This window comes from Streptomyces speibonae, assembly GCF_984686075.1.
Window position 1 is genome coordinate 6,808,925 of the sequence record NZ_OZ480260.1, and the last position, 57,671, is coordinate 6,866,595.

At 72.0% G+C, this 57,671-nt stretch carries 53 protein-coding genes and 1 pseudogene (2 of these 54 running past the window's edge); 40 read left to right on the plus strand and 14 right to left on the minus strand.

What is annotated here, in order from left to right; all coding sequences use genetic code 11:
• On the plus strand, positions 1-781 hold the final stretch of the coding sequence (locus tag AC5L3C_RS30655; RefSeq protein WP_493652240.1) for an ABC transporter substrate-binding protein. It extends 800 nt beyond the left edge of the window; 781 of the gene's 1,581 nt are visible here — the last part of the coding sequence; the start codon falls outside the window, past its left edge; its stop codon occupies positions 779-781.
• 72 nt (positions 782-853) lie between these two features.
• On the opposite strand, the gene AC5L3C_RS30660 is transcribed toward AC5L3C_RS30655, so the two are convergent.
• The gene (locus AC5L3C_RS30660) at positions 854-1,525 is read right to left on the minus strand and encodes a response regulator (protein WP_493652241.1); all 672 of its coding nucleotides are present in this window, start codon (positions 1,523-1,525) and stop codon (positions 854-856) included.
• 14 nt (positions 1,526-1,539) lie between these two features.
• Complete coding sequence (locus tag AC5L3C_RS30665; RefSeq protein WP_493652243.1) at positions 1,540-2,484, minus strand: RecB family exonuclease; 945 nt, start codon at positions 2,482-2,484, stop codon at positions 1,540-1,542.
• A 774-nt stretch (positions 2,485-3,258) separates the two neighbouring features.
• On the opposite strand from AC5L3C_RS30665, the gene AC5L3C_RS30670 reads away from it, so the two are divergent.
• The 3 genes from AC5L3C_RS30670 to AC5L3C_RS30680 all read left to right on the plus strand — a co-directional run bounded on the left by AC5L3C_RS30670 (position 3,259) and on the right by AC5L3C_RS30680 (position 6,601).
• Positions 3,259-4,845, plus strand: coding sequence for a site-2 protease family protein (locus AC5L3C_RS30670; RefSeq protein ID WP_493652244.1), 1,587 nt, complete (start codon positions 3,259-3,261; stop codon positions 4,843-4,845).
• Positions 4,846-4,922: 77 nt separating this feature from the next.
• The gene (locus tag AC5L3C_RS30675) at positions 4,923-5,825 is read left to right on the plus strand and encodes a tRNA (adenine-N1)-methyltransferase (protein ID WP_366750754.1); all 903 of its coding nucleotides are present in this window, start codon (positions 4,923-4,925) and stop codon (positions 5,823-5,825) included.
• Positions 5,826-6,022: 197 nt separating this feature from the next.
• The gene (locus tag AC5L3C_RS30680; RefSeq protein WP_493652246.1) at positions 6,023-6,601 is read left to right on the plus strand and encodes a hypothetical protein; all 579 of its coding nucleotides are present in this window, start codon (positions 6,023-6,025) and stop codon (positions 6,599-6,601) included.
• Between the two features lie 80 nt (positions 6,602-6,681).
• Here the strand turns inward: AC5L3C_RS30680 and AC5L3C_RS30685 are convergent, their stop codons facing one another.
• Entirely contained in the window at positions 6,682-6,981 is a 300-nt protein-coding gene (locus tag AC5L3C_RS30685; protein ID WP_493652248.1) for a ferredoxin, read from the minus strand.
• A 251-nt stretch (positions 6,982-7,232) separates the two neighbouring features.
• Between AC5L3C_RS30685 and arc the strand changes: the two genes are divergently transcribed.
• The 6 genes and pseudogenes from arc to prcA all read left to right on the plus strand — a co-directional run bounded on the left by arc (position 7,233) and on the right by prcA (position 13,188).
• Positions 7,233-8,999, plus strand: a complete 1,767-nt coding sequence (arc, locus tag AC5L3C_RS30690) for a proteasome ATPase (protein WP_493652250.1) — start codon at positions 7,233-7,235, stop codon at positions 8,997-8,999.
• Positions 9,000-9,231: 232 nt separating this feature from the next.
• Positions 9,232-10,743: a depupylase/deamidase Dop gene (gene dop / locus AC5L3C_RS30695; RefSeq protein ID WP_493652251.1), complete on the plus strand. Its 1,512-nt coding sequence runs from the start codon at positions 9,232-9,234 to the stop codon at positions 10,741-10,743.
• Positions 10,744-10,921: 178 nt separating this feature from the next.
• Positions 10,922-11,140 (plus strand): ubiquitin-like protein Pup, encoded by a 219-nt coding sequence (locus AC5L3C_RS30700; protein WP_493652253.1) that lies wholly within the window; start codon positions 10,922-10,924, stop codon positions 11,138-11,140.
• A 224-nt stretch (positions 11,141-11,364) separates the two neighbouring features.
• Positions 11,365-11,544: pseudogene (locus tag AC5L3C_RS30705) on the plus strand (endonuclease domain-containing protein); the annotation flags it as partial.
• On the plus strand, positions 11,496-12,341 hold the full coding sequence (prcB, locus tag AC5L3C_RS30710) for a proteasome subunit beta (RefSeq protein ID WP_493652255.1): 846 nt from the start codon (positions 11,496-11,498) through the stop codon (positions 12,339-12,341). The pseudogene AC5L3C_RS30705 and the gene prcB, both read left to right, overlap by 49 nt.
• Before the next feature lie 70 nt (positions 12,342-12,411).
• The gene (gene prcA, locus AC5L3C_RS30715) at positions 12,412-13,188 is read left to right on the plus strand and encodes a proteasome subunit alpha (RefSeq protein ID WP_493652257.1); all 777 of its coding nucleotides are present in this window, start codon (positions 12,412-12,414) and stop codon (positions 13,186-13,188) included.
• Between the two features lie 753 nt (positions 13,189-13,941).
• Here prcA and AC5L3C_RS30720 read toward each other — a convergent pair.
• Positions 13,942-14,949 (minus strand): LacI family DNA-binding transcriptional regulator, encoded by a 1,008-nt coding sequence (locus AC5L3C_RS30720; RefSeq protein ID WP_493652259.1) that lies wholly within the window; start codon positions 14,947-14,949, stop codon positions 13,942-13,944.
• Positions 14,950-15,043: 94 nt separating this feature from the next.
• Here AC5L3C_RS30720 and AC5L3C_RS30725 point away from each other — a divergent pair, with 94 nt between their 5' ends.
• The 17 genes from AC5L3C_RS30725 (at position 15,044) to AC5L3C_RS30805 (ending at position 32,472) form a co-directional block, all read left to right on the plus strand.
• Positions 15,044-16,303, plus strand: a complete 1,260-nt coding sequence (locus AC5L3C_RS30725; protein WP_493652261.1) for an MFS transporter — start codon at positions 15,044-15,046, stop codon at positions 16,301-16,303.
• A 9-nt stretch (positions 16,304-16,312) separates the two neighbouring features.
• Positions 16,313-17,674, plus strand: a complete 1,362-nt coding sequence (pafA, locus tag AC5L3C_RS30730) for a Pup--protein ligase (protein WP_125507939.1) — start codon at positions 16,313-16,315, stop codon at positions 17,672-17,674.
• A gap of 139 nt (positions 17,675-17,813) precedes the next feature.
• Positions 17,814-18,815: an FKBP-type peptidyl-prolyl cis-trans isomerase gene (locus AC5L3C_RS30735; protein WP_493652263.1), complete on the plus strand. Its 1,002-nt coding sequence runs from the start codon at positions 17,814-17,816 to the stop codon at positions 18,813-18,815.
• 61 nt (positions 18,816-18,876) lie between these two features.
• The gene (locus AC5L3C_RS30740) at positions 18,877-19,248 is read left to right on the plus strand and encodes an FKBP-type peptidyl-prolyl cis-trans isomerase (protein WP_125507943.1); all 372 of its coding nucleotides are present in this window, start codon (positions 18,877-18,879) and stop codon (positions 19,246-19,248) included.
• Between the two features lie 123 nt (positions 19,249-19,371).
• Positions 19,372-20,325: a helix-turn-helix transcriptional regulator gene (locus tag AC5L3C_RS30745; RefSeq protein WP_493652265.1), complete on the plus strand. Its 954-nt coding sequence runs from the start codon at positions 19,372-19,374 to the stop codon at positions 20,323-20,325.
• Between the two features lie 17 nt (positions 20,326-20,342).
• On the plus strand, positions 20,343-21,338 hold the full coding sequence (locus AC5L3C_RS30750) for a helix-turn-helix transcriptional regulator (RefSeq protein ID WP_125507947.1): 996 nt from the start codon (positions 20,343-20,345) through the stop codon (positions 21,336-21,338).
• 136 nt (positions 21,339-21,474) lie between these two features.
• A complete protein-coding gene (locus AC5L3C_RS30755) occupies positions 21,475-21,768 on the plus strand; it encodes a hypothetical protein (protein ID WP_125507949.1) in 294 nt (97 codons plus the stop codon).
• A 9-nt stretch (positions 21,769-21,777) separates the two neighbouring features.
• A complete protein-coding gene (locus AC5L3C_RS30760; protein ID WP_493652266.1) occupies positions 21,778-21,972 on the plus strand; it encodes a hypothetical protein in 195 nt (64 codons plus the stop codon).
• Between the two features lie 465 nt (positions 21,973-22,437).
• A complete protein-coding gene (gene tatA, locus AC5L3C_RS30765; protein WP_073933654.1) occupies positions 22,438-22,719 on the plus strand; it encodes a Sec-independent protein translocase subunit TatA in 282 nt (93 codons plus the stop codon).
• Positions 22,720-22,811: 92 nt separating this feature from the next.
• On the plus strand, positions 22,812-23,681 hold the full coding sequence (tatC, locus tag AC5L3C_RS30770; protein ID WP_493652268.1) for a twin-arginine translocase subunit TatC: 870 nt from the start codon (positions 22,812-22,814) through the stop codon (positions 23,679-23,681).
• 30 nt (positions 23,682-23,711) lie between these two features.
• On the plus strand, positions 23,712-24,602 hold the full coding sequence (locus tag AC5L3C_RS30775; protein ID WP_493652270.1) for a diacylglycerol kinase: 891 nt from the start codon (positions 23,712-23,714) through the stop codon (positions 24,600-24,602).
• 40 nt (positions 24,603-24,642) lie between these two features.
• On the plus strand, positions 24,643-27,501 hold the full coding sequence (locus tag AC5L3C_RS30780; RefSeq protein WP_493652272.1) for a DEAD/DEAH box helicase: 2,859 nt from the start codon (positions 24,643-24,645) through the stop codon (positions 27,499-27,501).
• A gap of 415 nt (positions 27,502-27,916) precedes the next feature.
• Positions 27,917-29,494 (plus strand): ATP-binding protein, encoded by a 1,578-nt coding sequence (locus AC5L3C_RS30785; RefSeq protein WP_493652274.1) that lies wholly within the window; start codon positions 27,917-27,919, stop codon positions 29,492-29,494.
• On the plus strand, positions 29,491-29,898 hold the full coding sequence (locus AC5L3C_RS30790) for a roadblock/LC7 domain-containing protein (RefSeq protein ID WP_125507959.1): 408 nt from the start codon (positions 29,491-29,493) through the stop codon (positions 29,896-29,898). The genes AC5L3C_RS30785 and AC5L3C_RS30790 overlap by 4 nt, the downstream gene beginning before the upstream one ends.
• Positions 29,895-30,305 (plus strand): DUF742 domain-containing protein, encoded by a 411-nt coding sequence (locus AC5L3C_RS30795; RefSeq protein WP_125507961.1) that lies wholly within the window; start codon positions 29,895-29,897, stop codon positions 30,303-30,305. Before AC5L3C_RS30790 ends, AC5L3C_RS30795 begins: the two co-directional genes overlap by 4 nt.
• Positions 30,286-30,906: a GTP-binding protein gene (locus tag AC5L3C_RS30800; RefSeq protein ID WP_493652276.1), complete on the plus strand. Its 621-nt coding sequence runs from the start codon at positions 30,286-30,288 to the stop codon at positions 30,904-30,906. Before AC5L3C_RS30795 ends, AC5L3C_RS30800 begins: the two co-directional genes overlap by 20 nt.
• Before the next feature lie 54 nt (positions 30,907-30,960).
• On the plus strand, positions 30,961-32,472 hold the full coding sequence (locus tag AC5L3C_RS30805) for a cytochrome P450 (protein ID WP_493652278.1): 1,512 nt from the start codon (positions 30,961-30,963) through the stop codon (positions 32,470-32,472).
• Here AC5L3C_RS30805 and AC5L3C_RS30810 read toward each other — a convergent pair.
• The 4 genes from AC5L3C_RS30810 to AC5L3C_RS30825 form a co-directional block, all read right to left on the minus strand.
• Positions 32,466-33,416, minus strand: coding sequence for an RluA family pseudouridine synthase (locus AC5L3C_RS30810; protein ID WP_493652280.1), 951 nt, complete (start codon positions 33,414-33,416; stop codon positions 32,466-32,468). The two genes, AC5L3C_RS30805 and AC5L3C_RS30810, sit on opposite strands and share 7 nt — an antisense overlap.
• A gap of 23 nt (positions 33,417-33,439) precedes the next feature.
• Positions 33,440-33,706, minus strand: coding sequence for a hypothetical protein (locus AC5L3C_RS30815; RefSeq protein ID WP_125510462.1), 267 nt, complete (start codon positions 33,704-33,706; stop codon positions 33,440-33,442).
• Positions 33,707-34,564: 858 nt separating this feature from the next.
• Positions 34,565-35,410, minus strand: a complete 846-nt coding sequence (locus AC5L3C_RS30820; RefSeq protein ID WP_493652282.1) for a siderophore-interacting protein — start codon at positions 35,408-35,410, stop codon at positions 34,565-34,567.
• A gap of 59 nt (positions 35,411-35,469) precedes the next feature.
• A complete protein-coding gene (locus AC5L3C_RS30825; RefSeq protein ID WP_493654094.1) occupies positions 35,470-36,399 on the minus strand; it encodes a 5'-3' exonuclease in 930 nt (309 codons plus the stop codon).
• Positions 36,400-36,554: 155 nt separating this feature from the next.
• Between AC5L3C_RS30825 and AC5L3C_RS30830 the strand changes: the two genes are divergently transcribed.
• The 5 genes from AC5L3C_RS30830 to AC5L3C_RS30850 all read left to right on the plus strand — a co-directional run bounded on the left by AC5L3C_RS30830 (position 36,555) and on the right by AC5L3C_RS30850 (position 42,915).
• Positions 36,555-37,643 (plus strand): quaternary amine ABC transporter ATP-binding protein, encoded by a 1,089-nt coding sequence (locus tag AC5L3C_RS30830; RefSeq protein ID WP_493652284.1) that lies wholly within the window; start codon positions 36,555-36,557, stop codon positions 37,641-37,643.
• Positions 37,636-40,257, plus strand: coding sequence for an ABC transporter permease/substrate binding protein (locus tag AC5L3C_RS30835; RefSeq protein WP_493652286.1), 2,622 nt, complete (start codon positions 37,636-37,638; stop codon positions 40,255-40,257). Before AC5L3C_RS30830 ends, AC5L3C_RS30835 begins: the two co-directional genes overlap by 8 nt.
• Before the next feature lie 394 nt (positions 40,258-40,651).
• On the plus strand, positions 40,652-41,221 hold the full coding sequence (locus tag AC5L3C_RS30840; RefSeq protein ID WP_125507976.1) for a helix-turn-helix domain-containing protein: 570 nt from the start codon (positions 40,652-40,654) through the stop codon (positions 41,219-41,221).
• Positions 41,218-41,952 carry a helical backbone metal receptor gene (locus AC5L3C_RS30845; RefSeq protein ID WP_493652288.1) on the plus strand — a complete coding sequence of 245 codons (735 nt, stop codon included), beginning with the start codon at positions 41,218-41,220 and terminating at the stop codon, positions 41,950-41,952. Before AC5L3C_RS30840 ends, AC5L3C_RS30845 begins: the two co-directional genes overlap by 4 nt.
• A 9-nt stretch (positions 41,953-41,961) precedes the next feature.
• Positions 41,962-42,915: a LysR family transcriptional regulator gene (locus tag AC5L3C_RS30850; protein ID WP_125507980.1), complete on the plus strand. Its 954-nt coding sequence runs from the start codon at positions 41,962-41,964 to the stop codon at positions 42,913-42,915.
• A gap of 248 nt (positions 42,916-43,163) precedes the next feature.
• Here the strand turns inward: AC5L3C_RS30850 and AC5L3C_RS30855 are convergent, their stop codons facing one another.
• The 3 genes from AC5L3C_RS30855 to AC5L3C_RS30865 all read right to left on the minus strand — a co-directional run bounded on the left by AC5L3C_RS30855 (position 43,164) and on the right by AC5L3C_RS30865 (position 46,244).
• Positions 43,164-43,862 (minus strand): gamma-glutamyl-gamma-aminobutyrate hydrolase family protein, encoded by a 699-nt coding sequence (locus tag AC5L3C_RS30855; RefSeq protein ID WP_125507982.1) that lies wholly within the window; start codon positions 43,860-43,862, stop codon positions 43,164-43,166.
• Positions 43,863-43,883: 21 nt separating this feature from the next.
• Positions 43,884-45,329 carry an ethanolamine permease gene (gene eat, locus AC5L3C_RS30860; RefSeq protein ID WP_493652290.1) on the minus strand — a complete coding sequence of 482 codons (1,446 nt, stop codon included), beginning with the start codon at positions 45,327-45,329 and terminating at the stop codon, positions 43,884-43,886.
• Between the two features lie 180 nt (positions 45,330-45,509).
• Positions 45,510-46,244 carry a FadR/GntR family transcriptional regulator gene (locus tag AC5L3C_RS30865; RefSeq protein WP_493652292.1) on the minus strand — a complete coding sequence of 245 codons (735 nt, stop codon included), beginning with the start codon at positions 46,242-46,244 and terminating at the stop codon, positions 45,510-45,512.
• 85 nt (positions 46,245-46,329) lie between these two features.
• Here AC5L3C_RS30865 and AC5L3C_RS30870 point away from each other — a divergent pair, with 85 nt between their 5' ends.
• From AC5L3C_RS30870 to AC5L3C_RS30885, 4 genes are read left to right on the plus strand one after another with little or no spacing between them, the layout of a single operon-like run.
• Positions 46,330-47,700 carry a glutamine synthetase family protein gene (locus tag AC5L3C_RS30870; RefSeq protein ID WP_493652293.1) on the plus strand — a complete coding sequence of 457 codons (1,371 nt, stop codon included), beginning with the start codon at positions 46,330-46,332 and terminating at the stop codon, positions 47,698-47,700.
• Positions 47,701-47,708: 8 nt separating this feature from the next.
• A complete protein-coding gene (locus AC5L3C_RS30875; RefSeq protein WP_493652295.1) occupies positions 47,709-49,082 on the plus strand; it encodes an aldehyde dehydrogenase family protein in 1,374 nt (457 codons plus the stop codon).
• Between the two features lie 6 nt (positions 49,083-49,088).
• Entirely contained in the window at positions 49,089-49,871 is a 783-nt protein-coding gene (locus tag AC5L3C_RS30880; protein WP_125507992.1) for a 3-oxoacyl-ACP reductase, read from the plus strand.
• A gap of 28 nt (positions 49,872-49,899) precedes the next feature.
• Positions 49,900-50,829 carry a DUF2510 domain-containing protein gene (locus AC5L3C_RS30885; RefSeq protein WP_493654096.1) on the plus strand — a complete coding sequence of 310 codons (930 nt, stop codon included), beginning with the start codon at positions 49,900-49,902 and terminating at the stop codon, positions 50,827-50,829.
• Between the two features lie 13 nt (positions 50,830-50,842).
• Here the strand turns inward: AC5L3C_RS30885 and AC5L3C_RS30890 are convergent, their stop codons facing one another.
• Complete coding sequence (locus tag AC5L3C_RS30890; RefSeq protein ID WP_493652297.1) at positions 50,843-52,045, minus strand: amino acid deaminase/aldolase; 1,203 nt, start codon at positions 52,043-52,045, stop codon at positions 50,843-50,845.
• An 899-nt stretch (positions 52,046-52,944) separates the two neighbouring features.
• Here AC5L3C_RS30890 and AC5L3C_RS30895 point away from each other — a divergent pair.
• On the plus strand, positions 52,945-54,096 hold the full coding sequence (locus AC5L3C_RS30895; RefSeq protein ID WP_493652298.1) for a hypothetical protein: 1,152 nt from the start codon (positions 52,945-52,947) through the stop codon (positions 54,094-54,096).
• Complete coding sequence (mycP, locus tag AC5L3C_RS30900) at positions 54,093-55,274, plus strand: type VII secretion-associated serine protease mycosin (protein WP_493652300.1); 1,182 nt, start codon at positions 54,093-54,095, stop codon at positions 55,272-55,274. The genes AC5L3C_RS30895 and mycP overlap by 4 nt, the downstream gene beginning before the upstream one ends.
• A gap of 121 nt (positions 55,275-55,395) precedes the next feature.
• On the opposite strand, the gene AC5L3C_RS30905 is transcribed toward mycP, so the two are convergent.
• A complete protein-coding gene (locus tag AC5L3C_RS30905; protein WP_493652302.1) occupies positions 55,396-56,040 on the minus strand; it encodes a serine hydrolase in 645 nt (214 codons plus the stop codon).
• Positions 56,041-56,098: 58 nt separating this feature from the next.
• Here AC5L3C_RS30905 and AC5L3C_RS30910 point away from each other — a divergent pair, with 58 nt between their 5' ends.
• Positions 56,099-56,830 (plus strand): SseB family protein, encoded by a 732-nt coding sequence (locus AC5L3C_RS30910; RefSeq protein ID WP_493652303.1) that lies wholly within the window; start codon positions 56,099-56,101, stop codon positions 56,828-56,830.
• A gap of 21 nt (positions 56,831-56,851) precedes the next feature.
• Here AC5L3C_RS30910 and AC5L3C_RS30915 read toward each other — a convergent pair whose 3' ends face one another.
• Positions 56,852-57,229 (minus strand): DUF1844 domain-containing protein, encoded by a 378-nt coding sequence (locus AC5L3C_RS30915; protein ID WP_493652304.1) that lies wholly within the window; start codon positions 57,227-57,229, stop codon positions 56,852-56,854.
• A gap of 394 nt (positions 57,230-57,623) precedes the next feature.
• On the opposite strand from AC5L3C_RS30915, the gene infC reads away from it, so the two are divergent.
• Positions 57,624-57,671, plus strand: partial view of a translation initiation factor IF-3 gene (infC, locus tag AC5L3C_RS30920; protein ID WP_125510465.1) — the beginning only. Its footprint extends 591 nt past the window's final position; the window shows 48 of its 639 coding nt (coding positions 1-48); its start codon is at positions 57,624-57,626; the stop codon falls past the right edge of the window.

A 57,671-nucleotide genomic window follows, 5' to 3' on the forward strand; every position in this document is an offset into this window, starting at 1 on the left:
CGGCACCGGCGGCATCGAGGTCGTCGAGGGCAGCAGCGCCGAGGTCCAGCACCTCGTCTTCAACATGGACCACCCGGTCGCCGCAAAGCCCGGCGTGCGCAAGGCCATGGCCCATCTCCTCGACCGTGACGCCCTGATCCAGGACGTCTACGAGGGCACGGCCACCCCGCTGTACTCGATCGTCCCGGCCGGCGTCGCGGGCCACAACACCGCCTTCTTCGACACCTACGGCGCCCGCCCCTCCAAGGCGAAGGCCGCCGCGGCGCTGGCGGAGGAGGGCATCAGCGGCAAGGTGAAGCTGACCCTGTGGTCCACCCCGACCCGCTACGGCCCGGCCACCGACCAGGAACTGAAGGCGATCGCGGGGCAGCTCAACGCGAGCGGACTCTTCGACGCCGACGTGAAGTCCGTCCCCTTCGCCCAGTACGAGAAGGACATCACCGCCGGCAAGTACGGCGTCTACGTCAAGGGATGGGTCCCGGACTACCCGGACGCCGACAACTTCACCGGGCCCTTCTTCGGCGAGGGCAACGTGCTGGACAACCACTACGACAACCACACGATCACCGGGACGCTGCTCCCGCGCACCGCCGCCCAGCGGGACCGCGCCGCCACCGACAGGGAGTTCGGCCGGATCCAGGACATCGTCGCCGAGGACATCCCCGTCCTCCCGGTCTGGCAGGCCAAGCAGTACGCGGTCGTCCAGGACGGTGTGTACGGCGTGGAGTACTGCCTCGACGCCTCGACCGTGTTCCGGTTCTGGGAGCTCAGCAAGAGCTGACGCCCGACGCGCACGACGAGGGCGCCCTCCCGGCCGGGAGGGCGCCCTCGTTCTGTCCCTTGCGCCGCCGCGCTACTGCGTGCCGGGGCGCACCAGCCCGCTCTCGTAGGCGTACACCGCGGCCTGCACCCGGTCGCGCAGGCCCAGCTTGGTCAGCACATGACCGACGTGCGTCTTCACGGTGGTCTCGCTGACGAACAGGTCGGCGGCGATCTCCGCGTTGGACAGCCCGCGCGCCACCAGCTTCAGCACCTCCACCTCACGCTCGGTCAGCGTGTGCAGCGTGTCCGGCACCGGTTCGTCACCGGAGGGCAGATGCGTGGCGTACTTGTCCAGCAGCCGGCGCGTGATGCTCGGCGCGAGCATCGCCTCACCGGCGGCCACCACGCGGATCGCCTGCACCAGCTCGTTGGCCGGGGCGTCCTTCAGCAGGAAGCCGCTGGCCCCCGCCTTCAGCGCCTCCACCACGTACTCGTCGAGGTCGAACGTCGTCAGCACCAGCACCTTCGCCGGCCCGTTGCGTTCGGGCCCGGTGATCTGCCGGGTCGCCTCCACCCCGTCCATCCGCGGCATGCGGATGTCCATCAGCACGACATCGGGCTGGAGCGCCCGCACCTGGTCCAGGGCCTGGAGGCCGTCTCCGGCCTCGCCGACGACCGCGATGTCCTGCTCGGCCTCCAGAATCATCCGGAACCCGGTGCGCAGCAGCGGCTGGTCGTCGACCAGTAGGACGCGGATGGCCACGTAAGTCTCCTTCGCTAGTCCGGCCCCATTCTGCCCTGATGGCCGCCGCCGGACTCAGCCGCCCTCACCGGGAGCGGGTACGGCGGGGGAGTACCGCCGAACTCGGGACAGTGGGCCTGGTGATCGCACCAGCCGCACAGCTTCGTCGGGCGCGGACGCCAGTCACCCGTCTCCGTCGCCCGCCGGATCGCGTCCCACAGCGCGAGCAGCTTGCGCTCGACCCGCTCCAGGTCGGCGCGCACCGGGTCGTAGGTCAGCACGTCACCGCTGCCCAGGTACACCAGCTGGAGCCGGCGCGGGATCACCTGCTTCAGGCGCCAGACGACCAGCGCGTAGAACTTCATCTGGAACAGCGCACCCTCGGCGTACTCGGGGCGGGGCGCCTTGCCCGTCTTGTAGTCGACGATCCGGACCTCGCCGGTGGGGGCCACGTCGACCCGGTCGATGATGCCGCGCAGCCGCAGCCCCGACTCCAGCTCCGCCTCGACGAACAGCTCCCGCTCGGCGGGCTCGAGTCGGGTCGGATCCTCCAGCCCGAACCAGCGCTCGACCAGGGCCTCCGCCTCCGCCAGCCAGCGGGCGAGCCGCTCGCCGCCGGGGTCGTCGGCGAACAGCTCCACGACCTCCGGGCGCGTCTCCCGCAGCCGGTCCCACTGGCCCGGCACCAGCGCCTTCGCCCGCGGCGCGGTGCGCTCGGCCGCGGGGGCGTCGAAGAGCCGCTCCAGCACCGCGTGCACCAGCGTGCCCCGGGTCGCCGCCTCGCTCGGCTTCTCCGGCAGCCGGTCGATCACCCGGAACCGGTACAGCAGCGGGCACTGCATGAAGTCACTCGCACGCGAAGGGGACAGCGACGCCGGCGGTATGACGGGGGCCCCGGTCACCACGACCGCGTCCACCGCGGTCCCGGCCGGGACCGCGCTGCTGTCGGGGGGCGCCGCGCCCTCGGTGCTCGTCTCCATGAACACAGACCTTACGGCCCGCCACTGACACTGTGATGTGCAGGCAGGGACGGATGGGGAATGAGGGGTGGAGACAGGGGTGCCGGGGCGGAAGGGGCGGCGATCGCCGCATACCATCGACATGAGACCTCCCGTCCGGCAGGCGCGGGAACCGCAGCGAACGAGGGGACACCGGTGGACGTAAGCGGCGGGCGCGGGCAGCCGCGGCCCGGCAACGACGAGTCGGCCCACCACACGGGGCGCCGACCCCAGGCCCCCGTCAACCCCACACCCCCACCCACCGAGCCCGACCCCACCGACACCCACCCCGCCCCTGCCACGCCGCCCGGCCCGCCCGCGGCCGCGGACGGCACCCCCGAACCCGCCGCGTCACGGGAACCCGCGTCGCCCGGCCCGGAAGGCCCCGGCGCACCGACCGCGGGCGCCACGGATCACGCGTCCGTGCCGTCGCGGGAGGGTTCGTCGCCCGGGTCGGAAGGCCCCGGTACCACGGCCCGTCCGGGCCCCGGTGCACCGCCTGCGGGCGCCACGGATCACGCGTCCGTGGCGTCGCGGGAGGGTTCGTCGCCCGGGTCGGACGGGCGCGGTGCCTCCACCGACCGTCCGGGCGCTGACGCGCCGACGGGTCCCCACGCGGGCACCGTCGACCATGCGGCCCCGGCGCCCGCGCCGCATCGCGGCTCGTCACCGGGAGAGGACCGCCCCGGTGCTTCCGCGGATCGTCCGGGTGAGCCGGCCGGTCGCCCTGGGGGTGCCACGGATCATGCGGGCACCGTGCCGCAAGCCGGCGAGTCGTCCGGGGCGGACGCCCGTCCGGGCACCACGGACCCTGCCACCACGGTGCTTGCCGCGCCGCAGGGGAGTTCATCCCCGGGACCGCTTGGTCCCGGTGCTTCCGCGGATCGTCCGGGTGAGCCGGCCGGTCATCCCGCGGGCGCGACGGATCACGCGGCCGACGCGTCGCGAGACGGGGCGGCCGATGCCGCTGCCCGTCCTGGGCCGGGGGCCGGTGACTCCGGCGCCTCGGACCGTGGCGGCGCGTCTGCTGCGTCGCAGGGGGGCGCGGCATCGGGACCGGAGCGGCCGGGCGGCCGCAACGGCGCCGCAGGCAACGGGGCCGCGCCGGGGGGCTCCGGGGCTCCCGGCGGGCCGCAGCGCGCCGGTCGTGGGCCGGCCCACTCCGAGGGCGGGCCGCACCGGCCGGAGGAGCGGCAGCGGGGCGGGCTGCTGATGGGGCGGCCGTTCGGTGTGCCCGTGTACGTGGCGCCCAGCTGGTTCCTCGTCGCCATCCTCATCACCTGGGTCTTCGGCGGTCAGATCGACCGGGTGCTGCCCGAGCTCGGCGCCGCCAGCTATCTGGTCTCCCTGTTCTTCGCCGTCGCCTTCTACGGCTCCGTACTCGTCCACGAGCTCGCCCACACCCTCGCCGCCCTCCGCTTCAAACTGCCGGTGCGCCGCATCCAGCTGCAGTTCTTCGGCGGCGTCTCCGAGATCGAGAAGGAGGCCGAGACACCCGGCCGGGAGTTCGTGCTGGCCTTCGTCGGACCGCTGCTCTCCCTGGTCCTGTCCGGCCTGTTCTACCTCGCCCTGCTCGCGGTCGACCCCAGCAGCGTCCCCGGGGTGCTGCTGGCCGGCCTGATGATCTCCAACCTCATCGTCGCCGTCTTCAACCTCCTGCCCGGCCTCCCCCTCGACGGCGGCCGCATGCTCCGCGCCGTCGTCTGGGCGATCAGCGGCAAGCCGATGACCGGCACCATCGCCGCCGCCTGGGTGGGCCGCGCCCTCGCCGTCGCCGTCCTGATCGGCCTCCCGCTGCTCACCCAGTCCGGGGCCCTCGGCTCCGACGCCGTCGACAACGTCGGCATGGACACCGTCCTGGACGCCCTGCTCGCCGCCATCCTCGCCGCGATCATCTGGACCGGCGCCGGCAACAGCCTGCGCATGGCCCGGCTCCGGGAGCACCTGCCCGAGCTGCGCGCCCGCACGCTCACCCGCCGCGCGGTGCCCGTCGAGAGCGACACCCCCCTCTCCGAGGCACTGCGCCGCGCCAACGCCGCCGGGGCCCGCGCCCTGGTCGTCATCGACTCCGAGGGCGTACCCGTCTCCCTGGTCCGCGAGGCGGCCATCGTCGGCGTACCCGAACACCGCCGCCCGTGGGTCCCGGTCGGCGGTCTCGCCCAGGACATCACCGACGGCATGCGCGTCTCCGCCGAGCTCGCCGGAGAGGACCTGCTGGAGGCCCTGCGCGCGGCGCCGGCCACCGAGTACCTCGTCGTCGAGGAAACCGGGGAGATCTACGGCGTCCTGTCCGCGGCGGACGTGGAGCGCGCCTTCGTCAAGGCCATGGCACGGCCCAGCTGAACCGCGCCCCGGCCACGACGGACCCGGCCCGGGCGCCCACGGTCAGGAGGGGGCCCGGGGAACGGTAGGCTGGTCACATGTCCGAACCGACCGGTGCCGCCCGCAGGCGCGGGCCCTTCAAGGTCGGGGACCAGGTTCAGCTGACCGACCCCAAGGGCCGCCACTACACGTTCACGCTCGAGGCCGGGAAGAATTTCCACACCCACAAGGGTTCCTTCCCCCACGACGAACTGATCGGTGCTCCCGAAGGCAGCGTCGTCCGCACCACCGGCAACGTCGCCTACCTCGCGCTGCGCCCCCTGCTCCCCGACTACGTCCTGTCCATGCCCCGCGGGGCAGCCGTCGTCTACCCGAAGGACGCGGGGCAGATCCTCGCCTTCGCCGACATCTTCCCCGGCGCGCGCGTCGTGGAGGCCGGCGTGGGCTCCGGCTCGCTCAGCAGCTTCCTGCTGCGCGCCATCGGCGACCAGGGCATGCTGCACTCCTACGAGCGCCGCGAGGACTTCGCCGACATCGCCCGGCAGAACGTCGAGCGCTACTTCGGCGGACCGCACCCCGCCTGGCAGCTCACCGTCGGCGACCTCCAGGACAACCTGTCCGACACGGACGTCGACCGCGTCATCCTCGACATGCTCGCCCCCTGGGAGTGCCTGGAGGCCGTCTCCAAGGCGCTCGTCCCCGGCGGCATCCTCTGCTGCTACGTCGCCACCACCACCCAGCTCGCCCGGACCGTCGAGTCCATCCGCGAGATCGGCTGCTTCAACGAGCCGACCGCCTGGGAGACGATGATCCGCAACTGGCACATCGAGGGCCTGGCCGTCCGCCCGGACCACCGGATGATCGGCCACACCGGCTTCCTGCTCACCGCCCGCCGGCTCGCCGACGGCGTCGAGCCGCCCATGCGCCGCCGCCGCCCCGCCAAGGGCGCCTACGGCGAGGACTACGCCGGCCCCAACGCCGACGGAGGCACCGCCCGCTGACGAGGCCCGCCACTCCCGCAACGTACGGGCGCCGTGGCGCAGTTCCCGACCGGGTTCCGGAACTGCGCCACGGCGCTTTCGCGTTGGTCCCGGCCGTGGGGACCGAAACCGCACACCCCGGCGTTCCCTCCGTACTGTGACGTGTGGCACGATGCTGGCCACCCCCACCGGCACAGCCCTCACAGGAGACACTCCTCGTGCAGCCTTCCGCCGTCCCGGAGCTCGCTCACACGCACGCCCGCCCGATCCACTGGGTCGCCACCGCCACGGCCCTCGCCGGTGTCGTGGCCCTCTCCTCCGTCCTGGGTCCCGACGCCGCGACCGCGGCCCCGACCCCGGGACCGCAGACGAAGAGCGCCCCCGCGGACGTCGCCCCGCCCGACCCCGCGGCCGTCGAGTTCCCCCTCGACTGCGGCCCGGTGAAGGCGGTGGTGGAGAAGAAGGCGTCCGGCGACCTCGACGGCGACGGCCGGCCGGAAACGGTCGCGGTCGTGCACTGCGACGCCGCCATGGGCACCCCGCCCGACGGCGTGTACGTCGTGACCCGGGCCGCCGGCGCCGGCGCACCGCGCGTGGTGGCCACCCTCGTCGACCCACAGGACCGCATCAGCGTCGACGACTTCGCCGTACGCGACGGAGAGGCCGTCGCCACCCTCCTCGGCTACTCCTCCGAGAACGTGCCCAATTGCTGCCCCGACACGCGTGAGAGCGTGAAGTGGCGGTGGGAGAACGGCGCGTTCGTGCGGTCCGCGCCGTCCGGAGCGAAGAGCGTGTGACCCGCGCGCGGGCGTGTGCCGGGGCGCGCGCTCCCGCAGTGTGAGAAGTCAGACAGTGGTGACGCGCCGTGCCGTACCCGTCACGCGGCGTCCGGCCCGTAGACCTCGGCCCGGTCCGCGACCCGGCGGACGTGGATGCACTCGCCCGGGCACTCCTTCGCGGAGTCGATCACATCCGTGAGAAGCGGCAGCGGCACGGGCGTTGTCGCCCCCTTGTCCTGCAGCAGCTCGTCCTGCGGGCTCTTCACGTACGCCAGCCCGTCGATGTCCAGCTCGAACACCTCCGGCGCGTACTGGGCGCAGATGCCGTCGCCGGTGCACAGGTCCTGGTCGATCCAGACCTCCAAGGCCTCGCCGCCTGCTCCGGCCTCCTGCTGCACGCTCGTCTCCCCTGCCGTTTCCTGAGTCGGGCCGGACGGGAATCCGGCCAGCTCCGACGGGTGTTGAACACGTCGACCCTACCTTCGCCTGGGTTCCAATCATCATCGGTGGGTATTCCCCTGGCGTGAGGGAGAGCGCAAGGGTGAAGATCGGACACACCCCGACCGTCTTTGTGATCTAGGGGTTTCAATCGACACCCGCCCAGGTAGGGTCTGGAAGCGTCCAGCTCCCCTTGGAGGAGGTGAGGACCGTGGCAGCCCACGACGACGACATGAACCGCGGCATCCGCCCGGGACGCGGGTCCGACGACCCGGCCGGGCAGATCGCCTACCTTGAGCAGGAGATCGCCGTCCTGCGACGCAAGCTCGCCGACTCTCCGCGACACACGAGGATTCTCGAAGAGCGGATCGTCGAGCTGCAGACCAACCTGGCCGGCGTGTCCGCCCAGAACGAACGACTCGCGGGCACGCTCCGTGAGGCCCGTGACCAGATCGTGGCCCTCAAGGAAGAGGTCGACCGGCTCGCACAGCCGCCGGCCGGCTTCGGTGTCTTCCTCACGGCGAACGAGGACGGCACGGCCGACATCTTCACCGGCGGCAGAAAGCTGCGGGTGAACGTCAGCCCCAGCGTCGAGCTGGACGAGCTCCGGCGCGGCCAGGAAGTGATGCTCAACGAAGCGCTCAACGTGGTCGAGGCCATGGAGTTCGAGCGTGTCGGCGACATCGTCACCCTCAAGGAGATCCTCGAGGACGGCGAGCGGGCCCTGGTGCTCGGGCACACCGACGAGGAGCGGGTGGTGCGGCTCGCCGAGCCGCTGCTGGACGTCACCATCCGCCCCGGCGACGCCCTGCTCATGGAGCCCCGCTCGGGATACGTCTACGAGGTGGTGCCGAAGAGCGAGGTCGAGGAGCTCGTCCTCGAGGAAGTCCCCGACATCGGTTACGACCAGATCGGCGGTCTCGGCGGCCAGATCGAGGCCATCCGCGACGCGGTCGAGCTGCCCTACCTCTACCCGGACCTGTTCAAGGAGCACGAACTGCGGCCGCCCAAGGGTGTGCTGCTGTACGGGCCGCCCGGATGCGGCAAGACGCTCATCGCCAAGGCCGTCGCCAACTCGCTGGCCAAGAAGGTCGCCGAGGTCACCGGCCAGGCCGCCGGCAAGAGCTTCTTCCTCAACATCAAGGGCCCCGAGCTGCTGAACAAGTACGTCGGCGAGACCGAGCGGCAGATCCGCCTGGTCTTCCAGCGGGCCCGGGAGAAGGCCAGCGAGGGCACCCCCGTCATCGTCTTCTTCGACGAGATGGAGTCGCTCTTCCGCACCCGTGGCTCCGGCGTCAGCTCGGACGTGGAGAACACCATCGTCCCCCAGCTGCTCGCCGAGATCGACGGCGTGGAGGGCCTGCAGAACGTGGTGGTGATCGGTGCCTCCAACCGTGAGGACATGATCGACCCCGCCATCCTGCGTCCCGGCCGGCTGGATGTGAAGATCAAGATCGAGCGTCCGGACGCCGAGGCGGCCAAGGACATCTTCGGCAAGTACCTCACCGAGCGCCTCCCGCTGCACGGCGACGACCTCGCCGAGCACGGCGGCGACAAGTCCATGACGGTCCAGAGCATGATCCAGACCGCGGTGGAACAGATGTACGCCGAATCGGAGGAGAACCGCTTCCTGGAAGTCACCTACGCCAACGGCGACAAGGAAGTCCTCTACTTCAAGGACTTCAATTCCGGCGCCATGATCGAGAACATCGTGGGCCGCGCCAAGAAGATGGCGATCAAGGACTTCCTGGAGAAGAGCCATAAGGGTCTGCGCGTCTCCCACCTGCTCCAGGCCTGCGTGGACGAGTTCAAGGAGAACGAGGACCTGCCCAACACCACCAACCCGGACGACTGGGCCCGCATCTCCGGAAAGAAGGGCGAGCGGATTGTTTACATCCGTACGCTCATCACCGGAAAGCAGGGCGCGGACACCGGACGCTCCATCGACACGGTGGCGAATACCGGTCAGTACCTGTAAAAGCCAGGGCGGCTGCGGGTGCCCTCAGCGGGGTACCCGCAGCCGACTGTTTTTCGGGGCCACGGCTGGAGCACCCAATGACGCAAATGATCTCCCCACCAGGGCGAAGGCGTTCTAGGCTCGTCCGTACCGCCGAGTCGCGCAGTGCGGGGACGGGCACCGCACACGCACCGGAGCGCCAGCGGTACAGCAGCGCCCCCGACCGGGGACGCCGCCGGGCAAGGAGGGCCGCATGACCGTACGGCGAGTAATGGGCATCGAGACGGAGTACGGGATCTCCGTCCCCGGCCACCCCAACGCCAATGCCATGCTCACCTCGTCCCAGATCGTGAACGCCTACGCGGCGGCGATGCACCGGGCCCGCCGGGCCCGCTGGGACTTCGAGGAGGAGAACCCGCTGCGGGACGCGCGAGGCTTCGACCTCGCCCGTGAGGCCGCCGACGCCAGCCAGCTCACCGACGAGGACATCGGCCTGGCCAACGTCATCCTGACCAACGGCGCGCGGCTCTACGTGGACCACGCCCATCCGGAGTACAGCGCGCCCGAGGTCACCAACCCGCGCGACGCCGTCCTCTGGGACAAGGCCGGGGAGCGGATCATGGCCGAGGCGGCGGAGCGCGCGGCCCAGCTTCCCGGCGCCCAGCCGATCCACCTCTACAAGAACAACACCGACAACAAGGGCGCCTCCTACGGGACGCACGAGAACTACCTGATGAAGCGGGAGACCCCCTTCTCGGACATCGTGCGCCACCTGACGCCGTTCTTCGTCTCCCGCCAGGTCTTCACCGGCGCCGGCCGCGTCGGAATCGGCCAGGACGGCCACGAGCACGGCTTCCAGATCAGTCAGCGCGCGGACTACTTCGAGGTCGAGGTGGGTCTGGAGACGACGCTGAAGCGGCCCATCATCAACACGCGCGACGAGCCGCACGCCGACGCCGAGAAGTACCGCCGGCTGCATGTGATCATCGGCGACGCGAACCTGTCCGAGATCTCGACGTATCTGAAGCTGGGCACCACGGCTCTGGTGCTGTCCATGATCGAGGACGGGTTCATCGCCGTGGACCTGGCCGTCGACCAGCCCGTACGGACCCTGCACCAGGTCTCGCACGATCCCTCGCTGAAGCGGCTCGTCACGCTGCGCAGCGGGCGGACGCTGACCGCGGTGCAGCTCCAGATGGAGTACTTCGAGCTGGCCCGCAAGTACGTCGAGGAGCGGTTCGGGGCGGACGCCGACGAGCAGACCAAGGACGTGCTGGGCCGCTGGGAGGACACGCTGACCCGGCTGGAGAACGACCCGATGAGCCTGGCCGGAGAGCTGGACTGGGTGGCCAAGCGGGAGCTCATGGAGGGCTACCGGCGCAGGGACGGCCTGGACTGGGACGCGGCCCGGCTGCACCTGGTGGACCTGCAGTACGCCGACGTACGGCCCGACAAGGGCCTGTACAACCGTCTGGTGGCCCGCGGGCGCATGAAGCGGCTGCTGGACGAGGCCGAGGTCGAGCGGGCCCGTACGGCGCCTCCTGAGGACACCAGGGCCTACTTCCGCGGCCGGTGCCTGGAGCAGTACGCGGACGACGTCGCGGCGGCCTCCTGGGACTCGGTGATCTTCGATCTGCCGGGCCGGGACTCGCTCCAGCGGGTCCCAACCCTGGAACCGCTTCGCGGAACGCGTAATCACGTCAAGGAGCTCCTGGACCGCTGCCGCACGGCAGAAGACCTGGTCAGGGTGTTGTCGGGAAACTGAGCGGGTACCGGGGTACCCCGGGAAGGGCCGGCCGGACAGGGTGGAAACCGCCGGGTCCGGGAATCATCGAGGTGGTCCCCGTACGTTGGAGCAACTGCGGGGGCATTGTCGGACCCGGCTTGTAGGGTCTGATCTTGACCGAGCAAGTGTGTCGGGCGAACCGAGCGGGGTGAGGGTGATGGCGACCAAGGACACCGGCGGCGGACAGCAGAAGGCCACCCGGTCCAGCGAGGAGGTCGAGGAGCAGGCGGCGGACACGCAGGCTGCCGAGGACCTCAAGGAGCGTCAGGAAAAGCTGAGCGAGGACGTCGACGATGTCCTGGACGAGATCGACGATGTCCTGGAGGCCAACGCCGAGGACTTCGTGAGGTCATTTGTTCAAAAGGGTGGACAGTAGCCTTCGACAGCCTTCGGAACGAAGGGTGTGGTGGCTGTTCGAGCGGGATTACCGGGCGGGAGCTCCGGCTGAGGCCGGGCTGAGGACGCAGGGTGGCGCGGGGCGCTGTCCGTGGGCCGGGTGAGCCGGTCACGGGCGGCGTCCGCGCTGCCGGGGGAGGGCCGGCGCTGCCGGGAGAGGGCCGCTGAGGCGCCTGTCGGGCTTCGTCATATCCGTGGATCATTTATGTGGATCATTGCCGTGGGACGGGTAGGGTCCGTGGCGTAATGTGCTTCAACTGCAATTCGGCCATCGGCAAGTTGGGAGACGATCCCGACGCTGTTCGTCGGGCTGCCGCCTACTTGGAGGGAACTTCGTGGAAGCCAACACTCGTAGTACCGGGCGTCTGCCGGCTGCCTTCCTGACGCCCGGGTCTTCCTCGTTCATGGACTTCCTCTCCGAGCACCAGCCGGAACTGCTGCCGGGCAAGAGGACGTTGCCGCCCGTGCAGGGAGTGATCGAGGCGCCGCACGGGACGACCATCGTCGCCACGACCTTTCCGGGCGGTGTCGTGCTCGCCGGTGACCGGCGGGCCACGATGGGGAACGTCATCGCCCAGCGGGACATCGAGAAGGTGTTCCCCGCCGACGAGTACTCCGCGGTGGGTATCGCCGGTACGGCGGGGCTGGCCGTGGAGATGGTGAAGCTGTTCCAGCTGGAGCTCGAGCACTTCGAGAAGGTCGAGGGCGCGCAGCTGTCGCTGGAGGGCAAGGCGAACCGGCTTTCGACGATGATCCGCTCGAATCTCGGCATGGCCATGCAGGGGCTCGCCGTGGTGCCGCTGTTCGCGGGGTACGACGTGGACCGGGACAAGGGGCGGATCTTCTCCTACGACGTCACGGGCGGGCGTTCCGAGGAGCTGGGGTTCGCCGCCACCGGTTCCGGGTCGGTCTTCGCGCGCGGTGCGATGAAGAAGCTGTTCCGGGACGACCTGAGTGAGGCCGAGGCCACCACACTGGTGGTACAGGCGCTGTACGACGCGGCAGATGACGACTCGGCGACCGGTGGTCCCGATGTCGCCCGCCGGATCTATCCGATCGTCACCGTGATCACCGAGGACGGCTTCCGCCGGCTCACCGAGGAGGAGGCGTCCGACATCGCCCGGTCGGTGCTGGAGCGGCGGCTGGAGCAGCCGGACGGTCCGCGGGCCTCGCTGCTGTAGGGCGGCGGCGCGGTCGGTCTTGATTGTTCAGGGTGGTCCAGTGACTTCGACAGAAAGGGACGGATAACCGGTGTCGACGCCGTTCTATGTCTCACCCCAGCAGGCGATGGCGGACCGGGCGGAGTACGCCCGGAAAGGCATCGCCCGTGGTCGCAGCCTTGTGGTGCTGCAGTATGCCGACGGGATCGTCTTCGTCGGTGAGAACCCGTCCCGTGCGCTGCACAAGTTCAGCGAGATCTACGACCGGATCGGGTTCGCCGCGGCCGGTAAGTACAACGAGTACGAGAACCTGCGGATCGGCGGCGTGCGCTACGCCGACCTGCGGGGTTACACCTACGACCGGGACGATGTGACGGCCCGGGGCCTGGCGAACGTGTACGCGCAGACACTGGGGACGATCTTCTCGAGCGTGGGGGAGAAGCCCTACGAGGTGGAGCTGGTCGTCGCCGAGGTCGGGGAGACCCCGGAGCAGGACCAGATCTACCGGCTGCCGCACGACGGGTCCATCGTGGACGAGCACGGCTCGGTGGCGGTGGGCGGCAACGCGGAGCAGATCAGCGGGTACCTCGATCAGCGGCACCGGGACGGGATGACGCTGGCGGAGGCGCTGAAGCTGGCGGTGCAGTCGCTGTCGCGGGACACCAACGGCGGTGAGCGGGAGATTCCCGCGGAGCGGCTGGAGGTGGCGGTGCTGGACCGGACGCGGCCGCAGAAGCGCAAGTTCCGGCGGATCGGCGGGCGGCAGCTGGCGCGGCTGCTGGAGTCGGGCGGAGCGGAGACGGCCTCCGAGGCGGAGACGGAACCGGATGCGTCGGGTGGCGCGGATTCCGGCGGAGACGTCGAGTAGCGCGTATGCCTGCGGCGCCGCTGTCCCTCCGGTGGGGGTGCGCGTAGCGCCTACGGGGGGGTGGGTGGTGCGGGGCCGGGCCGGGGGTGTACGTCCTCGGACTGGCGCGATTGGGCTTGCTGGTGGGGGTGGGCGGTGCGGACGCGCCAGCCACTGCGGGCGCACACCCCCGTCCCGTCCCCTCCCCGCCGTCGGCGAGTGCCGCACTCCGCGAGCTCCGCCCGCCCGGTCCGCCCGGTGAGCCCGGTCTGCGTGATCCGCCGGTCCCCGCGATCCGCGGCCTGCTGCTATTGCCCGCGCTGCGGTGGGGCGTCCTGCCTGCCGCCATCGCTCGCGCTGCCTCGCGCGATTCGCGCCCTGCTGTCGGCATGCGCGCGATCCGCGTCCTGCCGTCGGCCATCCCTGCGATCCGCGGCCTGCTGCTATTGCCCGCGCTGCGGTGGGGCGTCCTGCCTGCCGCCATCGCTCGCGCTGCCTCGCGCGATTCGCGCCCTGCTGTCGGCATGCGCGCGATCCGCGTCCTGCCGTCGGCCATCCCTGCGATCCGCGCCTCAGGCGGGCGGCCTGCCTGCCGCCGACTGCGGCCTGCCGCCGCTCCCGCGGGCAGTCGTGCCGCAGGGGCGATGGGGGAGGGTGGGCGCGACGGCACGCCGCCGGCGTCGGGCTGTGCGGACACCCCCGGCTCGCACCGGCACAGGGCACCGCTGAAGCGCCGCCTGTGCGACACGGGCCACTCTGCCGGTGCCGGAGGCTTCAGGCGCGGCCCGTGGAGCCGCGGACGATCAGTTCGACCGGGATGTCGTCCGCCGAAGGGTCCCGCCCCTCCAGCACCGCCAGCAACGCCCCCATCCCCCGCTCCCCGAACAGCTCCGCGTCCAGCCGCACAGTCGTCAGCTCCGGATCGATCGCCGTCGCCAGCGCCAGATCGTCGATCCCGGTGACGGACAGTTCGTCCGGCACCCGCAGCCCCAGCCGCCGCGCCGCCTTGTACACCCCCGCCGCGAGCTGGTCGTCGTCGCAGACCACCGCCGTCGCCCGGTCCGGTGAAACCGAGAGCGCCGCCTGAGCGGCGGCTTCCGCGCCCCGGATGGAGATCGGCGCCCGCGCCGTGCGCAAGGACGTGCCCGGCACCGCCCGCAACCGCTCCTCCAGCTCCCGCGCGCGCACCTCGAAGGTCCAGGACGCCACGTCCGCCGCCAGGCGCAGGAAGCGGCGGTGGCCCAGACCGAGCAGATGGTCCGTGACCTGCCGGACCCCGTCGGCGATGTCGAGGTTGACCGTCGCCGCCCCCACGCTGGCCCCCGGGTCGCTGTCCAGCATCACCAGCGGCAGCTGGTCGCCGCGGATCGCGGTGAGGGCCTCCGCCGCCATGGAGGAGGCGATCACACCGTCCAGGGCCGCCTCGGCGGACGCGAAGGGGTCGCGGGCGGGGCCGATGCCCTCGGGGGAGGGGTAGAGGACCACCCCGAAACCGTGCTGGGAGGCCACCCGCGCGGCCCCGGTGTAGACGCCCGCGAAGAACTCCGTGGTGAGGGCGGGGACGACCAGGAGGACCGTACGGGTGCGGCCCAGGCGCAGGTTGCGGGCGACCAGGTTGGGGCGGTAGCCCAGGGTGCGCGCGGCGTCGCGGACGCGCTCCGCCGTGGCCTCCGAGACCCGGCCGCGCCACTTGTCGCCCATGACCAGGGAGACCGCCGCCTGGGAGACGCCGGCGGCCCGGGCGACGTCCCGGCTCGTGGGGCGGGTGCCGGCTCGGGGCATCGTCGGGCCGCTCCTTCGTCTGGACTGGTGAACAGCGGCCATGGTACGTATGAACACGGTCGTTATACGTAAAACTTGCAGCGGAGGAGCCGGCATGGCCACGGGATACCTGGAGATTCTCCGGGCACGGCACGCCGCCCGGCTGCTCGTGGGCACGCTCGTCGGGCGGCTGCCCAACGCGACCGCCGCCATCGCGATCGTGCTGTTCGTGCGCGCGGAGGGCGGCACGTACAGCCTCGCCGGCGCCCTGGCGGCGGTGTACGGGGTCGCCAACGCCGTCGGGCAGCCCGTACTGGGACGGCTGGTGGACCTGCGTGGGCAGCCGCGGGTGCAGCTGCCCGCCGCCGTGCTCTCCGCGCTGGCCATGGCCCTGTTCGCCGCCGTGGGAACCGAGCCGCGCGCGGTGGCCTACGCCGCCGTCGCCGCGGCCGGCCTGTTCACCCCGCCCCTGGAGGGCGGGCTGCGGGCGCTGTGGTCCTCCGTGCTGCCCAAGGAGAATCAGGTGCACCGGGCGTACGCCATGGACGCCGTGGCCCAGGAGGTGATGTTCACCGTCGGGCCGCTGCTGGTGACGCTGTGCGCCTCGCTGTGGTCCGCCCGGGCCGCGCTGCTGGTGCTGAACGTCATCGGGGTGCTCGGCGCCCTCTCCGTCGTCCTCTCGCCCCCTTCGCGCGCCTGGCGGTCGGCGCCGCGCGAGGCCCACTGGCTGGGCGCCCTGCGCTCGCCCGGGCTGCTCGCGCTGCTGGGCGCCTTCCTGACGGTGGGCATGGCGCTCGGCTCCATCACCGTCGCCGCCATGACGTACGCCGACGAGCACGGCGGCGACCAGGTGTACGGCTGGCTGATGGCGGGCATCGGCCTGGGCGCCCTGATCGGCGGTATGGCCTACGGGGCGCGGCAGTGGGCCGGCGAGCCCTCGCGGCGGCTGACGGGCATCGTGGCGCTCCTGGCGGTGTGCTACCTGCCGCTGATGCTGCGGCCCGGCCCGGTGGCCATGACGCTGCTCACCGTCGTCGCCGGGCTCTTCCTCGCCCCGGCGATCGCGTGCGCCTTCGTGCTCGTCGACCGGCACGCGCCGCGCGGGACCGTCACGGAGGCCTTCTCCTGGCTGGTGACGACCTTCACCGTCGGCGCCTCGCTCGGCACCGGACTGACCGGCCCGGTGGTCGAGGCGGGCGGGGCGCTGTGGGGTTTCGCCGTGCCCGGTGCCGCGGGTGGCGTGTCGCTGGTGGTTTTGATCGCCACGGGTCGGGTATTGGCAGCTCCCGCCGGGAGGTCGGTGGTATCGGCTGGTAGCGAAAATGATCCGAACCGTGCCCTCGAACCTCGTTTCAGTTCGGGGGATCGGGCGTAATGTTCCCTCATGGACCGCCGCATTTTCGGGCTGGAGAACGAGTACGGTGTCACGTGCACGTTCAGGGGACAGCGCCGCCTGTCGCCTGACGAGGTGGCGCGGTACCTCTTCCGCCGTGTCGTGTCATGGGGCCGAAGCAGCAATGTCTTTCTGCGGAACGGCGCCCGCCTCTATCTCGACGTGGGGTCACATCCCGAATACGCCACACCGGAATGTGACAACGTGACCGAACTGGTCACCCACGACAAGGCAGGCGAGCGCATTCTCGAAGGACTCCTGGTGGACGCCGAGCGACGCCTGCACGAGGAGGGAATCGCGGGCGACGTCTACCTCTTCAAGAACAACACCGACTCCGCCGGCAACTCCTACGGCTGCCACGAGAATTATCTGGTGGCCCGGCACGGGGAGTTCTCGCGGCTCGCGGACATCCTCATCCCGTTCCTGGTGACCCGGCAGCTGCTGTGCGGAGCGGGCAAGGTGCTGCAGACGCCGCGCGGCGCCGTGTACTGCGTCAGCCAGCGCGCCGAGCACATCTGGGAGGGCGTCTCCTCGGCGACGACCCGCTCCCGGCCGATCATCAACACGCGTGACGAGCCGCACGCGGACGCCGAGCGCTACCGCCGCCTGCACGTCATCGTGGGCGACTCGAACATGTCCGAGACGACCATGCTGCTCAAGGTCGGCGCCACCGACCTGGTGCTGCGCATGATCGAGGCGGGCACCGTGATGCGCGACCTCACCCTGGAGAACCCCATCCGGGCGATCCGCGAGGTCAGCCACGACATCACCGGGCGCAGGAAGGTGCGCCTGGCCAGCGGCCGGGAGGCGTCCGCACTGGAGGTGCAGCGCGAGTACTACGAGAAAGCGCTGGACTTCTGCGAGCGCCGGGGCATCCGCACCGGCACCGTCGAGCAGGTGCTCGAGCTGTGGGGCCGTACGCTGGATGCGATCGAGTCCGAGGACCTCGACCGCATCGACACCGAGATCGACTGGGTCATGAAGTACAAGCTCCTCGAGCGGTACCGGGCCAAGCACAACATGACCATGTCGCACCCCCGGGTCGCTCAGATAGACCTCGCCTACCACGACATCCACCGCCGGCGGGGGCTGTACTACCTGCTGGAGAAGAAGGGACAAGCCGCCCGGATCTGCAACGATTTGAAGATCTTCGAGGGCAAGTCCGTACCGCCGCAGACCACTCGCGCCCGGCTGCGGGGCGACTTCATCCGGCGCGCCCAGGAGCAGCGCCGCGACTTCACCGTCGACTGGGTGCACCTCAAGCTCAACGACCAGGCCCAGCGCACCGTGTTGTGCAAGGACCCGTTCCGTTCGGTGGACGAGCGGGTGGAGAAACTGATCGCCGGAATGTGAGACATGCGTGACGCCGGGGATCGGTGAAAATCCCGGAACGTCACACGGGCGCCGCACGTTACACAGTGCGGCGCCCTTCTCACGCCGTAGAGTTGCGCGGACGCCACCCCACAAGATCGATGATTACGAGGCCCCCACCGTGCGCCGACGCTCACTTCTCATTGCCGTTCCCGCTGGACTCGCTACTCTCGCCGCGTGCGGCGACGACGGGTCAGACTCGGGCAAGGCCAGCGACAGCGAGTCGCCGTCGGCGCCGGAGACGTCCGCCGCGCCGTCGCCGAAGATCGTGGACGGCCCGCTGCCCGCCATCACCGCCGGCACGAAGTTCGGTGAGAAGCCGACCGTCGCCAAGGGAAGCGGCGAGCCGTCCAAGGATCTCGCGGTCAAGACGGTCATCGCGGGCGGTGGCAGGACGATCGCCGAGAACGACTTCATCGTCGCCAACTACCTGGGCCAGGTGTGGAGCACCGCCAAAGTGTTCGACAACTCCTACGACCGCAAGACCCCGCTGGCCATCCAGCTCGCCCAGGGCACCATCATCGACGGCTGGCGGTACGCGCTCACCGGCAAGAAGACCGGCAGCCGCGTCCAGATGGCCGTCCCGCCCACCTGGGGCTACGGCGAGCAGGGCAACGAGCAGGCGGGCATCAAGGGCACCGACACCCTGGTGTTCGTGGTGGACGTGGAGGACACCTTCAACGCCAAGAGCTCCGCCAAGGGCAGCGAGGTCGCCCAGGACGACAAGGACCTGCCCAAGGTCGGCACCAACACGGACGGCAAGGCGCCCTCCATCGAGGTGCCCGACACCGACCCGCCCAAGGAGCTCGTGGCGAGCTACATCCTGGAGGGTGACGGCGAGGAAGTGGGCGCCGACAACAGCGTCCTCGTCCAGTACAAGGGCGTGCTGTGGGACGGCGGCAAGGAGTTCGACTCCACCTACGCCCGGGGCCAGCTGACGTCGTTCTCGCTCCAGCAGGTCGTCAAGGGCTGGGCCCAGGGGCTGACCGGCAAGAAGGTCGGCAGCCGGGTCCTCATCGTCATCCCCCCGGCGCTGGGCTACGGCGACAACCCGCCCCAGGGCAGCGACATCAAGAAGGACTCCACGCTGGTCTTCTCCGTCGACATCCTCGCGAAGCTGTGACGCCGTACGGATGTAAGACTGTGCGTGTTCGCCTTTCCGCAGACAAGCAGGAGCTTTAGACGTGAGCATCGACAAGCCCGAGATCGACTTCCCGGGCGGCGAGCCCCCGGCGGACCTCGAGATCAAGGACATCTGGGAGGGCGACGGCCCGGTCGCGCAGGCGGGCCAGACCGTCACCGTGCACTACGTCGGCGTGGCCTTCAGCACCGGCGAGGAGTTCGACGCCAGCTGGAACCGCGGCGCCCCCTTCCGCTTCCCGCTGGGCGGCGGCCGGGTCATCGCGGGCTGGGACCAGGGCGTGCAGGGCATGAAGGTCGGCGGCCGTCGCCAGCTGACCATCCCCGCCCACCTCGCCTACGGCAACCAGAGCCCGACCCCGGCGATCAAGCCCGGTGAGACCCTGATCTTCGTGGTCGACCTGCTCGGCGTCTGATCCGACCGGAGCCGATCGTCCAGGGCCCATGCCTGTCCGGGCATGGGCCCTCGGCTTTTACCGCGCCACCCCGGGGCGGTACGGTCATCGGTCGTAAGCACCATAGGGAGGCGAAGCGCGTCGATGGCGATTGCCAAGGCCGAGCGGCTGATGAACCTGGCGCTGTGTCTGCTCGGGACCCGGCGGCCACTCAGCAAGCGCGAGCTGCGGGAGTCCATCGAGGCCTATCTGGAAGCCGGGTCCGACGACTCCTTCAACCGCATGTTCGAGCGCGACAAGGACGACCTGCGCGAACTCGGACTGGTCATCGAGACCGTGGAGAACCTCGAAGGCGAGACCGGCTATCTCGCCCGCCGCGACAGCAACCGGCTGCCGCCCATCACCCTCGACGCCGAGGAGGCCGCCGCCCTGGGGCTCGCCGCCAAGGTGTGGCAGCAGGCCCGGCTCGCCGGAGCCGCCAGCGGCGCCCTGCAGAAACTCCGCGCGGCGGGCCTCCCGGAGGACGTCGACCCGTACGGCGCCCACGGGGCCCTGGAGCCGCGCATCCCCGTGCACGAGGCCGCGTTCGAGCCGCTGATGCTGGCCTGCCGCGACCGCCGGGCGGTCGTCTTCGACTACCGCAAGGCCAACGCCGCCCAGCCCGAGCAGCGCCATGTCGAACCGTGGGCGCTGGAGTGCTGGCGCGGCCACTGGTACCTGGCCGGCTGGGACCGCGACCGGGGCGCCGAGCGGGTGTTCCGGCTCTCCCGCATCACCGGCAAGGTCCGCTCGCGCAGCGGCCGGTTCACCGTCCCGGTGCCCGACGTCGTCACCGTGCGGGAGACCGTGGCGAGCTGGGCCGGGGAGACCGCCGACCGCTCGGCGCGCATCCGGCTGCGCTCGGACGCCGGTTACCCCCTGCGGGCGAGGGCCACCTCGGTGCGGGAACTCGGCGACGGCTGGGACGAGCTGGACATTCCGTACGGACACGGCCTCGACGCGTGGCTGGTGGAGTTCGGGCCCGACGTGGTGGTGCTGGAGCCCGCCGAACTGCGGGCCGACGTGGTGGACCGGCTGCGCGCCGTGGCCAAGGGCTGAGGGGGAGCGGACAAGACGTGGCAGGCAAACCGGTCAGGCCCGTGAACGCCATCGACCAGACCCGGCGGATGCTCTCGTTGGTGACCTATCTGCGGGAGCGTCCCGGTGCCCGGGTCGAGGACGTGGCGCGCGCCTTCGGCATCAGCGAGGACGAGCTGGTCTCCGACCTCGATGTGCTGCCGATGTGCGGCACGAGCTTCCGCGGCGGCGATCTGCTGGACATCGACACCGACGGCGAGCGCATCTGGTGGCACAACCCGGCGGCCCTCGGCGCGGAGGCCGCCGAGCCGCTGCGGCTGGCCGCCGACGAGGCCACCGCCCTGCTCGTCGCCGCCCGCGCCGTGGCCACCCTGCCCGGGCTGCGCGAGAGCGACCGGCAGGCGCTGCTGCGCGCCACCGCCAAGGTGGAGACCGCGGCCGGTGAGGCGGCGGGCGCCAGCTCCCGGCTCTCGGTGACCTTCGAGTCCGAGGGCGGCGTCTTCGCGGACGTCGACCGGGCCATCGCCGAGCGCCGCAGACTGTGGATCCGCTACTACTCACCCGCGCGCGACGAGGTCACCGAGCGGGAGATCGACCCGATCCGCCTGGTCAGCGTCGGTCACACCTATGTCGAGGCATGGTGCCGCCGCTCGGAGGCGCGCCGCACCTTCCGGCTCGACCGGGTCGCCGAGATCAGGATCCTGGACGAGCCGTCCGCGCCGCCCGAGGTCGAGCTGCGGGACCTGTCGGAAGGGCTGGTGCAGCCCGCGGCCGAGGACCCGGAGGTGGTGATCGAGGTCGCGCCGGGCGGACGCTGGGTCGCCGAGTACTACCCGCACGACAGCGCGGATGAGCTTCCCGACGGCGGGCTGCGTATCACTCTGCGCACGCCCGATCCCGCCTCGCTCAGGCGGCTGGCGCTGCGGCTCGGCCGCGACGGCCGCATCGTCGAGCCGCCCGAGCTGGCCGAGAGCGCCCGCCAGGCGGCCCGTGAGGCCCTGGCGGCGTACGACGGGGTCGAGGCGGGCGGATGAAGGGCGAGCGGCCGGTGCGGGACGAGTGGCCGTCGCCGGGCGAGTCGCCCGTGCCGGGAGGGGGGCTCGTGCCGGGGCGAGGGGCTCGTGCTGCCGGGCGGGCGGCAGGGACGGACGACAGGCAGGAGCGAGTGCTTTGAGTGAGTCGGCGAACCCTGGAGCGCGGGGCATGACGGCGGCGGCCGCGTTCGCCGGGATGAGAAGCGTCGCCCCGGTGATGTTCCGGGCGGGCTGCCCGGACTGCCGGGAGCGCTTCGAGCTCGCCGCGAGCGCGTTGCGGCTGGCCATCGGGGCCAGCAGCCGGACCACGTTCTACTCCTTCACCTGCCCCCGGTGCGGGGTCGCCGTCCGCAAGCCGGCGGGGGAGCGGATCGTGGAGCTGCTGACCGGCGGCGGGGTCCGGACGCTGCGGCTGCACTCGACGGTCTAGGCTCGCCCCATGTTCTGGCCGATGTTCGCGATTGCTGTGGGGTTCCTGGGGCTTGTGGTGCTCGGGGTGCTTGCCGTTCGGGTGTTCGTCGAGGCGGAGCGGCTCGGGCGGCAGGTCACGGAGTCGGCTCGGCGGATCGGGGTGGCGGCGGAGGAGTTGGAACGGGCGGCCGGTGGGGTGGCGCGGTCCGCGGAAGCGCTGTAGTCGCATCCGCGGGTTTCGGTGCCGGGTGCCTCTTTACTTGGGGGTGCCGGTGCTGGTGTGGGCCGGGGGGTGTTCGCGCAGCCCGGCGTTTGCGGGGTGCCTCCCCCACTCTCGGCTCCTCCCCCACTCTCGGCTTCGCTCGAGCGGGGGGTACCCCCATGAGCGGGAGGTACCCCCATGAGCGGGAGCTACCCCCGTGAGCGGGGGGACCCCCATCGCCCCTGCGGCACGACTGCCCGCGGATCGTGGCGGCCGGGCACGGGCTGTCGTGGGGTGGGGCGGGGCGGGTACGCTGCTGGTCGCGGTCCGGAGACGAGGCACGGGCCGTGGGACAGGAGTACGCGCGGGGATTGCCCGACGTTTACCCCTGAGGGTTACGATCGCTGTCAGCACCGTCGTTCGGACTCTTGTCCGACCGGTCGGACAGCCACCCACCCACCCGCCTCGGTGAGAAGGTAAAGACTTATGGGACGGCTCGGACCTACCGAGATCATTCTGATCCTCGTCGTCATCATCCTGCTGTTCGGTGCCAAGAAGCTGCCGGACATGGCGCGTTCGCTCGGCAAGTCCGCGCGCATCCTCAAGAGTGAGGCGAAGGCGATGAAGGACGACAACAAGTCCGCCGCCCCCGCCGACCCGCCGGCCACCGGCGAGCAGCCCCCGGCGCAGCGCACCATCCAGGCGGCCCCCGGCGACGTGACCAGCTCCCGCCCGGTCACGGAGCCGACGGACACGACCAAGCGCTGACGCAGGGCCGGTGACCACCGGCCCGCCGCACGAGATGGGAACGTGGGTTGCTCAAGTCTGCCCGCAATCAGGAGAGGGACCCCGAGGGGCGGATGCCCCTTGTGGAGCACTTGCGTGAACTGCGCAACCGGCTCGCCAAGGCCGTCCTCGCGGTCGTCGTCGTGTCGATCGCGGCCGCCTTCTACAGCGAGCAGCTCATGCAGTTCCTCGCCGAACCGGTGCCGGTGTGCGACGACCTGTCGAACAGCGACGGCGGCAACTGCGCCATCGTCTCCTTCAACACCCTGACGTCGCCGTTCACCACGACGATCAAGGTGAGCCTCATGGCCGGCCTGATCATCTCCAGCCCGGTGTGGCTCTACCAGCTCTGGGCCTTCGTCGCCCCCGGGCTGCACAAGCACGAGAAGAAGTACACCTACGTCTTCGTCTCGGCCGCCGTCCCGCTGTTCATCGGCGGCGCCTACCTCGCCTACGTCATCCTCCCGGTCAGCGTCCGGGTGCTGATCAGCCTCACACCGGCGGGATCGGCGAACATCCTCTCGCTCGACGAGGTCCTCGACTTCACGATCAGAATGGTGCTGATCTTCGGTCTGGCCTTCGAGCTCCCGCTGCTGCTCATCATGCTGAACATGGTCGGCATCGTCTCCGGCCGCCGCATGGCCGGCTGGTGGCGCGGTGTCGTCATGGGCGTCTTCGTCTTCGGCGCGGTCGCCACGCCCACCACCGACCCGGTGGGCATGATCGCCCTCTCCGGGCCCATCGTCGTCCTCTACTTCGTCGCCGTGGCGTTCTCGCTCCTCAACGACAGACGGCGCGCCCGCCAGGAGGCCACCGGCCCGGCCGACGACGAGGCCTCCGAGCTGGATCTCACACCCGAGACCGTCGAACCGGCGGAGCCCGTGGCCGCCCTGCCCGAGCAGGCCACGAAGGACCGGGTCAACGGTTATGACGACGTGACCTGAGGACCGCCATCCAGCTCATAGGGTCACCCCGTGACCAGCGAGATCACCCTCTTCGTCAATCCCGCCGCGGGCCGCGGCCGGGGCGCCCGCGCGGCACGCCCGGCCGCGGCCGCGCTGCGCGACGCCGGCTTCTCGGTACGGACCGTCCTCGGCGACGACCCCGCGGACGCCCTGGCCCGGGCGCGCGCCGCCCTCGAGGAAGGCACCGGCGCCCTGATCGCCGTCGGCGGCGACGGCATGGCGCACCTCGCCCTCCAGGCCGTCGTCGGCACCGGCACCCCCTTCGGACTCGTCGCAGCCGGCACCGGCAACGACTTCGCCCGCGCGCTGGGCATGCCACTGCGGGATCCTGCCGCCGCCGGGCGGATGATCGCCGACGCCCTCAAGTCCGGCCGCGTCCGGGACATCGACCTCGGCCGCGTCGGGGACCGCTGGTTCGGCGCCGTACTCGCCTCCGGCTTCGACTCCCGGGTCAACGACCGCGGCAACCGCATGCGGATGCCCCTCGGGCGCTTCAAGTACGACCTCGCGATGGTCGCCGAGCTGGCCGCCTTCCGGCCCCTGCCGTACCGCATCACCCTCGACGGCGGCGAGGTCCGCGAGGTCGAGGCGACGCTGGTGGCGGTCGGGAACGGGCCGTCGTACGGCGGCGGCATGCGGATATGCCCCGGCGCCGACCTCACCGACGGGCTGTTCGACATCACGGTGGTGGGGGAGTGCAGCCGCGCCACGCTGCTGCGGGTCTTCCCGCGGGTGTACCGCGGGACGCACATCGACCATCCCGCGATCACCGTGCTGCGCGCGGCGACCGTGGAGCTGGCCGCCGACCGGGTCACCGGGTACGCCGACGGGGAGCCGGTGGGACCGCTGCCGCTCACCGCGCGGTGCGTGCCGGGCGCACTGCGGGTGGTGGGCCCCTGAGCGGGGCGGCTCCGTCCGCTGTGCGGGACGGTTCCCGTTAATGATCGTCCTGTTGTCGGTGCGGCCCGGTACGCTCGAAAGCACGATGACAGAGGATCTCTCACCGGCCGAGCGGTACGCGGCAGCACGCAGGCGCGCTGCCGAGCAGGCCACCGCGCTCGCCTCCTTCCGCGAGATGTACGACTTCGGCCTCGACCCCTTCCAGATCGAGGCCTGCCAGGCGCTCGAGGCGGGCAAGGGCGTACTGGTCGCGGCGCCCACCGGCTCCGGCAAGACGATCGTCGGCGAGTTCGCCGTCCACCTCGCCCTCCAGCAGGGCAAGAAGTGCTTCTACACGACACCCATCAAGGCGCTGTCGAACCAGAAGTACGCCGATCTGTGCCGCCGCTACGGCGCGGCGAAGGTGGGCCTGCTCACCGGCGACAACAGCGTCAACTCCGACGCCCCGGTGGTCGTGATGACCACCGAGGTGCTGCGGAACATGCTGTACGCCGGGTCGCAGACCCTGCTCGGCCTGGGCCATGTGGTGATGGACGAGGTGCACTACCTCTCCGACCGCTTCCGCGGCGCCGTCTGGGAGGAAGTGATCATCCACCTCCCCGAGTCCGTGACCCTGGTGTCACTGTCGGCGACGGTGTCGAACGCCGAGGAGTTCGGCGACTGGCTGGACACCGTGCGCGGCGACACCCAGGTGATCGTCTCCGAGCACCGGCCCGTGCCGCTGTTCCAGCACGTGCTGGCCGGCCGCCGCATATACGACCTGTTCGAGGAGGCCGAGGGCGGGAAGCGGGCCGTCAACCCGGATCTGACGCGGATGGCCCGCCTGGAGGCCAGCCGCCCGTCCTGGTCCGACCGCCGGCGCGGGCGGGGCAGCATGCGGGAGGCCGACCGGGAGCGGGAGCGCAGACAGCGCTCGCGGGTGTGGACACCGAGCCGGCCTGAGGTCATCGAACGGCTGGACGCCGAGGGTCTGCTGCCCGCCATCACGTTCATCTTCAGCCGCGCCGCCTGCGAGGCCGCCGTCCAGCAGTGCCTGTACGCGGGGCTGCGGCTCAACGACGAGGAGGCGCGGGCCCAGGTCCGCGACCTGGTCGAGGAGCGCACCTCCTCCATCCCGGCCGAGGACCTCCATGTCCTCGGCTACTACGAGTGGCTGGAGGGTCTGGAGCGCGGCATCGCGGCCCATCACGCGGGCATGCTGCCGACCTTCAAGGAGGTCGTGGAGGAACTGTTCGTGCGCGGTCTGGTGAAGGCCGTGTTCGCGACCGAGACGCTGGCGCTCGGCATCAACATGCCCGCCCGCTCGGTGGTGCTGGAGAAGCTCGTCAAGTGGAACGGCGAGCAGCACGCCGACATCACGCCCGGCGAGTACACGCAGCTCACCGGCCGGGCCGGCCGGCGCGGCATCGACGTGGAGGGCCACGCGGTCGTGCTGTGGCAGCGCGGCATGAATCCCGAGCACCTGGCGGGGCTGGCCGGCACGCGCACGTATCCGCTGCGCTCCAGCTTCAAGCCGTCGTACAACATGGCGGTCAACCTGGTCGAGCAGTTCGGCAGGCACCGCTCGCGGGAGCTGCTGGAGACGTCCTTCGCGCAGTTCCAGGCGGACAAGTCGGTGGTGGGCATCTCCCGGCAGGTGCAGCGCAACGAGGAGGGGCTCGAGGGCTACAAGGCCTCCATGACCTGCCACCTCGGTGACTTCGAGGAGTACGCGCGGCTGCGCCGCGAGCTGAAGGACCGGGAGAAGGAGCTGGCCCGGCAGGGCACGGCGCAGCGGCGCGCCGAGGCCGCCGTCGCGCTGGAGAAGCTCCGTCCCGGTGACGTCATCCACGTACCCACGGGCAGGAACGCGGGGCTCGCGCTGGTCCTCGACCCGGGGCTGCCCGCGGGCCGGTCCAACGGGCACCGCGGCGTGGAGTACCACGACGGCCCGCGCCCGCTGGTGCTGACCGCGGAGCGGCAGGTCAAGCGACTGTCGTCGATCGACTTCCCGGTGCCGGTCGAGCCGCTGGAGCGGATGCGCATCCCCAAGTCCTTCAACCACCGGTCCCCGCAGTCCCGCCGGGACCTCGCCTCCGCGCTGCGCACCAAGGCCGGGCACATCACGGTGGACCGGCAGCGCAAGAAGCGCTCCGAGGCGGTCGACGACCGTGAGATCGCGCGGCTGCGCAAGGCGCTGCGGGCGCACCCCTGTCACGGCTGCCAGGACCGCGAGGACCACGCGCGCTGGGCCGAGCGCTACCACCGGCTGATGCGCGACACCACGCAGCTGGAGCGCCGCATCGAGGGCCGGACGAACACCATCGCCCGCACCTTCGACCGGATCGTCGCGCTGCTGACCGAGATGGACTACCTGCGCGGCGACGAGGTCACCCAGAACGGCAAGCGGCTGGCCCGGCTGTACGGCGAACTCGACCTGCTGGCCAGCGAATGCCTGCGCGAGGGCGTCTGGGAGGGGCTCGCCCCCGCCGAACTCGCGGCGTGCGCCTCGGCGCTGGTGTACGAGGCCCGGGTCTCCGACGACGCGCTGGCGCCCAAGCTGCCGTCCGGCAAGGCCAAGGCGGCGCTGGGCGAGATGGTCCGCATCTGGGGCCGGCTGGACGCCCTGGAGGAGGACTTCAGGATCAGTCAGACGGAGGGTGTGGGGCAGCGCGAGCCCGACCTCGGCTTCGCCTGGGCCGCCTACATGTGGGCCTCGGGCAAGGGCCTGGACGCGGTGCTGCGCGAGGCGGAGATGCCGGCCGGCGACTTCGTGCGCTGGTGCAAGCAGGTCATCGACGTGCTCGGGCAGATCTCGGCCGCGGCGCCCGCCGTGGAGGGCTCGACGGTCGCCAGGAACGCCCGCAAGGCGGTCGACGGACTGCTGCGCGGCGTGGTCGCCTACTCGTCCGTGGGCTGACCGCACGCCCCCGACACCACGCGAACGCCCGGTGCGCTCCCCGCGCGCCGGGTTTTGCATCTCATGCGCCCTCGAGGCCGCATCACCGGCCGTCCCGGTGGGCAGGATCGGGGTGCCGCAGGGCCCTGCCTCACCCATGACGGTGAGTGATGTTCGCACACCCGTACCCCGTGACGCGCTGTGTTCGACCAGCGGCGCACGGTGCAAATGAGCCCGAGCGTACTCCGGTCCCAGGGGCCGTTTCCGGCACTTGCTGAATATGACGAGGCGATGATCCCGTCGGACTAAGCTCGCCCGCAGCGCACCGGGTTGAGCTGAATTCGTGCGCTTGTTCCCCTATGTGCACATTCCCCGACCATCAGTCGATTCGCTACAGAGGGCTCACATGGCGAGTGTCCAACTTCCTTATGCACGCGTGCTGTTGTTGCCGGCCATAGTGATGGCCGCGGCGACCGGAGCCGCCGTCGCCCTGGTGACGGAGCCCGCCCGGACCGCCGTCGGCGTGTGCGGCGCCGTCGCGACCCTGCTGGTGACCGCCGCCGCTGCCGAGGCGGTGCGCCGCGGCCGCATGCTGAGGGAGGCCCGAGCCGCGTACGAGCGTCACCGTGCGTATCTGGAGGCCAGGATCGCCTCCCACGACACGGAGACGCAGTACTTCAGCCGGCAGGTCATGCCCGCGGCCCTCGACCACCTGCACAGCGGCCACGACCCCGACGAGGTGATCCGCGCCCTGCCCGCACTCGACCCGGCCTGGCGCGACCTGCCGAAGTACCAGATCGACCTGCTCAGGACCACGCTGAAGATCATCGACGACGAGGAGAACCTGCGCGACTCCGCCCAGCGCTCCTTCGTCAGCATCGCCCGCCGGGTCCAGGCCATCGTCCACCAGCAGGCCAAGGAACTCCGCGAGATGGAGGAGGACCACGGCCGCAACCCCGAGGTCTTCGACGACCTGCTGCGCATCGACCACGGCACCGCGCTGATCGGCCGCCTCGCCGACTCCATCTCCGTCCTCGGCGGCGGCCGGCCCGGACGCCAGTGGCCCAAGCCCGTCGCGCTGTACAGCGTGCTGCGCGGCGCCATGTCGCGCATCCTCGAGTACCGCCGCATCGACCTGAAGTCGATCGCCAAGATCAACATCAAGGGCATCTACGTCGAGCCGGTCATCCACGCCGCCGCCGAACTCCTCGACAACGCCACCCGCTACTCCCCGCCCACCTCCAAGGTGAGCGTCACCGCCACCGAGGTGCAGACCGGCGTCGCCATCGAGATCGAGGACGCCGGAGTCAGCCTCGACGAACAGGCCAGGGCCCGGATCGAGGGCATCCTCGAACAGGCGCAGCGGGGCGTCGACCTCCAGGAGATCGGGGCCAACCCGCGCCTCGGCCTTGCCGTCGTCGGCCGGCTGTGCACCGCGTTCGACATGAAGGTCTCGCTGCGCGCCTCCGCCTACGGCGGCGTCCGCGCCGTCCTCGTCGTACCGAGCGAGATGATCACCGACCAGCCCGGCGTGGGCCTCGCCCACGGCATCGGTGCGACCGCCGTGCCCCGCCCGGTCGACGCCCTCCCCGGTCCGGAGCGCGCACCCAAGAAGCGCCGCCCCACCAGCCCCCGCATTCCCGACACCGTCTCCATGGAGGACGACGTCCCAGAGGTCACCGAGTGGACCGCGGGCGGCCTGCCGCAGCGCCGCAGCCGGGTGAAGACCCCGCTGTCCCAGCGGTACGCCGAGCAGGCGGCCGCCGAACGGGCCGAGCGGGAGGCCAGGGAACGGGGCGAGGAGTACCACGACGTCTGGGCCACGCCCGAGCCCGAGAAGAAGCAGAACGACCGCGAACCCGGCCTGTGGGTCGACGCCTTCTGGGAGGGCCTGAAGAAGGACCTCGACCCCGGCGTCCACCCCACCGACTTCACCCGGAATCCGACCGCCTACCTGCATCTCATCAACGAACCGGCCCGCACCGAGGCCGAGGACGAGGGGGACCTCAAGTGATCCAGCAACGAGCCAACTTCGACTGGATGCTCAAGGAGCTCGCCGACGGCGTACCCGGCGTCGAGATGATCGTGGTGCTCTCCGCCGACGGTCTGCGCATCGCCCGCTACGGCGGCGAGCCGGACGCCGCCGACCGGGTTGCCGCCGCCTGCGCCGGCGTACAGAGCCTCGCCGGGGCCGTCGCCCAGGAACTTCCGCACGGCGACGGCGAGATGAAGATGGTGCTCATCGAGATCAACGAGGGCTACTTCTATCTGATGGCCGCCGGAGCCAACGCCTATCTCGCGGTGCTCTCCGACATGACCTGCGAACCCGGCCGCATGGGCGGCATGATGCGCGACCTCGTCGTGCGCATCGGCGCCCATCTGACCAGTCCGCCGCGACGGAACGGGCAGACCGTATGACTCCTCCGCAACGCCAGAGGCGCACCCCCCGAAGCGGACCCCCTCCGCAGCCGGCCGCACCCGCCAGGAAACAGGGCGAGGGCGGCAACCCCGAGCGGCTCTACGTCGTCGCCGGCCCGGACGGGGAACGGGCGGACATCGACCTCGTGACGCTGATCGTGGCCCGCTCCCCGGACCCCCCGCCCTCCGCCACCCCCGAGCAGGCGGCGCTGCTCCGGCTCTGCGTCGCCCCCCTGTCCGTGGCCGAACTCTCGGCCTATCTCAGCCTGCCGTTCAGCGTGGTGACCGTGCTGCTCACCGAGATGCTGGCGGCGGAACTGGTCCAGGCGCGCTCGCCCATCGTCCGCAAGGCGCTCCCGGACCGTTCCCTTCTCGAAGCGGTGATGCATGGACTTCAAAGGCTCTGAGACCATCCCGGGCCCCCGGGCCGAGGATCAGCTGCCCCACACGGCACAGGCCGCGGTGAAGATCGTCGTCGTCGGCGGATTCGGTGTCGGCAAGACGACCATGGTCGGCTCGGTCAGCGAGATCAAACCGCTGACCACCGAGGAGACCATGACCCAGGCCGGCATCGGGGTCGACGACAACTTCGGCTCGCCGTCCAAGACGGCCACCACCGTCGCCATGGACTTCGGCCGCATCAAGATCACCGACCAGCTGGTGCTGTACCTCTTCGGCACACCCGGCCAGGAGCGCTTCTGGTTCCTGTGGAACGGGCTGTTCGAGGGAGCGCTCGGCGCGGTCGTACTCGTCGACACACGGCGCCTCGAAGTCAGCTTCGACGTCATGGGACGGCTGGAGGAACGCGGAGTTCCGTTCGTCGTCGCCGTCAACTCCTTCCCCGACGCCCCGTGTTACCCCATCGCCGACCTGCGGTCGGCCCTCGATCTGTCCGAGCAGATCCCGATCATGGAGTGCGACGTGCGGCGCCGTGCCTCCAGCCGCGACGTCCTGATGACCCTGATGCGCTTCCTGCACTCCCTCGCCATGACGGGCTCGCTCACCTGATCCCCGCGGACCGTCCCCTTCCCCGACCCCCGCTTCTCCTTCCGGAGCACCACTGTGACGCCTGAATCCCACTCCCTGACCGGAGACTTCCCGACCGGCACGGACGTCCCCCGGCCCGGGCCGCCCCCCGGCTGCCCCGCGCACGGCCTGGGCCCCGGCGGGCGTGCCCGGCTGCACGAGTCGCCGGACCTGCGCAAGCTGTACGAGGAACTGCGGGCCGAACACGGGCCGGTGGCACCCGTGCTGATCCATGACGACGTGCCGATGTGGGTGGTCCTCGGCCACGCCGAGAGCCAGCAGCTGGTACGCACCCCCGCGCTCTTCTGCAAGGACAGCCGCATCTGGTCCGTGCTCGCCGAGGGCCTGGTCAAGCCCGACCACCCGCTGATGCCGCACATCGCCTGGCAGCCGATGTGCGCGCACGCCGAGGGCGACGAACACCTGCGGCTGCGCGGCGCCATCGACGCCGCCGTGGCGGCCACCGACTTCCGCGGCCTGCGCCGGCACGTCAACCGCAGTGTCCAGCGGGTCGTCAACCGGTTCTGCGAGGAGGGCGAGGCCGACCTGGTCGGCCAGTACGCCGAGCATCTGCCGATGGCCGTGATGTGCCAGGTGCTCGGCATGCCCGACGAGTACAACGACCGCATCGTGCAGGCCGCCCGCGACATGCTCCGCGGCACCGGGACCGCCATCGCCAGCAACGCGTACATCATGGACGCCCTGCAACGCCTCACCGCACGCCGCCGGGTCGAGCCGATGGACGACTTCGCGGGCCATCTCATCACCCACCCGGCCGGGCTGACCGACGAGGAGGTCAGCCAGCACCTCCGGGTGGTGCTGATCGCCGCCTACGAGGCCACCGCCAACCTCCTGGCCAACGTGCTGCGCCAGGTGCTGATCGACCCGCGCTTCCGCTCGCAGCTCAACGGCGGCCAGATGACCGTGCCCCAGGCGGTGGAGCAGCTGCTCTGGGACGAACCGCCGTTCAGCACCATCTTCGCCTACTACGCCAAGCAGGACACGGAGCTGGGCGGCCGTCGCATCCGCAAGGGCGACGCGCTGCTGTTCGCGCCGGCCCCGGCCAACGTCGACCCCCGGGTACGCCCCGACCCGACCGCCGACATGCAGGGCAACCGCTCCCACCTCGCCTTCGGCGGCGGCCCGCACGAGTGCCCGGGCCAGGACATCGGCCGTACCATCGCCGAAGTCGGTGTGGACGCCCTGCTGATGCGGCTGCCCGACGTGGAACTCAGCGTCGACGAGGAGGAACTGGCCTTCACCGAGTCCATCGCCTCACGGCATCTCGTCTCGCTGCCCGTCCACTTCACGCCCCGCCCGCAGCAGGACGTGCGGAAGCGGCCGACCCACGAGAACGACGCGCCCGTGCAGCAGCGGGACTGGCACATCGAGGCGGCCCCGCGGCCCGCGGCGACGGCCGCCGAACCGGAGCCGCGCCCGGCGCCGGTCGAACCGCCCGTGCCGGTGCCGCCGCCCCCCGCGGTGACGGAACCCGCCCCGCCACGGAACGCCTGGCAGCGCTTCCTGCGCTGGTGGCGCGGCTACTGAACGGCCGCCCACTCCTCGTACGACGCCCAGGCGGCGAGCCTGCGGCCGCTGTCGAACCGGTGCTCCACTCCCGTCACCGGGTCGGTGAACTCCAGAGTCCGCGCCAGCAGTTGCAGCGGACGCCGGAAGTCCCCGGCCGGGGCGGGGGCGGTCACCTCGGGATACAGCGGATCGCCGAGGATCGGCACACCGAGGGCGTTCATGTGGACCCGCAGCTGATGGGTCTGCCCGGTGGCCGGCACCAGCCGGTACCGGCCCAGGCCGTCCGGGCGGCTCTCGGCGACCTCGACCCGGGTCACGGCGTTCGGCTCGCCCTCGACCTCCCGGGCGGTCAGCGACCCGCGCTCCTTCACGATCCGGCTGCGCACCGTCCGGGGCAGCTCCAGTGCCGGGTCGAGGGGAGCGAGAGCCTCGTACTCCTTGCGCACCAGACGGTCGCGGAACAGCGTCTGGTACGCGCCGCGCTCCTCGGGCCGCACGGTGAACAGCACCAGGCCCGCGGTGAGCCGGTCGAGCCGGTGCGCGGCGCCCAGCTGCGGGATGCCGAGCTCACGGCGCAGCCGCGCGAGCGCGGTCTGGGCGACATGGCTGCCGCGCGGGGTGGTGGCCAGGAAGTGGGGCTTGTCGACGACGACGATGTGCTCGTCCCGGTGGACGATCTCCAGCGGGAACGGTACGGGCACCTCGGCGGGCAGCTCGCGGTGGAACCACAGGAACATCCCGGGTGCGTACGGGGTGTCCGCCGGTACGGGCTCGCCGTCCGCCCCGACGATCAGCCCCGCGGCGAACATGCCGTCCACGACGCCGTCGGCGGCCGACAGCCGCTGTACGAGGTGCTCGCGCACCGTCGCCCACTGCTCCCCCGCGGGCAGGCGCACGCGCACGGGGTCGACGCCGTCGCGCTGCGGCAGGGGGGAGGGCGGGATCGGCCGTCTGCGTCTCACACGGCCCAAGCGTACGGGGCGGGTCAGGCGTGGCCTGCCGCCCGTCTGAGCTCCGCCTCGATCTCCTGGCGCGGTCTGCCCTCGGCGCGGGCGTACTCGGCGACGGAGACGCGGACGTCGCGGGCGAGGTCGTGCCAGGCGCGCTGGGCGGTTTCCCAGGTGACGGTCTGGTGTTCGCTCCACTGGGAGCGGGGGGTGGGGCCGTAGGTGTCCCGGAGGTGCCGGACCCGGGTGTGGGCCTCGTCAGCGGCGCGCTGCTTGGCCACGAGCTCGTCGAAGGTGTGTGCCACGCGGCCGGATCCTGGGCCAGTCCAGCGCCCTGGGGTGCCTCGCCACGCCGGTGCCTGGTGGCACCCGAGCGAGGGTTCACCCGACCGGCCCGGGGGTGGGGTTGCACAGCCGGCGCTTCTGCGGCCGGGGGGCGCAGCCCGGCGCCAACGGGGCGCCGTCGCGCCCACCCGTGCCGCCCCAGCGGCACGACTGCCCGCGGATGGTGCGGAGCGCGGCGAGGCACGCACGGCGGGCCGGGAGGTGTTCGCGCGGCCGGCGCTTACGGGGTGCCTCCCCCACTCTCGGCTCCGCTCGAGCGGGAGGTACCCCCATGAGCGGGAGGTACCCCCATCGCCCTGGGTTACCTCCCAGGCCCTTCAGGCACTGGGGGAGGCACGACTGCCCGCGGATCGCGGCAGCGGCGGCGCGGATCGCGGCGGGAGGTTGCCGAGCGCGGCACTCGCCGACGGCGGGGAGGGGGTGGGACGGGGTGTTCGCCCGCAGTGGCTGGCACGTCCGCGCCGTTCGGCCCCACCGACGAGCTCAATCGCGCCAGTCCGAGGACGGACACCCGCGGCCCGCCTCCGCACCACGCCCTCGCCGTGGGCGCTGGGGGTCGTTCTGGTCCGGGGCCGGAGACCTGCGGTCCGCCTCTGCACCACGCCCTCGCTGTGGGCGCTGGGGGTCGTTCTGGTCCGGGGCCGGAGACCTGCGGTCCGCCTCTGCACCACGCCCTCGCCGTGGGCGCTGCGGGTCGCTCTGGTCCGGGGCCGGAGACCTGCGGTCCGCCCCCGCACCACGCCCTCGCTGTGGGCGCTGGGGGTCGCTCTGGTCCGGGGTCGAAGACCCGTGGCCCGCCCCCTCCCCGCCGGGGTGGATTACGCGGACGTCGTCACGGCTTCCTGCTCCTCCTCGACGCGGGCGTTCCACTCCCGCTTCGAGGCCTGCCAGCCGTCCTCGTTGTGGCCGAGGCGCCAGTAACCGGAGATCGACAAGTGCTCGCGCGGGATGCCACGCTCCACCCGCAGCAGCCGGCGCAGTTCCTTCACGAAGTGGGCCTCGCCATGGACGAACGCGTGCACCCGGCCCTCGGGGAAGTCGAGCCCCCGTACCGCCTCCACCAGCGCCTCGCCCACGCGCCGGCCGCCCCGGTGCAGCCAGCGCACCTCCACGTCGGAGTCGATCTTCTGCTCCTCCTCCGGCCCGGAGACCTCCACGAAGGCGAACGCGCGGGCACCATCGGGCAGCGCCTCCAGCGACCGCGCGATCGCGGGCAGCGCGCTCTCGTCACCGGCCAGCAGATGCCAGTCCGCGCCCGGGTCCGGTGCGTACGCGCCGCCGGGGCCGAGGAAGCGGACGACCTCACCGGGCCGGACGTTCGCCGCCCAGGGCCCGGCCAGCCCCTCGTCCCCGTGGACCACGAAGTCCAGCGTCAGCTCGCGGTGCTCGGCATCCCACTGGCGCACGGTGTACGTACGCGTCACCGGCCACTGCTCGCGGGGGAACTCCTCACGGATGCGCTGGAGATCGAAGGGCTCCGGATACGTCACCCCCGCGGCCGGGAACAGCAGCTTGACGTAGTGATCGGTGCAGGTGTCCGCGGCGAGGCCGGCCAGGCCGTCACCCCCGAGCACCACCCGCTGCATGTGCGGGGTCAGCCGCTCGGTGCGGACGACCACGGCCGTGTGCGGCGTACGCGCTGCGCGTGCCGGTCGCTCTGCCATGAGGTGCCTCCCAGCCGAATGAGTTAGGTAAACCTAAGCTAGCACCCCGATCCTGCGCATCACGCCGAAAGCGTCGTGAGCAGACGCCGCAGCGAGCCGCCCAGCCCCCAGCGGGCGGCCAGGGTTTCGACCTCACCCGGGTCGCGCGGCGCCCGCGGCAGCGCCGTGTCGACGTCCGGCAGCGGCACGTCGTCCGCGACCCGGACGACCTTGGGAGCGACCGCGAGGTACGGGCGCGCCTGATCCAGACGCTTGCGCTGCGTCGGCGTGAGCTTGGCCTGCCGGTCGTCCACGGCCGCCAGGATCCCGGCCAGGTCACCGAACTCGGCCAGCAGCTTGGCCGCCGTCTTCTCCCCGACACCGGGCACGCCCGGCAGCCCGTCGCTCGGGTCGCCGCGCAGCAGCGCCAGATCCGCGTACCCCTTGCCGTCCACGCCATACTTCTCGCGCAGCACGGCCTCGTCGGTGACCTGCAGCGTCCCGACGCCCTTCAGCGGGTACAGCACGCGCACGTCCCGCGCGTCGTCGACCAGCTGGTAGAGGTCGCGGTCACCGGTGACGATGTCCACCGGCCCGGCGGCACGCGCGGTGAACGTGCCGATCACGTCGTCCGCCTCGTACCCCGCGACCCCCACGCGCGCGATGCCGATCGCGTCCAGGACCGTCTCGATGACCGGTACCTGCGGCGACAGCGTGTCGGGCACCTCTTCCTCGTCCGGTCCCTCCGTCCGCTCCTCGGCGACCCGGTGCGCCTTGTAGGAGGGGATCAGCTCGACCCGCCACTGGGGGCGCCAGTCGGCGTCCATGCAGGCCACCAGGTGGTCCGGCCGGTGGTCCTGCACGAGGCGGTCGATGAAGTCCAGGAGCCCGCGCACGGCGTTCACCGGGGTGCCGTCCGGGGCCCGGACGGAGTCCGGGACTCCGAAGTAGGCGCGGAAGTACAGGGAGGCGGTATCGAGCAGCATCAGTCGTCCGGTCACGCCCCGCATCATGCCGCAATGCCGCCGGAAAAAGATGTTTGCCTCGTGCAAAACCGGGAAGGCGCGGCCGCGGAGCGATGCCGGTTACAGATTCAACTGTGTGGGCCGCGTGACCCGCCGATCGGCGTCGCTCCTGTCCTTGGCCGTCGAGACAAGAGGTACGCGTGTCATCCAGGCTTGAGGCCGAGCATCTGTTCAAGGTGTTCGGCAGACGACCGGACCAGGCGGTCGAACGACTGCGAGAGCAACAAACAGACCGGGAGGAACTGCGGGCCGACGGCGTCACCGCCGCCGTCATCGACGCCTCGTTCACCGTGGAGCCGGGCGAGATCTTCGTCGTCATGGGCCTGTCGGGCTCGGGCAAGTCGACCCTGCTGCGGATGCTGAACGGCCTGCTGGAGCCGACCGCCGGACACGTGCGCTTCGACGGTCAGGATCTGACCGCGCTGTCCGACCGGGAACTGCGCCAGGTCCGTTCCAGGAAGATCAGCATGGTCTTCCAGCACTTCGCGCTCTTCCCGCACCGCAGCGTCCGTGACAACGCTGCCTATGGTCTTGAAGTGCAGGGCGTGCCCCGCGCCGAGCGCGAACGCCGCGCCGACGAGGCGCTCGCCCTGTGCGGCCTGGCCGGCTGGGAGAAGTCGTGGCCCGACGAGCTGTCCGGCGGTATGCAGCAGCGCGTCGGTCTGGCCCGTGCCCTCGCCACCGACGCCGACCTGCTGCTGATGGACGAGTCCTTCAGCGCCCTCGACCCGCTGATCCGCCGCGACATGCAGGACCAGCTGATCGAGCTGCAGAAGAAGCTGAAGAAGACGATCGTCTTCATCACGCACGACCTCAACGAGGCCATGCGCCTGGGCGACCGCATCGCGGTGATGCGCGACGGCCGCATCGTGCAGATCGGCACCGCGCAGGACATCCTGATCCGGCCCGCCAACGACTACGTCGCTTCCTTCACCCAGGACGTCGACCGTTCCCGTGTGCTGACCGCCGCGGCGGTGATGGACCGCGAGGTGCGCGGCGACGAGGCCGACTGCAACTGCGAGACGGCCTCGCCCGACACCACGTTCACCGATCTGTGCGCGATCAGCGCGCGCGTACCGCACCCGGTCGCGGTGGTCGACACGGAGGACGCGCTGGTCGGGGTCGTGCCGCGGCAGCGCCTGGTCGGCTTCCTCGGCGACGAGGAGTCCGAGCAGGGGGTCTGCGACACCCCGCGCGACAAGGGCGAGAAGGTGATGGCCCGTGCCTAGGATTCCGCTCGGCGACTGGGTCAACAGCACCGTCGACTGGCTGCTCGACAACGTCAGCTGGCTGTTCGACTTCTTCAAGGCCGTCTTCACCGGCGCCTACGACGGGGTCAACGCCGTCCTCCAGGCCCCCGAACCGCTGATCCTCTGCGGCATCTTCGCGGTCATCGCCTTCTGGCTGCGGGGCACCTTCGCCGGTGTCCTCACCTTCTTCGGCTTCGCCTTCCTCGACTCCATGGAGTTGTGGGAGGACTCGATGGTGACGCTGGCCCTGGTCATCGTCGCCACCGTGATCGCGCTGGTCATATCGGTGCCGGTGGGCATCTGGGCGGCCCGCTCGGACCGGGTCAGCGCCGTGGTCCGGCCGATCCTGGACTTCATGCAGACGCTGCCCGCGATGATCTACCTCATCCCGGCGATCCTGTTCTTCGGAACGGGCTCCGCCCCGGGCATCGTCGCCACCCTGATCTTCGCGCTCGCCCCCGGCGTGCGCATGACCGAGCTGGGCATCCGCCAGGTCGACAAGGAACTGGTCGAGGCCGCCGAGGCGTTCGGCACCACCCCCCGCAACACCCTGCTGCGCGTCCAGCTCCCGCTGGCGCTGCCCACGGTGATGGCGGGCGTCAACCAGGTCATCATGCTGGGCCTGTCCATGGCCGCGATCGCGGGCATGGTCGGCACCGGCGGCCTGGGCGGCGCGGTCATCGAGGCCATCGGCCAGCTGAACATCGGTCTCGGTGCCGAGTCCGGCATCGCCATCGTCATCCTGGCGATCTACCTGGACCGCATGACCAGCGCCCTGGGCACCCATGTCTCCCCGCTCGGCCGACGCGCCGCCGCCAAGGCGCGGACCGCCCAGGGGTTGAAGATCTGGTCCTACCGGCCCCGCCCGCAGGTCGCCGTGATCGGCATCGTCGTGCTCGCGCTGGTCGCGGGCGGCATGGGCCTGTTCGGCGGCAGCGGCGACGGGCAGAACACCGCCGCCGACGGCAAGAAGGTCGGCGAGGGCAAGAAGATCAGCATCGGCTACATCCCGTGGGACGAGGGCGTCGCCTCCACCTTCCTGTGGAAGGAGATCCTGGAGCAGCGCGGCTTCGAGGTCGAGGCCAAGCAGTTCGAGGCCGGACCGCTGTACACCGCGCTCGCGCAGGGCACCGTCGACTTCCAGACCGACGCCTGGCTGCCCACCACCCACGAGGCGTACTGGAAGAAGTACGGCGAGCAGCTCGAGGACCTCGGCACCTGGTACGAGCAGACGTCGCTGGAGCTGACCGTCCCCGCGTACATGGAGGACGTCGACTCCCTGGAGGACCTCAAGGGCGAGGCCGCCACCTTCAACGGGAAGATCACCGGCATCGAGTCCAGCGCCGGCATGATGGGCCTGCTCAAGGACAAGGTGCTCGGGGACTACGGCCTCGACAAGGAGTACGAGGTCGTCGACAGCTCCACGCCGGCGATGCTGGCCGAGCTCAAGCGCGCCTACAGCAAGAAGGAACCGGTCGTCGTCACGCTCTGGTCGCCGCACTGGGCCTACAGCGACTACGACTTGAAGAAGCTGAAGGACCCCAAGGGCTCCTGGGGCGAGGGCGACGGCGTGCACCTGGTCTCCCGCAAGGGCTTCGCCGGTGACAACCCGGTCGTGGGGAAGTGGCTGAAGGACTTCTCGATGACCGAGGAGCAGCTCACCGGACTCGAGGCCGAGATCAACAAGGCCGACAAGGGCAAGCAGCAGGACGCCGTCCGCACCTGGCTGAAGGCCAACCCGGGCGTCGTCGACGAGCTGGCCCCGGTGGCCTCCGGGTCGGGCGGCGAGACCCCGGCAGAGGCGAAGCGCGCACTGGACGTGGCGTGGTTCCCGTGGGAAGAGGACGTCGCCGTCACCTACCTGTGGAAGAACGTGCTGGAGCGGCGCGGTTACAGGATGAACCTCAAGCAGATGGAGGTCGGTCCGGTCTACACCGGCCTCGCGTCCGGGGACATCGACCTCAACTTCGACGCGTGGCTGCCGCACTCGCAGAAGAACTTCTACGAGCCGAACAAGGACAAACTCACCGACCTCGGCACCTGGTACGAACCGGTCTCGCTGGAGATCTCCGTTCCCTCCTACGTCAAGGACGTCACGTCCCTGGCGGACCTGAAGGGCAAGGCCGACCTGTTCGGCGGGCGGATCGTCGGCATCGAGGCGGGCACCGGCCAGATGGACATCCTGAAGAACAAGGTGCTCCCCGCCTACGGCCTGGAGGACGAGTACAAGGTCGTCGACGGTTCCTCGCCGGCGATGCTGGCCGAGCTCAAGCGCTCCTACGCCAAGGAGGAGCCGATCGCCGTCACGCTCTGGTCGCCGCACTGGGCGTATAACGACTACGACCTGACCAAACTCGAGGACCCGAAGCGTGCCTGGGGTGCGACCAACACCATCCACACCATCGCCAGCAAGAAGTTTCCGGAGCAGTACCCGCAGCTCACCAAGTGGATCAAGGGTTTCCACATGAATGAGGAAGAGCTCGGCTCCCTGGAGGCGGAGATCAAGAACCGCGGCCAGGGCAACGAGGAGGAGGCCGTCGCCGCCTGGCTCGAGGAGCACCCGGACATGGTGGAGCGGATGACACCGCAGTAACCGCCGTACCGGCCGCCGCGTGGGGCGGGCCCGGACCCGCCCCGCACGGGCGGCCGGTCCCGCCCCACACGCATGTCCGTGACCGGACAGGAACACGGTAGGAATCCGGACAATCACAGAGCGCAATGCCCTGCCCAAGCTCCCCGTGACCTTCCGGCGCGCAGGGGCAACAATGGCGGGAACACCCCTTTTCCGCACGGGAGGGGAACCGAGGGGCCCGCCGGGCGGCTGGCGCGAAGTGTGAGGTCGGCACCGGCCGCGGGAGACGGCGACGTGACAGGCGCCTGAAACGGTTTGCCGAACGTGCGTAGGGTGCAGACAACTCATCAGGAGGAGTGCGTCCGTACCGGGGCGCACGGGGTGCGGGACGATCGGCGAGGAGGGAGCCGGAGCGATGGGCGACCACAAAGAACAGCCTTTGCGGGTGGGCGCGGCCGTGCGGCGCCGCCGCCGCGCGCTGGACCTCACGCTCGCCGTCGTGGCCGAGCGCAGCGGCCTGTCCGTCCCGTTCCTGAGCCAGATCGAGAACGAGCGGGCGCGTCCCAGCCAGAGTTCCCTGGAGAAGGTGGCCGACGCCCTGCGCACCACCGCCGTGGAACTCCTCGCCGCGGCCGACCCGGCGTGCAGCGTGGACGTCGTCCGTGCCGACGGCACCGAGCCGCGCGACGAACCCCGGGTGCGCTCCCTGGTGCGCGGACACCACCAGATGCACGCCTCCGAATACACCGGCGACCACGACGCCGGGCGGGAACTGCAGTTCCGCAACGACCAGTTGATGTACGTGTCGGACGGCGCCGTGGAGATCGAGGCCGAGGGCCGCGCCTACCGCTTGGGCCGCGGCGACACCCTCTACCTGACCGGAGGCGTACGGCACCGCTGGCGGGCCACGGTGCCCGAGACGCGGCTGCTGGTCGTCGCCGTCGCCGAGCACATCGAGGCGCTGCGGGACAAGCCGCGCCGATGAACCGCCCCGCCCGGGTGGTCTCCCTCGTGCCGTCGCTGACGGAGGCCGTGGCCCGCTCCGCCCCCGGCTGTCTCGTCGGCGCCACCGACTGGTGCACGCACCCCGCCGGACTGGACGTCGTACGCGTCGGCGGTACGAAGAACCCGAAGACGGACCGGATCACCGCCCTCGCCCCCGATCTGGTGATCGCCAACGAGGAGGAGAACCGCGAGCCCGACCTGGCCGCCCTGCGCGCGGCGGGGATCGAGGTGCTGGTGACGGAGGTGCGGACCCTGCCCCAGGCCTTCGCCGAGCTGGACCGGGTGCTCACCGCCTGCTCCGTGGCGGCACGGCCCCGGTGGCTGGACGAGGCCGAGGCCGCCTGGGCCGCCATGCCCCCGCCCCCGGAGTACCGGACGGCGGTCGTGCCCGTCTGGCGGCGCCCCTGGATGGTGCTGGGCCGGGACACCTTCGCCGGCGACCTGCTCGCCCGGCTCGGCGTCCGGCACCTCTGCGCCGGCCACCCCGAGCGCTATCCGCGCGTGCCGCTCGACGACCTGCGCGCGGCGGCACCGGACGTCGTCGTCCTGCCCGACGAGCCGTACCGCTTCACCGCCGACGACGGCCCGGAGGCCTTCCCGGGGCTGCCGTGCGCGCTGGTCAGCGGCCGGCACCTCACCTGGTACGGGCCGTCGCTGGCCGAGGCACCGGTGGTACTGGGGCGTGCCCTGCGCGCGGCGCGCTCCACATAAGCTGGGCTTATGAGCAAGACGGAGGATCATGCCGAGGACCGGCCGGACCGGTCCGACCGGCCGGCGGGCGCCGGGGGGCTGGCCCACCGGGTGCCGGACCTCGGGGCGCTGGAGCTGCTGCTGGCGGTGGCGCGGCTGGGCAGTCTGGGCGGCGCGGCACGCGAGCTGGGCATCACCCAGCCCGCGGCGAGCAGCCGCGTGAGGTCGATGGAACGGCAGCTGGGCGTGGCCCTGGTCGACCGCTCGCCGCGCGGCTCACGGCTGACGGACGCGGGGGCGCTGGTTACGGACTGGGCGCGAAGGATCGTGGAGGCGGCGGAAGCCTTCGACGCGGGCGCGCAGGCGCTGCGGGACCGCAGGGACTCGCGGCTGAGGGTGGCGGCCAGTATGACGATCGCCGAATATCTGCTGCCCGGCTGGCTGCTCGCGCTGCGCGCGCAGTGGCCGGACACGGCGGTGTCGCTGCTCGCGGGGAACTCCGCGGCGGTGGCGGAGCGACTGCTCGCGGGCGAGGCGGACGTGGGGTTCGTGGAGGGCCTCACGGTGCCGACGGGGCTGGACTCCGCGGTGATCGCCCACGACCGGCTGATCGTCGTCGCGGCACCGTCGCACGCGTGGGCGCGGCGGAGGCGGCCGCTGGCCGCGGAGGAGCTGGCGGCCACGGAACTGATCCTGCGGGAGGAGGGGTCGGGGACCCGGCAGGTGCTGGATGCCGCGCTGGGCGGTCTGGCGCGGCCGTTGATCGAGCTGTCGTCCACCACCGCGGTGAAGGCGGCGGCGGTGGGGGGTGCGGGGCCGGCGGTGCTGAGTGAACTCGCGGTGGGGGAGGAGCTGGCCACGCGGCGGCTGGTGCGGGTGCCGGTGCAGGGGGTTGCGCTGGCGCGGGATCTGCGGGCGGTGTGGACGACGGGGCACCGGCCGGTGGGGCCGGCGCGGGATCTGTTGTCGCTCACGCGGGGGTAGGTGGCCCGGCGTCGGTGCCGGCCGGGGGTGTTCGCGCAGCCCGGCGCCTACGGGGTGCCTCCCCCACTCTCGGCTCCTCCCCCACTCTCGGCTTCGCTCGAGCGGGAGGTATCCCATGAGCGGGTTGTACCCCCATGAGCGGGTTGTACCCCCATGAGCGGGAGGTACCCCCTTCGCCCACCCGTGCCGCTGGGGGCACCTCCCAGGCCCTTGAGGCACTGGGGGAGCCACGACTGCCCGCGGGGGCGTTAGCGGCACGACTGACCGCGGACCGCTGCGACCAAGGCCTGCATCACGCGCAGGTCTTCTGCCATTTCCGGGTGCCATTGGATGCCCAGGGTCCATCGGGGGGCGGGGAGTTCGATGGCTTCCACCGTGCCGTCCTCCGCGTGGGCCGAGGGGATCAGGTCGGTGCCGAGGCGGTCCACCGCCTGGTGGTGGTAGGTCGGTACGTACGTCTCCTCCGGGACGGCGGCCGCGTAGCGCGTGCCCGGGACCGGCTTGACCGGGTGGCGGCCGAAGACGCCCGGCACCTCCGCGTGCCCGTCGATGTGCTGGACGAGTGTGCCGCCCAGGGCGACGTTCAGCAGCTGCATGCCCCGGCAGATGCCGAGCAGCGGGACACCGCGGTCCAGGGCCGCCTCGATCAGCGCCAGCTCCCAGGCGTCCCGCTCCCGGGCGGGCGGCCCCGTGCGCGGGTCGGGCTCGGCGCCGTAGCGGGCCGGTTCCACGTCCGGACCGCCCGCCACGACCAGGCCGTCGAGGCGGGCCACCGTGTCCGCCGCCCGTTCCGGCGCGTCCGGCGGGAGCATCGCGGCCAGCCCGCCTGCCCGCTGCACCAGCCGGGGATAGCCCGCCGGCAGCAGCGCGGCGTCCAGCTGCCACACACCCCAGCGCACCCCGGACTCCGCGTATGTGCTGATGCCGATCAGTGGCCTGGCCGTCACGGCGGGCACCTCCCTGTGCTGTCAGTTCCGTGCCAACTCTGCCTCGGCCGCCGCCAGTGCCGCGAATTCCTCCTCCGGCGCCTTCGCCACCAGATGCTTGCGGCTGTACAGGCCGAAGTAGGCCACGGCCACGATGTACACCGCCAGCGCGATGAACGCGGCCGTCACGTCCACCAGGAACGTCGCCACCAGCGCCGCGCAGGCCAGCACCAGGGCGACCGAGGAGGTCAGCACGCCGCCCGGGGTGCGGTACGGCCGCGGCAGCTCCGGCTCGCGGCGGCGCAGCACGATGTGGGAGAGGGACATCAGCGCGTACGAGATCGTCGCGCCGAAGACCGCGATGTTCAGCATGCGCGCGCCGTTGCCCGTCCCGGCGGCCAGCGCGAAGCCGATCGCGCCGGGCACGAGCAGCCCGAGGTAGGGCGCCTTGCGGCTGCTGGTCAGGGACAGGAACTTCGGCAGATAGCCCGCGCGGGACAGCGCGAACAGCTGGCGCGAACCGGCGTAGATCAGTGAGAAGAACGACGCGATCAGCCCGGCGAGGCCCGCGTAGTTGACGATCCGGCTGAGCGCCGTCGCCTCTCCGTCCGGCTGGAGCGCCTCCACCAGCGGGTTGCCCGCGTCCTGGACCGCGGACGAGCCCCGCGCCCCGGCGGCCGTGAAGAAGGTCATCAGGGCCAGCACCACCAGGATGCCCATGGACCAGCGGATCGCCCTCGGCAGCGTACGGGCCGGTTCCCGGGTCTCCTCGGCGGCCAGCGGTACGCCCTCCACGCCCAGGAAGAACCACATGCCGAACGGGAACGCCGCCCAGATGCCCAGCAGCCCCATCGGCAGCCAGGAGTTCGCGCCGAACGCGGAGCCGTCCACCGGGATGTCGTCCAGCGAGGACGCGTCGAACTCGGGCAGGGCCGCCAGCGCGAAGACCACCAGCGCCGCCACCGCGATGCCCGTGACGACGAAGCTGAACCGCAGCGCCTCGCCCACGCCCCACAGGTGGATGCCGATGAAGATGATGAAGCAGGCCAGATACACCGGCCAGCCGGACTCCAGGCCGAACAGGCCCAGCGACTCGACGTAGTCGCCGATGAAGATGGAGATGGCGGCCGGGGCCAGGACGTACTCGATCAGGATCGCGGTGCCGGTGAGGAAGCCGCCCCACGGGCCGAGGGCACGGCGGGCGAAGCCGTAGCCGCCGCCGGCGGTGGGCAGGATCGAGGACAGCTCGGCCAGCGCGAAGACCATGCAGGTGTACATGGCGCCCATCAGCACCATGGCGATCGCCAGGCCGCCGAAGCCGCCCTCGGCCAGGCCGAAGTTCCAGCCCGAGTAGTCGCCGGACACGACGTAGGCGACACCGAGGCCGGTCAGCAGCAGCCAGCCGGCGCTGCCGCGGCGCAGCTTTCTGCGCTCCAGGTAGTCGTCCGCCTCACCGGCGGGTTCATGGGACGTGGACGGAAGGCTCACGGGGCGACTCCCCAGGGGGCGATGACAAGGAGGGGGACAATGGAACGGATCCAGACCTTTGTGGGCCCATACCTTCGTGGGGTGGACGGCGCGAGCGCAAGACCCGTGCGTTAAACCGCGGTAAAGCCTCTCCCCGGCGCCGCGCGCCCCACCTCGCCCGTTCGGGTCATGCCCCCACGCTCACGCCAGGAAGCCCCGCAGCAGCGCCGCCGTTCCCGCGCAGTGCTCGCGCATCACCTCCCGCGCCCCGTCCGCGTCCCCCTCCAGTACGGCCTCGACCAGCGCCGCGTGCTGCCGCTGGGAGTGTTCCAGGTTGTGTACCAGCAGCGGAATGCAGTCCAGCAGGTCGTTCACCGTCGCCCGCACCGCCGCGTACTGCGCGGTCAGGCTCGGCGAACCGCACAGCTCCGCCAGCCTCAGGTGGAACAGCGTGTCCAGCCTCCGGTAGTCGCCCAGCGGGGCGTCCTGCGTGCCGGACAGCGCCTCGCGCAGCCGTAGCGCCTGCTCGTCCGTCAGTCCGTGCGCCGCGCACAGCCCCGCCGCGCCCACCTCCAGCACCTCCCGGAAGCGCAGCACGTCCTCGATGTCCACCTCGGCGATCCGCCGCCGCAGCTCCTCCTCGCCCGCGTCCGTCGGGCGGGGCAGCACGAACGTGCCCCCGTACCGGCCGCGCCGCGACTCCACCAGACCCTGGTCCTGGAGCACCTTCAGCACCTCGCGCAGCGTCACCCGGCTGATCCCCAGCCGCTCCGCCAGCTCGCGCTCGGCCGGCAGCCGCTCCCCGCCCGCCACCAGGCCGAGGCGCACCACCTGGAGGATCTGCTCCAGTGCCTCCTCGAAGCCGTTGCCCGCGCGGACCTGCCGCAGCACCGGCGCCAGGCGGTCCCCCACCGCGCCGACCGCATCTTCCGGCATCTCGCCGTGCCCCCTTCCCAAGCAAAGGTTCACCGCAATACCTTATGGCTCCCGGCTGAACGAAGAAGCCCGAGGAGGCACTCCCGTGGCAGACCGCACACCCCCGCTCTCCGTCGAGGAGCTGCACGCCCTCGTCGCCGGCGGTGAGATCGACACTGTCGTCCTGGCCTTTCCCGACATGCAAGGGCGACTTCAGGGCAAGCGGTTCGCCGCGCGCTTCTTCCTCGACGAGGTGCTCCACCACGGCACCGAGGGCTGCAACTACCTGCTCGCCGTCGACGCCGACATGAACACCGTCGACGGCTACGCGATGTCCTCCTGGGACACCGGCTACGGCGACTTCGCCATGTACCCCGACCTCGACACCCTGCGCCGCGTCCCCTGGAACGAGGGCACCGCCCTGGTCGTCGCCGACCTCGCCTGGGCCGACGGCACCCCGGTCGTCGCCGCCCCGCGGCAGATACTGCGCCGCCAGCTGGACCGGCTCGCCGCGCTCGGCTACACCGCCCAGACCGGCACCGAGCTGGAGTTCATCGTCTTCCGGGACACCTACGAACAGGCCTGGGACGCCGGCTACCGGAACCTGACCCCCGCCAACCAGTACAACGTCGACTACTCCGTGCTCGGCACCGGACGCATCGAACCCCTGCTGCGCCGCATCCGCAACGAGATGGCCGCGGCCGGACTCACCGTCGAGTCCGCCAAGGGCGAGTGCAACCCCGGCCAGCACGAGATCGCCTTCCGCTACGACGAGGCCCTGGTCACCTGCGACCAGCACGCCGTCTACAAGACCGGCGCCAAGGAGATCGCCGCCCAGGAGGGCGTCTCGATCACCTTCATGGCCAAGTACAACGAGCGCGAGGGCAACTCCTGCCACGTCCACCTCTCCCTGACGGACGCGGCCGGCGACACCGTCATGCCGGACTCCGCCGAGGAGCCGGACGCCATGTCCGAGGTCATGCGCCACTTCCTCGCCGGGCAGCTCGCCGCGCTGCGGGACTTCTCCCTGCTCTACGCCCCGCACATCAACTCCTACAAGCGGTTCCAGCCGGGCTCCTTCGCGCCCACCGCCGTCGCCTGGGGACGCGACAACCGCACCTGCGCCCTGCGCGTCGTCGGCCACGGCCGCTCCCTGCGCTTCGAGAACCGGCTGCCCGGCGGCGACGTCAATCCGCACCTCGCCGTGGCCGGCATGGTCGCCGCCGGGCTGTACGGCATCGAGCAGAAGCTGGAACTGCCCGAGCCCTGCCCGGGCAACGCCTACACCGGCGACTACGAGCACGTCCCCACCACCCTGCGCGAGGCCGCCGAGCTGTGGGAGAACAGCGTGATCGCCAAGGCGGCCTTCGGCGACGACGTCGTCGCGCACTACCGCAACATGGCGCGCGTCGAGATCGACGCCTTCGACGCCGCGGTCACCGACTGGGAACTGCGCCGCTCCTTCGAACGCATGTGAGGCCCTCCGTGCCCGACCAGCCCGCCGAGCTCCAGGTCCACAACCCCGCGACCGAGGAGGCCATCGCCACCGTCCCCGCCGCGACCGTCACCGACGTCGACGCGGCCGTCGTACGCGCCGCACGCGCGCAGACCGCCTGGGCCGCCCTCGCGCCCGGCGAGCGGGCCCGGCTGCTGCGCCGCTTCGCCGTCACCGTCGACGAGCACCTCGAGGAACTGGCCCGGCTGGAGGTCCGCGAGGCCGGCCACACCCTCGGCAACGCCCGCTGGGAGGCGGGCAACGTCCGCGACCTGCTCGACTACGCGGCCGGGGGAGTGGAACGCCTCACCGGCCGGCAGATCCCCGTCGCCGGCGGGGTCGATGTCACCTTCCCCGAACCGCTCGGCGTGGTCGGCGTCATCGCCCCCTGGAACTTCCCGATGCCCATCGCGGCCTGGGGCACCGCACCCGCCCTCGCCGCCGGCAACGCGGTGCTCCTCAAACCAGCCGAGACCACCCCCCTCACCGCCCTGCGCCTGGCCGAGCTCGCCCTCACCGCCGGACTGCCCGAGGGCCTCTTCCAGGTCCTCCCCGGACACGGCCCGGTCGCCGGCAACGCCCTCGTCGAACACCCCGGCGTCGCCAAGATCGTGTTCACCGGGTCGACCGCCGTCGGCAAACAGGTGTGGGTCAGGGGCGCGGACCGCCTCAAGCGCGTCACCCTCGAACTCGGCGGCAAGAGCCCCAACATCGTCTTCGCCGACGCCGACCTGGAGGCCGCCGCGGCCGCCGCCCCCATGTCCTTCCTCGACAACGCGGGACAGGACTGCTGCGCCCGCACCCGCATCCTCGTCGAGCGCTCCGTGCACGACCGGTTCCTCGAACTGCTCGCCCCCGCGATCGAGACGGTCCGGGTGGGCGACCCGGCCGACGAGAGCGTGGACATGGGCCCGCTGATCTCCGCCGCCCAGCTCGCCCGCGTCCGGTCCTACGTCACCGACGGCCTCGACGGCATCCGCGGCAAGGCCCCCGAGGGCCCCGGCCACTGGTTCCCGCCCACCGTCCTCACCGGCGTCGACCCGCAGGCACCCGTCGCCGTCGAGGAGGTCTTCGGCCCCGTCGCCGTCGTCCTCCCCTTCGACACCGAGGCCGACGCCGTACGCCTGGCCAACGCCACCGAGTACGGACTCTCCGGCTCGATCTGGACCCGGGACGTGGGCCGCGCCCTGCGTGTCTCGCAGGCGGTGCGCGCGGGCAACCTGTCCGTCAACTCCCACTCCAGCGTCCGCTACTGGACCCCCTTCGGCGGGTTCAAGCAGTCCGGCGTCGGCCGCGAGCTCGGCCCCGACGCGCTCACCGCCTTCACCGAAACCAAGAACGTCTTCATCAGCACGGAGGCCTGAGAGCACATGAGCGAAGAGACCATCTGCCGCCGCCTTGTCGGCCGCACCGCCGTCATCACCGGAGCGGGCAGCGGCATCGGGCTCGCCACCGCCCGCCGGCTCGCCTCCGAGGGCGCCCACGTCGTCTGCGGGGACGTGGACGAGGCACGCGGCAAGGCGGCCGCAGAGGAGACCGGCGGCACCTTCGTGAACGCCGACGTCACCGACCCCGAACAGGTCGAGGCGCTGTTCGGGGCCGCGCACGACACGTACGGCAGCGTCGACATCGCCTTCAACAACGCCGGGATCTCCCCGCCCGACGACGACTCCATCCTGGAGACGTCACTGGAGGCATGGAAGCGGGTCCAGGAGGTCAACCTCACCTCCGTCTACCTGTGCTGCAAGGCCGCCATCCCCTACATGCGGCGCCAGGGCCGGGGCTCCATCATCAACACCGCGTCCTTCGTGGCCCGCATGGGCGCGGCCACCAGCCAGATCTCCTACACCGCCTCCAAGGGCGGAGTCCTCGCCCTGTCCCGCGAACTCGGCGTGCAGTTCGCCCGCGACGGCATCCGCGTCAACGCCCTGTGCCCCGGCCCGGTCAACACCCCGCTGCTCCAGGAGCTCTTCGCCAAGGACCCCGAGCGCGCCGCCCGCCGGCTGGTGCACATCCCGCTCGGCCGGTTCGCCGAGGCGGAGGAGATCGCCGCCGCCGTCGCCTTCCTCGCCAGCGACGACTCCTCCTTCGTCAACGCCACCGACTTCCTCGTGGACGGCGGGATCTCGGGGGCGTACGTCACACCCCTGTAGGGCGCCTCGTTACAGTGCCCGGATGAGCATGACGCCTCCGCCCGGCTGGTACCGCGACCCGCACGCCCCGCACCTGGAACGCTGGTGGGACGGCACGGCTTGGACCGAGCACCGGCGCCCGCCGGAGGCTCCCGCCGCGCCGCCGGCCCCGTCCATGGGCGGCACCGGCGGTCCGGCGGCGGGCGGCGGCCGCACGAAGGCGGTCGCCCTGACGGCCGCCGGTGCCGTGCTCGTCGCGGCGGTCGTCACCGGCGCGGTGTTCCTGCGCGGCGACGACGGCGACACCCGGCCGCGCACCGGCCCGGCGGCCACCACCTCCCCGGCCGCGACCGGAGCGTGGTCCCCGTCGCCGTCCCCGTCGGGCTCCGCCTCCGCGCCCGCAGGCGACCCCGACGTGGTCGAGGACCCGCTCAACGGCATCACCTTCCCGCTCCTCGACGGGTGGGTCCGGCCCGAGCACGTCTCCCAGGACGACGTCGTCATGACCACCGACGGGACCTACGACTGCCCCGGCGAGGGCTCCGTGTGCCGCCACGGCCTCGTCGTCTCCCGCACCGTGACCGCGACCGACGAGACCTCCCCGAAGGTGCTCGCCGAGAAGGACATCCCCGACGCGGCCGAGGAGGCCTTCGGCGAGGACGCCCTCGGCCAGCAGCCCTACGGCGGAGTGAAGTCCCACGAGGTCGTGAAGTCCGGCCCGGTCGCGGTGGCGGGCCGGGCCGGGTACTTCGTGCGCTGGCGCGTCACCACGGGCAAGGGCCCCGGCGGCCTCGTGCAGTCGCTGGTGTTCCCCTCCAGCGTCGGCACCGAGTCGCCGGTCGTCGTGCGGTACGCCTTCGACGCCGGTCCCGACGGACCGCCCCCGGCCGACATGGACCGCATCACCAAGGGCATCCGCTCGGTCACCGACGGGGACTCCGGCGGCGGCGTCGGCAGCAGCATCGGCCCGACGCGCTGAGCCGCAGCACGCGTCACAGGAAGGTGTGCCCCTCACCCCGGTACGTCGGCACGGTCGCCGTCACCGCGTCGCCCTCCACCAGACACAGGGCGTCGAACCGCTCGCACAGCTCGCCCGCCTTGGCGTGCCGGAACCACACCTTGTCGCCGATCAGCAGGTCGTCGGCGGGCGGACCGAGCAGCGGGGTCTGCACCTCGCCGGCCCCCTCCTGGGGGTCGAACCGCAGCCCTTCGGGCAGATACGGCACCGGCAGCCGGTCCGCGCCGGGCGCGCCCGACGCCGGATAGCCCCCGCCCAGCACGGTCACCACTCCGACACCGGGACGCCGCACCACGGGCAGCGCGAACAGCGCCGCCGGACGCCCGCGGAACGACGTGTAGTTGTCGAAGAGACGCGGTACGTACAGCCCCGAACCGGCCGCGATCTCGGTGACCGCCTCCTCCGCGGCGGTGTGCTGCACACTGCCCGTGCCCCCGCCGTTGACGAACTCCAGGTCCGGCACGACCTCCCGCACCGCCCGCACCACCGCCGCCCGCCGCTCGGCGAGTTCACGGCGCGCGGCGGCCTGCATCAGCCGCACCGCGCGGGACCGCAGCGGATGCCCGGCCACCGCGTCGCCGACACCGGCCACATGACCCTCGTACGCCATGATCCCGACGAGCCGGAAACCCGGCCGCCGCGCCACCGCGCGCGCGACCTCGGCGACCTGGGCGGGGGAGTGCAGCGGCGAACGGCGGGCACCGACCCGCACCCGTCCGCCGAACAGCTTCAGTGAGGTGTCCAACTCCAGGCAGACCCGCACCACTTCGTTGCCGCCCGCGCGGGACGCGTCGATCAGGTCCAGCTGCGCGGGATCGTCGATCATCACCGTGACGGCGGCCGCCGGCTTGGGATCGGCGGCGAGTTCGGCATACCCCGCGCGGTCCGCGGAGGGATAGGCCAGCAGGATGTCGTCGAACCCGGAACGGGCCAGCCACAGCGACTCGGCGAGCGTGAACGACATGATGCCCGCGAAACCGTCCCGGGCCAGGGCCCGTTCGAGCAGCGCACGGCAGCGTACGGACTTGCTGGCGACCCGGACCGGTTTGCCCCCGGCCCTGCGGACCAGGTCGTCGGCGTTGGCGTCGAAGGCGTCCAGATCCACGATCGCGACAGGGGCGTCGAGCTGGGCGGTGGCCCGGTCGTAACGGGCCCGGTCGGCGGCGCGCGCAGTCATGACGGCAGCCTGCCAGACAGGATTACCGCAGGGTAGGGGGACGTTCCGGGCAGATGCCGCGGGCCTGCGGACTGGTTCCCGTTCGAGGCGGATCACGCCGTAGAGTGACGCGCACGCACGGCGGAACGGGGCCGGCCGGGACGCCCGGGCGGGATGACGCGCCGTCCGTGCGGGTATCTGTGCCCGGGACGAGTCGGTGCCGGGCCCTTGGCAGCGCGCCGGCCCCAGCGGCCCGGGCACGAGGAAACGGGGGGTGCATGAGCACGGAAGCGCGTCGCGCCTCCCACCCCCCGCGCCCCACCGTGCCGCCACGCCCCGCCCACCCACCTGCTCCGTCGGCCGACCCCGTCCCGGACGCCCCCCAGGGCCGCACCTCGGGCGGCCCCGGCGCCTTCGACATCCGCGAACCCCGCGAGCCCGCGCCCGACGACTCTTCCGCCCAGGGCGCTGCGCATGCGCCCGGCCCTGCGGAGCGGCGTGTCGGTGGCACGGGTCCGGCGGTGCCGCGTGGGCGGACTGCCGGGGGGCCCGGCGCGCCCGCGCCCGGCGAGCCACCGCGTCCGTCCGGCGCCGACGGCGGGTCCGGCGCCCTCGGGCTCCGCGAGCCCGGCGGCACGGGTGCTGCGGTGGGCGAGCCGCCGCGTCCGTCCGGTGTCGACGGCGGGCCGGGCAGGTCCGGTGCCTTCGGGGTTCGCGCGCCTGCGGGTGCGGAGCGGCGTGTCGGTGGCACGGGTCCGGCGGTGCCGCGTGGGCGGACTGCCGGGGGGTCCGGCGCTCCCGCGCCCGGCGAGCCACCGCGTCCGTCCGGTGTCGACGGCGGGTCCGGCGCCTTCGGGCGGGGTCAGTCCGCCGGAGCGCCTGTCGGGAGGGGCGGTGACTCCTTCGAGCCCGGCGGGGCCGTGGACGAGGGCGGTGGGTTCGCGCCGCGGCCGCGCGTTCCGGCGCACGGAAGTGCGGACTCCGCGCCTCCGCCGCAGGCCTCCGCGCGGTTCCCCGACGCGCCGCCGACCGTCGGCCGGCCGTCCGTACCGCCGCAGCCCACCCACCGGCCCGCCGCACCCGCCGAAACGCCGTCCGAGGCGACCACCCGCCTGCGTCCCGTCCCCGCCGCGCGCCCGGGCCACGGTGAGCGGCGCCCCTCCGACGCCGACCGCGGCCGGGACGGCGCCCCCGATCCCGCGCTCTCCTGGAGCGCCTCCATGGCACCGGGCGGCGCCCCCGGCGGGCGGCCCGCCTTCGTGTCGTTCGGCGAGCCGGAGCGGTTCGACGAGCACGCCCCGCGACGGCCGTTCGCGCGGCGCAGCCGCTCGCAGCTCGTGGCCGCCGCGACCTGTCTCGTCCTCGGGACGGGACTCATCGGCGGCGCCGTCGCCGGTGCCTGGCTCGCCGGTGACTCCGAGGGATCCGGCGCCCGGCACGGCTTCGCCGCCGCCGGGGCCCTGTGGCACAACGTCCCCGTCGACCAGCTCTTCCCGCCCACCGTGCAGGGCAAGGGCGCAGGACCCGGCGACGCCGACCGGTCCTGGACCCGGATCGCCGTCGCCCCCGACAGCGGCTGCCGGGGCGCCTTCGACCCCCTGCTGAACAAGGTCCTCGCCCCCGTCGGCTGCGAACGCCTGCTGCGCGCCACCTACACCGACGCCACCCAGAGCCACGTCACGACTGTCGGCCTGCTGTTCACCGAGGCCGACGCCGCCGGCATGGCCAACCTCGCCCGCCGCTTCGACACCGAGCGCCTGGACCGCCGTACCGACCTCGTGCCCCTGCCGTACGCGGCGAAGGGCACCGCCGCCGCGGGATTCGGCGCGCAGCAGCGCGCCTCCTGGGCGATCTCCGTGCTCACGGACGCCCCCGTCGTCGTCTACGCCGTCTCCGGCTGGGCCGACGGCCGCACCGTCGACACCCCGGAACCCGCCGAGGACGCCATGGAGTCCAACGCCACCACCGCCCCCGCCCAGGCGGGCCTCGGCCACGAGGCACAGGGCCTCGCCGACCGCATCGAACGCGCCCTGCGCAAGCGCGCCGGCACCGCCACGGAGCAGCCGTCATGAGGCCCGCCACCCGCCGCCGCCCCGCCACGGCCCTGGCCGCCCTCCTCGCCGCCGGCCTCGTGCTCCTGCCCGCCGCCCCCGCGCACGCCGACGGCATCCGCGCCCGGCAGTGGTCCCTGGAGGCCATGCACACCGACGAGGCCTGGCGGACGACGAAGGGCGAGGGCGTGACCGTCGCCGTCCTGGACACCGGCGTCGAGGCCGACCACCCCGACCTCGACGGCAACGTCCTCACGGGCAAGGACCTGGTCGGCTTCGGAGCGAGAGAGGGCGACCGCGCCTGGGCCCGGCACGGCACCGCCATGGCCGGCATCATCGCCGGTCACGGACACGGCCCCGGCAACACCGACGGCGTCATGGGCATCGCGCCCGAGGCGAAGATCCTTCCCGTGCGCGTGATCCTGGAGGACGGCGACCCCTCCCGCGCCAAGGCCCGCAAGACCCGCGGCAACGCCCTCGCCGAGGGCATCCGCTGGGCCGCCGACCACGGCGCCGACGTCATCAACCTCTCCCTCGGCGACGACTCCGCCTCCGCACACCCCGAACCCGGCGAGGACGAGGCCATCCAGTACGCCCTCGGCAAGGGCGTGGTCGTCGTGGCCTCCGCCGGGAACGGCGGCGAGAAGGGCGACCGGATCTCCTACCCGGCCGCCTACCCGGGCGTCATCACCGCCACCGCCGTCGACCGCTACGGCACCCGCGCCCCGTTCTCCACCCGCCGCTGGTACGCCACGGTCAGCGCGCCCGGGGTCGACGTGATCATCGCCGACCCCGACCACAAGTACTACGAGGGCTGGGGCACCAGCGCCGCCGCCGCGTTCGTCTCCGGCGCCGTGGCCCTGGTCAGGTCGGCCCACCCCGATCTGACCCCCGCCCAGATCAAAAGCCTCCTGGAGGACACCGCCCGCAACGCCCCCGCCGACGGCCGCGACGACTCCCGGGGCTTCGGCTTCATCGATCCGGCGGCCGCGATCGAGGCGGCGGCCCGGTTGAAGCCGGACGGTCCTAAGTCCGCGGCGTACGGGGACAAGTACTTCGGTCCTGGCCCGGACGCCGGCGAATCCGACGAGGGCACCGCCGACTGGGCGGCGCCGCTCGCGGGCAGTGTCGGTGGCGTCCTGCTTGTCGCGACGGTTGTGCTGTGGCGCAACCGCCGCCCGGACCGCGAGGACTTCTAGTCCTGTGCGGGCGTGAGGGCCGGCCGGGGGGTGTTCGCGCAGCCCGGCTCACGGGGTGCCCAGGCCCTGGAGGCACTGAGGGAGGCACGACTGCCCGCGGGGCGGGAGCGGGCCCGCTTGTTCATGAGAGCACCGACGCCACCGCCCCCTCCACCAGCGTCACCCCCCGTTCCTTCGTCGTGTTGCCGTCGGACAGGGCCGCGACCAGGTACGCGCGTCCGCCGACCGTGACGCAGCCCATGCTGTTCACGACCCACAGCCCCGTCGCGTCGCGCGGCAGCCAGCCGTTCTTGACCGCCCGCACCGTGCCCGCGCCGGCGACGGACGGCACACCCCACGCCTGCTCCGGGACGACCCCCTCCATCAGTTCCCGTACATACGCGCGCGAGGCCGCGCTCAACTCCGACCGCTCGCCGAAGACCTGCCGCAGCAGCACCAGCCGGTCCTCGGCCGTGGTGCGGGTCAGCCCCCACAGCGGGCCCTCGCCGCCCACGGTCCGCGTCAGCCCGAGGCGGGCGTTCGCGGCGTCGAGCCCGGCCGCCCGGCCGATGCCGTCCCACAGGGCCGAGGCGGCACGATTGTCACTCCGTACGATCATCGCCCGCGCGTACGCCCGCTCCACCCCGGTGAGCTCCCGCCCCGCGTCCTGCGCGCCGAGCAGCACGGCCGCCAGGATGTCGACCTTGACGACGCTCGCCGTGACGAACACCCCGTCCCCGCAGGAGACCGTCTCCCCGGAACCGAGGTCCACCGCGGCCACAGACACCCTCGCTCCTTCCCCCACCGGCATCTCCTTCCGTCCCGTCGAAGTAGGGTCGGGGACCGTGGCGAACAAGAACATCCCCGACTCCCCGTTCCGCGACGACGACGGCACCGCCGATCCCCGGCTGAGGGCCGCGCTCGCCGCCTGGGCCGAGGACGGCAACGCCGTCGGCCCCGTCCTTGAGGCACTCAAGGGTGCCCGCCTGCTGGTCCCGGTCGTGGCCCTGCTCGGCGAGACGGAGGAGGACGAGAACGGGCTGCGCCGCGAGAAGACCAGCGACATGGCCGTACCGACCCTGAAGGCCGGCGGCCGCACCGCGCTGCCCGCCTTCACGTCCGTCGAGTCGCTCGCCCGCTGGGACCCGTCCGCCCGCCCCGTGGCCGTACCGCTGCACCAGGCGCTGCAGGCCGCCGCGCACGAGAAGGCGGACACGGTGATCCTCGACATGTCGGGCCCCGTGCCGTTCGAGCTGACCGGCCCGGTGCTCCTCGCCCTCGCCGAGGGCCGTACCAGTACCGACCCGCTCACCGACCCGGCCGTCGTCGAGGCCGTACGGGCAGCCGTGGCCGCCGAGCCCGCGGTGCTGCGCGCCCACCTCGGCCCCGGACAGGCCGACGGCACCCTCGCCCTCGTGCTCGACCCCGCCACGCCCGTCGCCGAGACCGCGGGGGCCGTGGCCCGCCGGCTCGCCGCCGACGAAACACTCAGGGCCCGCCTGGTGCGCGGCCTCGACCTGGCGGTTCTGCCGGCCGAGGCGACGCCACCCGGCGAGCCCCTGTACGTGCGTCCCTGAAGCGCGGGCGCGGAGCGCGTCCTAGCCGTAGATCGCGCCCGTGTACTTCTCGCCCGGACCCTGGCCCGGCTCGTCCGCGATCACGGACGCCTCGCGGAAGGCCAGCTGCAGCGACTTCAGGCCGTCGCGCAGCGGCGCCGCGTGGAAGGAACTGATCTCGGTCGCCGAGGCGTCCAGCAGACCGGCCAGCGCGTGCACCAGCTTGCGGGCCTCGTCCAGGTCCTTGTGCGTGTCGCCCTCCTCGGTCAGACCGAGCTTCACGGCGGCGGCGCTCATCAGGTTGACGGCGACCGTCACGATCACCTCGACGGCCGGGACCTCGGCGATGTCGCGGGCCATGGCGTCGAAGTCGGGGTTGCCGGGGGTCTCGGGGGTCTCCGAGGGGGAGGTGTCACTCATGCCCCACACGATAGGCGCAGCCGGGCGGCCCCCCGACGTCAGGAGGCGGGCGACGGCCGGTTGGTGCGCCTGACCGGGAGCTGCTAACCTTGTGTAACGACCGGTCGGACCCGTATGCCTCGCGGCTGACGAGCCCGGCCCACAAGTGGAGACTTCGAACTCCCACCTGGCCGCCCTCAGGGCGGCGGGTCACCGGTCAGGCGGTTCCGTCCCCGAGGCGGCGTCCGCCCGAAAGCGCGCCCCGCGGCCATCGCGGCGGTGCTCCGGTAGTTCGAGGAGCCCCGCCTGTGATCGTCCGGGGCATTTTTCGTGCTTCGGCGCGGTTAGGTCTAACGAACACAGACGTTACGCGGCTGTCCGCCAGACCGTCGCGTGGTGCTACCGAGGAGGATCCATCAGCGCCGAGCCCCGCATCAACGACCGGATTCGCGTTCCCGAGGTG

Coding starts and splice junctions, on each gene's coding strand:
- AC5L3C_RS30825 (WP_493654094.1), bottom strand. CDS start 36,399: ATGCGGGGCGTGACCGGACGACTGATGCTGCTCGATACCGCCTCCCTG.
- AC5L3C_RS30890 (WP_493652297.1), bottom strand. CDS start 52,045: ATGACTGCGCGCGCCGCCGACCGGGCCCGTTACGACCGGGCCACCGCC.
- tatA (WP_073933654.1), top strand. CDS start 22,438: ATGGGACGGCTCGGACCTACCGAGATCATTCTGATCCTCGTCGTCATC.
- AC5L3C_RS30720 (WP_493652259.1), bottom strand. CDS start 14,949: ATGCCCCGAGCCGGCACCCGCCCCACGAGCCGGGACGTCGCCCGGGCC.
- mycP (WP_493652300.1), top strand. CDS start 54,093: ATGAGGCCCGCCACCCGCCGCCGCCCCGCCACGGCCCTGGCCGCCCTC.
- AC5L3C_RS30760 (WP_493652266.1), top strand. CDS start 21,778: ATGTTCTGGCCGATGTTCGCGATTGCTGTGGGGTTCCTGGGGCTTGTG.
- AC5L3C_RS30745 (WP_493652265.1), top strand. CDS start 19,372: ATGGCGATTGCCAAGGCCGAGCGGCTGATGAACCTGGCGCTGTGTCTG.
- AC5L3C_RS30675 (WP_366750754.1), top strand. CDS start 4,923: ATGTCCGAACCGACCGGTGCCGCCCGCAGGCGCGGGCCCTTCAAGGTC.
- AC5L3C_RS30915 (WP_493652304.1), bottom strand. CDS start 57,229: ATGAGTGACACCTCCCCCTCGGAGACCCCCGAGACCCCCGGCAACCCC.
- AC5L3C_RS30885 (WP_493654096.1), top strand. CDS start 49,900: ATGACGCCTCCGCCCGGCTGGTACCGCGACCCGCACGCCCCGCACCTG.
- dop (WP_493652251.1), top strand. CDS start 9,232: ATGACCGTACGGCGAGTAATGGGCATCGAGACGGAGTACGGGATCTCC.
- tatC (WP_493652268.1), top strand. CDS start 22,812: ATGCCCCTTGTGGAGCACTTGCGTGAACTGCGCAACCGGCTCGCCAAG.
- AC5L3C_RS30820 (WP_493652282.1), bottom strand. CDS start 35,410: ATGGCAGAGCGACCGGCACGCGCAGCGCGTACGCCGCACACGGCCGTG.
- AC5L3C_RS30840 (WP_125507976.1), top strand. CDS start 40,652: ATGGGCGACCACAAAGAACAGCCTTTGCGGGTGGGCGCGGCCGTGCGG.
- AC5L3C_RS30865 (WP_493652292.1), bottom strand. CDS start 46,244: ATGCCGGAAGATGCGGTCGGCGCGGTGGGGGACCGCCTGGCGCCGGTG.
- AC5L3C_RS30700 (WP_493652253.1), top strand. CDS start 10,922: ATGGCGACCAAGGACACCGGCGGCGGACAGCAGAAGGCCACCCGGTCC.
- AC5L3C_RS30850 (WP_125507980.1), top strand. CDS start 41,962: ATGAGCAAGACGGAGGATCATGCCGAGGACCGGCCGGACCGGTCCGAC.
- AC5L3C_RS30845 (WP_493652288.1), top strand. CDS start 41,218: ATGAACCGCCCCGCCCGGGTGGTCTCCCTCGTGCCGTCGCTGACGGAG.
- AC5L3C_RS30780 (WP_493652272.1), top strand. CDS start 24,643: ATGATCGTCCTGTTGTCGGTGCGGCCCGGTACGCTCGAAAGCACGATG.
- AC5L3C_RS30725 (WP_493652261.1), top strand. CDS start 15,044: ATGGCCACGGGATACCTGGAGATTCTCCGGGCACGGCACGCCGCCCGG.
- AC5L3C_RS30880 (WP_125507992.1), top strand. CDS start 49,089: ATGAGCGAAGAGACCATCTGCCGCCGCCTTGTCGGCCGCACCGCCGTC.
- AC5L3C_RS30665 (WP_493652243.1), bottom strand. CDS start 2,484: ATGGAGACGAGCACCGAGGGCGCGGCGCCCCCCGACAGCAGCGCGGTC.
- pafA (WP_125507939.1), top strand. CDS start 16,313: ATGGACCGCCGCATTTTCGGGCTGGAGAACGAGTACGGTGTCACGTGC.
- AC5L3C_RS30795 (WP_125507961.1), top strand. CDS start 29,895: ATGACTCCTCCGCAACGCCAGAGGCGCACCCCCCGAAGCGGACCCCCT.
- AC5L3C_RS30800 (WP_493652276.1), top strand. CDS start 30,286: ATGGACTTCAAAGGCTCTGAGACCATCCCGGGCCCCCGGGCCGAGGAT.